Origin of the sequence: Kibdelosporangium persicum (assembly GCF_013280595.1) — a bacterium.
Taxonomy (GTDB): Bacteria; Actinomycetota; Actinomycetes; order Mycobacteriales; family Pseudonocardiaceae; genus Kibdelosporangium; species Kibdelosporangium persicum.
Window position 1 is genome coordinate 1 of sequence record NZ_JAAATY010000041.1, and the last position, 57,671, is coordinate 57,671.

The following is a 57,671-nucleotide window of genomic DNA, read 5'->3' on the forward strand; positions in this document are numbered from 1 at the left end:
CTCAAAGCGACCAGAAGGACCAAGAGCCACAACCCAAGGCAACCTGAAGGACCAAGAGCCACAACCCAAGGCGACCAGAAGGGGCAAGAGCCACAACCCAAGGCAACCTGAAGAACCAGGAACCACAACCAACCCACGGCGTTTCGCACCGGATTGGACCACCGGAAACGTTAAGCCTCATCCAATAACGACTGCATCTGCCGGGCACGCTGCTCAGTCAAACGCTGCCCACGTTCCTGCGCGAGCCGGACAGCGTGCGTGATGTAAACCCGTGCCTCATAACGGTGTCCCAGCGCGAGCTGCACGTACGCCAACTCGGTCAACGCTCGTGCTTCAAGCAAGAGTTGCCCACCGGTACGCAGCTTGATCAGTGCCTGCTCGCTGTACGTCAAGGCCAGCTCCGCGTCACCTGCTTCGCGGTGGGCGCCCGCCAGCCCGATCAGGATGGACGTTTCGCCGTACCGGAAGCCGATTCGCCGGGCCAGGCGCAGCGCCTCGGTGTAACCGGTGATCGCGCGCAGGAAGTGGCCTCGTCTGCTGTGGACGGTCGCGATGATCTCCAGCGCGCCGGTTTCGCTGCGCCGGTCGCCGATCTGGGTGCTCAGGCGCATCGCTTCGTCGGCGTGGGCGAGTGCCGTGTCGTAGTTCTCCCGGTCGCAGTGGATTTCGGCGAGGCAGACCAGCGTGATGAGTTCGCCGAAGCGTTCGCCGATCTCCCGGCAGTAGTCGAGCACCTGGTGTTGCAGCCGGACCGCCTTGTCGAGTTCGCCGAGGTTCCAGTAGGCGATGCCGAGTCCGTTCAGAGCACGGAAAGCCGCCGCCTGGTTTCCGGTTTCCCGGCTCAGCGCAAGCGATTGCTCGTGCCATTCCAAGGCGGTCGCCGGACGTCCTGACGACGTGTGCGCGACGCCGATGTAGTTCAGCGCGAGGATTTCCGCCAGCTGGTTGCCGGTCCTGCGGCTGGCGTCCAGTGCCTTACGGTGGCAGTCCTCGGCGAACTGGGGCCGGCCTTGCTGGATGTGGATCCGGCCGAGGTTGTGCAACGCCTGCGCGGCGGCGTCCAGGTCCGCGATCTGTTCGGCGACCGCCAGCGCCTGCTTGTGGTAGTCGATCGCCCGCTCGTAGTCGCTCAGGTTGTACGCCATCAGGCCGAGTACGTCCAACATCGAGATCTGCGCGGACGGTTCCCCGGCTTCTTGTGCCGCGCGGAATGCGGCTTCGAACGCGGTGAGTGCTTCCCGGGCGTAGCCACGAGCCTGCAGATATCCGCGCAGCACGTCGACAAGCCGCCATGCGTACGGGCGAAGCACGGGATGGGACGCGGCCCAGGTCACGACGGCGACGAGGTTGTAGCGCTCCTCGTCCAGCCACCGCAACGCGGTCGTCTCGGTCAACGGCGCGGGGTGGACGGTGGGATCGGGCAACGGCAATCGCGGTGTCGTCGGGTACAACAGGCGTGCCGCGGCATTCGCCGTGTGCAGGTAGAAGTCCGCCAGCCGGGTCAGTGCTTCGGTGGAGTCCGGTACGCGCTGCTGCGAGAGCGCGTACTCACGGATCAGGTCGTGGAACTGGTACCGCTCACCGGATTCCCGGTGCAGCAACGCGGCCGCCGTCAACCGGTCGAGCGCACGGCTGGTCTCCGGCACCGGTTCGCCGAAGAGGGCGGCGGCCGCGCCTACTCCGATGTCCGGGCCTGGGGCGAGGCCCAGCAAGCGGAACAGCACCTGGTCGGATTCCCTGAGCCGCAAATAGGAGTGGTCGAACGCGACGCGCACCGCGGACGCCTCGTCGCCGTCGATCGCGAGTTCCGGGAGCCGCCCGGACTGCTTCATCTCCTCGACGTACTCGGCGATTCGCCGATGCGGGTTGGCGGCCAGGTTGGCTCCGGCGATCCGCAGGGCGAGCGGCAGGTTCGCGCACGCCGTCACCAGGTCCAGCAGCGCGTCCGGTTCGGCCTCGGCTCGCTGGGTCCCGACCAGTTCGGTGAGCACCGCGGCCGATTCCCAGTCCGTCAGGACATCCAGCGGCAGATGGTCCGCTCCCGGGTTGACGACCAGGCCACGCAGGTCGCTGCGACTGGTGATCAGCACGTGGCAGCCGGGGTCGGCGGGCAGCAACGGCCGCACCTGCTCGGCGTCGACGGCGTTGTCAAGCACCACCAACATCCGCTTGTCGGTGAGCAGGCTGCGGTACAGCGCCGCCTGGTCCTGTAGGTCGGCCGGGATCTCGTCGCGGCCGACGCCCAGTGCGCGCAGGAAACGGCTCAGCACGGTGGCGGGAGCCAACGGCGGGTCTGCCGCGTAGCCCTGCAGGTTCACGTACAGCTGGCCGTCGGGGAAACGGTCTCGCACGATATGCGCGAAGTGCAGGATGAGCGCGGTCTTGCCGATTCCGGGCGGCCCGGACACGACCGTGATCGGGCCGCGCGTCTCCATCAGCCGGTCGATCGTGTCCTGCCTGCCGACGAAGTCGCGCAGGGCCGCCGGGAGCTGGTTGATCGGCGCGGTCGTGGCGGGCTGTCCGTCGCGGTCGATCACCGGCTGGTCGGCCAGGATCGTGCGCTGGATCTGCTGGAGCCGTGGCCCCGGGTCGATGCCCAGCTCGTCGCGGAACTTCCGGTGCACCGTGCGGTACGTGTCCAGCGCGTCGGCCAGCCGGTCGGAGCGGTGCAGCGCCTGGATCAGCTGCACCCAGAACTGTTCCTGCCAGGGGTGTTCCTTGGTCAGCTGGACCAGTTCGCCGATCACTTCGCGGTGCCTGCCCAAGTCCAGGTGCACCTGGATACGCCGCTCCACGGTGCGCAGCCGGTCCTCCGCGAGTTCGGCGACGGCCTCCCGCTGCAACGACTCGGAGGGCACGTCGATGAGTGCCGGGCCACGCCAGCACGCCAGCGCGTCGTCCAGGTTGGTCAGCTCTTCGAGCAGGTCGCCGGACCGGGCTGCCTGCCGGGCCGCCATCGTCAGGTCCCGGAACCGCAACAGGTCGAGCTGGCCGGGCCGGACGTTGATCAGGTATCCGTCCGGGCGGGTCTCGATCAGTGAGTCGTCACCGAGGATCCGCCGCAGCCGCATCACGTACAGCTGGACGCTCTTGCGCGCGGTGGCGGGCGGACGCTCGCCCCACAGCCGCTCGCCGAGCTGGTCCATCGACACCGTGGCGTTGGCCTGCAGCAGCAAGGTCGCCAGCAGAACACGCAGCTTGGGCCCGTTGACCGCGACACGTTCGCCGTCGCGGACGACCTCGAGCGGGCCCAGTACCCCGTAACGAAGTTCGGTCATCATCCCCAGCATCGCTCTTGACCCGGAAAAACGTTCACCACGCTGCGTGTTCTCGCTAGGCGGAGGGTAACGGCCGAATGGCGGAGCAGGGCGGAGATCAACGCAACAGCCGTGCAGTCGTGCTGTTGCCCGCTGGAAACCGGCGCGTTGACGGTGGCACTACGCGCGCACTGTGGCCAGCCACTGTCCGGGCGTCGTCGTCGCCAGCTCGGCCGATTCGCGGGCTTCGGTGCCGTCGATCAGCTGCCGGGCTTCGGCCCAGTGCGCCTCGGCCGTGGCCGGGTCGTCGGTGACGGTCGCGGCGGCGAGGTCACGCAACGTCCGGGCCTGCCACAACGGCAGGTCCAAGGCCGCCCACAGGTCCAGCGCCGAGCTCAGGGTCTGCCGCGCCGCGGCCGGATCGCCGGACGCCAGGTGCAGTTCGCCGAGGGTGCGGGTGATCAGTGCGACGCCGAACCGGTCCTGCCTGCGGGTGCACGTTTCCAGGGCTTCGGCCAGCGTCTTGGCCGCCTCGGCGTGCTTGCCGATCCGCAGGGCGGCCTTGGCCCACGACTGACGCGCGTACGCGGCTCCCAGGTCGTCGCCGAGCTCGTCAAGGATGGTCACGGCCTGGGCGGCGAGATCCGCCGCGGCGGCGTACTCGCCGACAGCACGGTGGCAGAGGCTGAGGCCACGCAACGACAACGCGGCACCGCGTTGGTCACCGGCCTTCTGGTACACCTCGATGCAACGCTGGAACTGGGCTGTCGCCGCGGCGATGTCGCCCTTGTCGCGGCTGATCGCGCCGAGACCGTAGTTCGCGACCGCCACGACGCCGAGGTGGTCGATCTCCTCGCCCAACACGGCCGCCGCACCCAGGTCGATGACGGCGGCGTCCGTCACCGCGAGTTCACGGTTGACGGTGCCCATGCCCACGAGGGCGGCGGCCAGCGTGGTGTCGTCGCCGATGACCGCGGCGAGTTTCGCGGCCCGCCGGAAATGGGTGAGCGCCGCGGGGAAGTCGTCCTTTTCCGCGTGCAGCTGGCCAAGCCCGGCGAGCGCGGCCGCTTCGGCCTGCTGGTCGCCCACCGCGCTGGTCACCTCAAGAGCGACCTCCTGGGTGCGCTGCCATTCGTCGAACTCGTTGCGTGCGGAGAAGGGCGTGGCCAGCGACGAGACCAGCGAGACGATCGTGTTGTAGTTGATCCGCAGCTCGTAGGCGCGTTCCACCATGCGCACGACCGCGGCGGACTCCGACTTGAGCCACTCCGCCGGATCGGCCCGGACCTCCCGCACCAGCGCCGGGTCGACCGTGATGTCCGGCAACGTCACCGGGCGCAGGGACACCGTGATCCTGGGCAGGTCACGGCCGCACTCGTTGATCAACATCATCCAGGTGGCCATCGTGCGGGTCACCGCGGCGGCCATGCCGACACCGGACTCGTGCTGCTCGGCGCCGAACAGCTGGACCAGGTCGTGCAACCGGTAACGGACCCGGCCGATCGCGTCGACCCCGGCGACTTCCAGCAGCCGCAGGTCGACCAGGTGCTCGACGATGTCCTCGGCTTCCCGCGGGGACACGTCCAGCAACGGCGCCACCGGCCACCAGCCGAAGTCCGGCAGGTCGAGCACGGACAACAGGTGGAACGCCCGGCGTTGCCGCTCGTCGAGTTCGGCGTAGTTCAGCCCGAGGCTGGACCGGATCGCCAGGTCGCCGACGGTCAGCTCGTCCAGCCTGCGGTGCTCGTCGGACAGCCGGACGACCAGCGACTTCAGCGGCCAGTGCGGCCTGGCCAGCAGCTTCGCCCCGGCCGCGCGGACCGCGAGCGGCAGGCCGCCGCACAGTTCGACGATGCGCTCGGCCTCGGCGCGCTGGCTTTCCACCCGCTCGGCGCCGATGATCAGGCTGAGCAGCTCGATCGCCGAATCCATGGCGAGGAAGTCCAGTTCGAGGGACTCGGCGTTGTCCAGCCCGGTCAGCCGGGACCGGCTGGTGACGATGACGAGGCTGCTCCGGTCGCCCGGCAGCAACGGGCGCACCTGGTGCTCGCCGCGTGCGTTGTCCAGCACGATGATCAGCCGGCGGCCGGCGGCCCTGGCTCGGTACTGCTCGATGCGTTCGTCCGTGCTGACCGGGACGGCGGACGCGGGCACCCCCAGCGCCTGCAGGAAACGCCCGAGCACTTCGTGGGCGTCGACCTCACGGCCGGTGGCGCCACGCAAGTCGGCGAACAGTTGACCGTCCGGGAACTGGCCGGTCAGCTTGTGCGCGGCGTGCACGGCGAGCGCCGACTTCCCCACGCCGCCGAACCCGGAGACGACCACCGTGCGCTTGCCCTGCTGCGTGCCTATCCGCAGGATCGCGGCGACGTCCGCGTCGCGGCCGGTGAACTCGCCGACGTCGGGCGGGAGGTTGCGCGGCAGGAGGTTGTCGTCCGGCTGGACGCCAGTCGGGGTCTCCACTGGTTACCCGAGCCCATGCGGCCGGGTGGGACGCCGTTCCCCACTGCTCGAGCGTGTGGACACGGCCCTCACGATAGCCCTCCAGCGCTCGTGCCGACCGCGGTGGCTTCGTCGAAGTTGCACACGTCGTCATTCCCCCAAGCCGGAACCTGACGCGGAATTGTCCCACAACTGGCCGCCTCGGCAACCTCCCGGTCGCGGGCGTCCGTCCGTGTATATGTACCTGACGAAAGCGTCGTGCGCCGATCTGTCGCTGACAGTTCCGGATGACGGTGGCGTTGCGTGCGCGTAAACGTTGACACATCGGTCTTCGACCATGATCCTATGAGAGCGCTCTCACGTCACTGACGGGAAAAGCGCACGTCAGCGCCCTGGAAGTACCTGCCCGGTGCCCGGCACCGCCCCTGCAGAGGGCGCTGACGAGGCTCCGACCCTGAGGAGAACAGCAGGTGCTCAACAAACGGAAAGTCATGGCGATTCTCACCGCGGCGGCGTCCGTCGCCGCCGGAATGACAGCCTTGGTCACCAGCGCGCAGGCCGTGCCGGAGACCATCCCGCTTGTCATCCAGAACAGTTCCGGGCGCAGCGATCCGGTGTACATCTACAACCTCGGAACGCAACTGTCGTCCGGGAGGCAAGGCTGGGCCGACGCGAACGGCACGTTCCACGCGTGGCCGGCGGGCGCGAATCCGCCGGCGCCCGCACCGGACGCGGCCATCCCCGGGCCGGCCAACGGCCAGACGAAGACCATCCAGATCCCGAAGTTCTCCGGCCGGATCTACTTCTCCTACGGCCAGAAGCTGGTCTTCAAGCTCGCCACCGGCGGCCTGGTGCAGCCCGCCGTGCAGAACCCCGGTGATCCCAACGTGAACATCCTGTTCAACTGGTCCGAGTACACGCTCAACGACTCCGGCCTGTGGATCAACAGCACTCAGGTGGACATGTTCTCGGCGCCGTACGCGGTCGGCGTGAAAGGCGGCGACGGTCAGGTCCGCACCACCGGCCACCTGAAACCAGGCGGGTACGCGGCCGTGTTCAACGGCCTGCGCTCGCAGGGATGGGGCAGCCTGATCCGCGACAACGGCTTGCGTGCGTTGTCTCCCGGCCATGGTGTCGGCGTCGGTGCGTTGCCCGCCAACGTGATGAGCGACTACATCGATCGCGTCTGGTCGCACTACACGACCAACACGCTGACGGTCACGCCCTTCTCGAACCAGCCGAACGTCAAGTACTACGGCCGGGTCTCCGGCAACACCATGACGTTCACCAACTCGTCCGGCGGGGTCGCGACCTCGTTCCAGAAACCGGACTCGGACAGCGTCTTCGGCTGTTACAAGCTGCTGGACGCACCGAACGACCAGGTTCGCGGGCCGATCTCGCGCACGCTGTGCGCCGGGTTCAACCGCTCCACCCTGATCGTCAACCCGAACCAGCCGGACCCGAACAACGCGAACTTCTACCGGGACTCGGTGACCAACCACTACTCCCGGCTGATCCATTCGCAGATGGTCGACGGCAAGGCGTACGGCTTCGCCTTCGACGACGTCGGCGCGCACGAATCCCTTGTGCACGACGGCAACCCGCAGCAGGCCTCCATGACGCTGGACCCGCTGAGCTAGCCGGAACCGGCGGCGGCCTGGCCGCCGCCGGTCCGTGTCGACCTCACTGGATGTCCGCCGTCAGCCTGGTTGAGATCGCCTTCACCGCGGCATGCGGATCGTCGGCCCGGAAGCGGATCGTGGTCACGCCGTCGACCGGCTCGCGGAGCACGAGCGTCACGTCGGTCTGGTTGCCGATCACGATGTTCAGCGTGTCGTCCGTGCGGTCGATCGTCGGTCCATTGTGGTCTTTTCGATGCACGCGCGCGGACCCGATCGACGACAGTGGCACGCGCAGCTCGAACATCGAACCCTCCCGCAGCACAAGGGTGTCGCCGGTCAGGTAGTGCGGCCAGGTGACCATGACCGCGCCGATACCCACGACCTGCAACAGCGTGAGCACGTCGATGACGTGGATCCACCACCATGGCACCAGCAAGCCGACCACGGCCGTTTCCAGAGTCAGCGCGCCTGTCAGCACGACGATCATCGGTATCTGCTCGCGGGCGTATCCGATCTCGACGTCCGACGGGCCCAATCCCTTCCTGCGCCGCCTGATCCACCACCACAGGCTCGCCAGGCCGTGCCACTGGGCCAGCAGAAGCCTTCTCATGACCGCATCGCCTGCCGGAGCACCTCGGCCTGCGCGGGCTTCAACGCCTCCAGCACGGCGACGCTGAACGGATGGTCCAGGTCCACCTCGGCGGGCATCAGCCCGGCCGGGATGGCACGGGCCAGGTCGGCCGCCAGCGGGGCGACGCGGGGATCGTCGGCCGGGGCGTCCGCCAGTTCCTCCAGCCGCCGGGCCAGTTCGGCGCCGAGCCGGGCGTCCGGGGCGTGGTCCCGCAACGCGGAGACGACTTCCGCCCGTTCGGGTGCCATGTCCAGCAGCGCGAGCAGTTCGCGCTCGAGTGCGGCGATCTCGCCGGGCGGTGCGGGCATCCCGGCCAGCAACGCGGTCACCTCGGGGGAGACGGTCGAGGACTGGTCGATCAGGACAGCGAGCCGGGCCCGGCGCTCGCGGATCGCCGCCTCCTGGCGAGCCAGGTCCGCGTCCAGCGCGACGAGGAGTTCGTGCAGGTCACGGCCCTGCTCGTCGGCCAGGGCATCGCGTACCTCGTCCAGGCTCAGGCCGAGTTCGGTGAGCCGGCGGATGCGTGCCAGCACGATCACGTCACGCAGGCCGTAGTCGCGATAGCCGTTCGCGCGCCGCGCGGGTTCCGGCAGCAGGCCGCGGTGGTGGTAGTGCCTGATCGCCCGCGTGGAGAGCTGGACCAGGTCAGCGAGTTCCCCGATGCGCATGCGGCCAGTAAAGACCTTGACGCTACGACAAGGTCAAACCGCCCGTCAGGCATTACCGTGGAGGAATCCATGCACCAGCGTCGGTGGTGGAGGTGCCGATGGGACTGTGGCGACTGGGACCGCGGCGAAAGGCCAGGGCGGCCGAGCCGGCAGGCGACCTGGCCGGTCGCTTGGCGGCCTTGATCGATCTGGTCGACCAGGGCATCAGGGCCCAGCCCAACGCCGAGGAGACGATTGCCGAGTGCTGCCGCCCTGGCACGCCACCGGCTGACGTCGCCCGTCGCGGCGGCCGGATCGTCAGCGAGTACGCCCGGCTGCACCGCGACGCCACGGACCTCGGCTGCGCTCCCGGCTCCTTGCAGGAGCGTGTCGCCGAGCTGTTGCTCTACCACGCCACGACTGTCGAGGACTGCATCAGGCTGGCGTTCTCCAAGTTCTGGAGCCCACATGCCCCGCGCCACGGCCACTCGCACAGCGGCCTCGGCGAGCCTGCTCGCACGCTGCGTGAATCCCGTGTCGCGCTTCAGATGTGGCTCGACGAGGTGCGAGCCGGTTGACGGGCAGCCGGTCAGGATCGCGGGCGTGCACCGAGGAAGTCGGCGGTCCGCCCGGTCCACGTCTGGATCTCCGGCACCGAGGTCGCGATGTGCAGCCGCGAGCCGGGGATCAGCTCGTGCAGCCGCCGTGCGGTCCCCACCGGGTGCAGCGGATCGGTCTCCCAGGTCGTGATCAGCGTCGGGATGCGCAGCCGCGCGACGAGCTCCTGCGGTGGCAGGTCGGACTGGCCGATGCCGCGCAGCACCGACGGCAGCAGCTCGTCCGGGATCTGCGGGGTGAGGTCGAACTTGGGGTAGTCGGCGAAGATCGGCAGCGGATCGGCCTCGGCCCACGCCGTGCGCCAGGCAGGCCCGCCCAGCCGCTCGATCTCGTCCGCGGTGTCGGAGTACCACTGCCGCGCGAGGACCGGGCCGTCCTCCCAGGCCACCGGCGGGATGATCAGCACGAGGCTGCGGAACCGTTCCGGAGCGATCACGGCCGCGTGTAAGGCCATCGCCGCGCCCCAGGAGGACCCGGCGAAGTCGATCGGCTCGTCGATGCCCGTTTCGTCCAGCAGCCCCAGCAGATCCAGGGCGACGTTGGCGAACGTGTAGTCGGCGGCGACCGGGCGGCCGGTGGATTCGCCGTGGCCGCGCTGGTCGAACGTGAGCAGGCTCCGACCGGCTGACAGGGTGTCGAAGTCGAACAAGTGCATGCGCCGCACGGCATCCCGGCTGAGGAACACGCCGTGCGCGTAGCCGAGCGGCGTGCCCTCGCCGGTGTGCTCGTAGGCGATTGTGGCGCCGTCGCGGGTGAAGTAGCGGTCCATCGGTTCCTCCCTGTTTGTTGTCATCCCATCGTCCCCAGAAAGTGGCGGGAAATCAGTGGGCGATCGGGACCATCGACGGTCAGCGGGCAGGAATTGAGACGTCCATCCTGTTGCACGATGCGGCGTTTCATGGCCTGTGCGGGTGGAGTTGGCCCACTGCCGGCGCTGTGACCTGCGGTGGGTCACCTTCGGTGGTGGACCGAGTGCGCGACTTCGTCGGTACAAGTGGCCCGTTCGGTCTCCCTGTTGTGCGAACCGGAATTTCGTGTCCTCTGTGGCAGGTCGATAGCTTCGGATTCATGGAGTGGAGCTTTCAGACGGCCGAAGAACTCGTTGCCGCGTTGCGCGCCGGTGCGGTGACATCGGTGGAACTGACCGACGAGGCGATTGCCCGTATCGAGCGCGACGACAAGGTGATCAACGCGATCTGCGTGCCGGACTTCGACCGTGCGCGGGCCGCCGCACACCATGCCGACCAGGCCCGCGCGCGTGGTGAGGACCGGCCGCTGCTCGGCATTCCGGTGACGGTCAAGGAGTCGTACAACATCGCCGGGCTGCCCACGAACTGGGGCATGCCGCCGCACCGGAACTACATGCCGGCCGAGGACGCGGTACAGGTGTCGCGGCTCAAGGCCGCGGGCGCGGTGGTGCTCGGCAAGACCAACGTGCCGTTGGGGCTACAGGACATCCAGAGCTTCAACGAGATCTACGGCACCACCGTCAACCCGTGGGATCACGGTCGCACGCCGGGCGGATCCTCCGGCGGGTCGGCGGCGGCCCTGGCGTGCGGGTTCGGCGCATTGTCCATCGGCTCCGACATCGCCGGCTCGCTGCGCACCCCGGCGCATTTCTGCGGCGTCTACGCGCACAAGCCGACGGTCGGGCTGGCGGCGAACCGCGGTATGGTCGCGCCGTCCGAACCGGCATTGCCGGTCGACCTGGACCTCGCCGTGGTCGGTCCGATGGCGCGCACCGCCCGCGACCTCATGCTCCTGCTCGACGTGATGGCCGGGCCGGACCCGCTGACGCTCGGCGTGGCGCACCGTTTGGCACTGCCGCCCGCCCGCCACGAGCGGCTCTCCGATTTCCGGGTCCTGGTCCTCGACGAGCATCCGCTCATTCCGACCGGGGCCGCCGTGCGGGCGGGCGTGAACCGGGTGGCCGACGCGCTCGTCGACGGCGGCGCCCGCGTCGAACGGCACAGTCCGCTGCTGCCCGATCTGACCGAAGCCGCGACGCTCTACATGCAGCTGCTGATTTCGGGCTCTGTCGCGCGTTTTCCCACCGAATCGCACGAGCAGTTGCGGACCCGCGTCGCCGGGCTGAGTGCGGACGACCAGAGTCTCAGCACGACGCGACTGCGCGCCATGGTGTTCAGCCACCGCGACTGGATGGACGCCAACAACCGCCGCGAGCTCCACCGCCACGCCTGGCGGCAGCTGTTCACCGAGTTCGACGCCGTGGTGTGCCCGATCACGCCGACGCCCGCGTTCCCGCACGACCACACCCCCAATCCGTTGGACCGGCGCATCGACATCGACGGCGTCGAGTACCCGTACTTCGACCAGCTCGTCTGGGCGGGCCTGGCCACCATGCCCGGCCTGCCCGCCACCGCCGTACCCGCGGGCCGGTCCCCCGAGGGCCTGCCGGTCGGCGTGCAGCTCATCGGCCCGGCGTTCGAGGACCGCACCCCGCTGCGGCTGGCCGAACTGCTCGAGCAGAAGGTCGGCGGCTTCCAGACACCGAAGTAGGGCGTACTTCGACACCTGGTCCAAGATCGGAGCGGTTCGAGGTTGCCGGTGTGGCGATTCGTGATCTGCCGGTCTTGACTTCGGGCGCGGGGCAGCCCGGGCATTGCGGAGTCCTCGCGCCGAGGGGGCGGTGGTGGTGCCGAGCGTGGTGGGGGGCGGTGCGGGAGACGTACGGGCTCCTGACGGCCGCCCTGCGCGAGCCGGTCTCGTGACCGGTTCACGATACGGGTAGTAGAACGCAGAATGATCGGATGATCAGCCGGGTTTCTTCACGGGTTTCAGCCAGACGTGAACGCCGATGCGGTGGTCACGTGATCATGGGACAATTGCGGCGGTAGCTGACGCGCCGATGTCCGCGGAACGACAGCAACTTGTCGCCCAGCGGATATCCGCCGCCGGATCATGGCGATTATCGTTCTGCCTGCCGGCACGGGGGGTGTCGGCGCACTACTCGTGTGCAGGGGGACAAGTGCTGCGCATCCATTTCACCGCGGACGATCTGGCCAGGATCAGGGTTCGCGCCGAACCGCATCCACTGTGGGAAGTCCTGCTCAGCATGCATGTGCTGCAGGCCGGTCACGGCGCGCTCGTGTTCGAGCCGTGGCGCAGGCAGGCACGGTCGTCGATGCGCCCGTCGGCGGCCGTTCTGGCCACGCTGGCGCGGCCGAAGGGCTATTCACCGGACTTCCTCACGCCTACTGTGGACAGTCCCGATCTGGAGGCCGCGCTGGACATCCTGCTCGGCACCGGCAAAGCGGCGCTGCGCATGGACATCCAGCGGCTGGCGAGCGAGACCACGCTGCCGACGTGGGCGGCCGGTATCGCCGACGGCGACGTGTCCGCCATGCGCCAACTGGCGAACAGCATCCGCCGTTACCACCAGGACGTCCTGCGGCCGCACTGGCAGACGATCCGCGCGCACATCCGGGCGGACCGCGACAAACGCGCCGAACTCACCACGGACTGCGGAATCGAGAGCATGCTGACCATGCTGCACCCGTCGATGAAGTGGCGTGCGCCGGTCCTGGAAGTGGAGTATCCGGTCGACCAGGAGATCCATCTCGACGGCCGCGGCCTGACCTTGCTGCCGTCGTTCTTCTGCTGGCAGAAGCCGATCACCCTGGCCGACCCGGACCGGACGCCGATCCTGGTCTACCCGGTCGAGCGGGAACTGGGCTGGTCCGGGCCGGTCGCCGGGCAGCGGTCCGCGCCCCGGCCGGAATCGCTGGTCGCGTTGCTGGGCCGGACCAGGGCGACCGTGCTGCGCACGATCGCCGAAGCGCCGCGCGTCAACACGTCCGAGCTGGCCAAGGCGATCGGCATCTCCGTCGCGGGCGCGTCCCAGCACACCACTGTGCTGCGCGACGCCGGGCTCGTGATCACCCACCGCTCCAACGGATCCGCCGTGCACAAGCTGTCCTCGCGGGGCGCGAGCCTGCTCGCGGTCGGTTGACGTCACTCGGGAAAAACCCGCGTTCGAGTCCGGTGTCACCCACAGGGCTCCCTTGTACCCGTTGGGGTGTCATGCGTATGCCCGGACAAAACGCGGATAAACCACACATCCTGACGGTCTTGTGCTCGCCGTCTGTGGCGGTTGCGTGGGTTGCCGACAGGTGCCGGTCCCGGCCCGGTTGCGAGCCGGCGGTGCACGGTGGACTGTGGACTTCCGAACGTTGTCCTTTATAGACACGGAAGGTGAAGCCATGGGACCGCAGGAACTCGTCGGCAGCGAGGTGTACGACACCCGCGGGGAACGCGTGGGCCGGGTCGCGACGGTGTACCTGAACGAGGAGTCGGAGCAGCCGGAGTGGGTGACCGTCCATACCGGCCTGTTCGGGCACAAGGAGAGCTTCGTGCCGCTGGCCGGCGCGCAGACGGCGACCGACGGGCTGCACGTGAACTGGGGCAAGGAGAAGATCAAGGACGCCCCCCGGATCGACGCGGAGGGACGGCTGTCCGCCCAGGAGAGCATGCACCTGTACGACTACTACGGGATTCCCATGCAGCGCGCCGGTGGGCGCGGTCAGCAGCGTCAACAGGGGCAGCAGGGTCAGCAGGCGCAGCAGCGCGGCCGTCAGGGTGACCAGACGATGACCCGGTCCGAGGAACAGCTGAAGGTCGGCAAGGAACGCGTCGAGTCCGGCCGTGTTCGCCTCCGCAAGCACGTGGTGACCGAGGAGCAGCAGGTCACGGTCCCGGTGTCGCACGAGGAGGTCCGGATCGAACGCGAACCGGCCGACCCCCGCCGGGCAGGCCAGACCGACATCGCCGAGGACGAGCAGGAAGTGGTCCTGCACGCCGAGCGGCCAGTGATGGGCAAGGAGTCCGTCCCGGTCGAACAGGTCCGCATGCACACCGAGGAAGTGACCGAACAGCAGCAAGTCAAGGGCAAGGTCCGCAAGGAACGCATCGACGTGGACCCCGCGACCGACACGCGCGGGAGGGACACCAAGCGGTGACCCCCCAATCCCGTGTCCACCATTCCGGCACCATGAAATCGCACTGAGCGAAGTCGCACCGGGACGAAGCGCACTGGGACCGGCAGCCAGGAGCGGCGAGAGAGTCCCGGGTGCCGGAATGGTGGACACGCGCGGGCGTGAGATGCGACTTATTGCCAAATAGTGGCTACTAGGTTGAGATGGCCGTATGCGTACGGTCGTCGGTCTTGTCCTGCTCGCCGCACTGGCGGTGGCGGGGTGTTCGGTTCCGCAGCAGGGGCCCGCCGGGCCGCCTTCCATCGTGATCGGCGCCGGTCAGGAGCCGGACAACCTCAACCCCATCCTCGGCTACGCGCCCGACGGCGCCGCGAAGGTCTTCGACGGCCTGGTCGACCGGGACGCCGGGCTCAGGCTGACACCCCGGCTGGCCGAGCGGCTGCCGGAGGCCACGGCCGACGGGCTGACGTGGACGGCGAAGCTCCGCCAAGGGGTCAAGTTCTCCGACGGCACGCCGTTGTCCGCGCAGGACGTGGTGTTCACGTACAAGTCGGTGCTGGACCCGAAGGTCAACTCGACGATCGCCTCCCGGTACGACGCACTCGCCGAGGTCAGCGCGCCCGACGACAGCACGGTCGTCTTCCGGCTGAAGTACCCGTACGCGCCGTTCGGCCAGTTCCTCACGCTGGGCATCGTGCCGCGCAAGGCATTCGACGGCCAGGACATCAACTCCGCACCGTTCAACACCGCGCCGATCGGCACCGGGCCGTACACGGTGGACCAGTGGCGCAAGGGCGACCGGATGGTGCTCAAGGCCAACGAGGGCCACTGGGACAAGGCCCCGGCCATCAAGACCGTCACGTTCGTCTACGTCACCGACGACAACGCCAGGGCCACCAGGATGGCGTCCGGCGAGTTCGACGCCACCGTCCTGCCGCCGAGGCTGGCCGGGACGTACACCGGCAAGGCCGGGTACAAGCTCGTGCGCAACCCGTCCGCCGACTACCGCGGCCTGGGCATCCCGTCGGCGCTGCCGTTCACTTCGGACCCCAGGGTCCGGGTCGCGATCAACACCGGGATCAACCGGCAGGCGATGATCGACACCGTGCTGGCCGGGGCGGGCAAGCCCGCCGCGACCCCGATCTCGCCCTATCTCACCGAGTGGTACGACCCGGCGGCCAAGTTCGACTTCGACGCCGGGAAAGCGGGGGCGTTGCTGGACGAGGCCGGATGGCGGCTCGGTTCGGACGGCAAGCGCGCCAAGGACGGCCGGCCCGCGCGGCTGCCGATCCTGTATCCGGCCGAGGATTCGCTGCGCAAGGACCTGGCGCTGGCGGTCGGCAGTGACCTCGCCAAGCTGGGCATCGACGCGCCGGTCGAGGCGACCACGTTCGAGCTGATGTTGCAGCGCCAGAAGGAGACCGCTGCGGTGTGGGGCGGCGGCGACCCGTACGACCCGGACAGCGCCGCCTACACCCTGCTGCATTCCCGCTACAGTGGACAACCGGGTTACGTCAACATGACTCTGTACAACAACTCCCAGGTCGATGCGGCGCTCGACACCGCACGCAGGAACCTGGACCCCGGGGTCCGCAAGCAGGCGTACCGGGACTTCCAGCAGGCGTACATGGCCGACCCGGCGTGGGCGTTCCTGGTCTTCCTCGACCACACGTACGTCATGCGCGACAAGTGGAACGGCATCGAGGAACAGGTCGAGCCGCACGACCACGGCACGGTGCACGCCGTGTGGTGGAACATCGAGCACTGGTCGCCGAAGTGAGCGGCACCGGAGTGACAAGCGGCATCGGCAAGCTGGTCCTGCGGCGGCTGCTGTTCGCCGTCCCGGTCCTGCTGGTCGTCAGCTTCGGCCTGTTCGTGCTGGCCAAAGCGTCCCCTTTCAACCCGGTCGAGCGGTACTTCGGGGTGCGGATCATCGGCGCCGATCCCGAGCGGGTCGCGCAGATCCGGGAGAACTGGGGCGTGGACAAGCCCGTGGTGGAGCAGTACACCGCCTGGCTCGGGCACGCGGTCACGGGCGACTTCGGCGATTCGCTGTCCCTGCAGCAGCCCGTCGCCCAGGTGATCGGTGATCGCCTGGGCTGGTCGATGTTGTTGCTGGCGGTCAGTTTCGGGCTGGCCCTGCTGCTCGGGCTGGCGCTGGGCACGCTGGCCGCGTGGCGGCAGGGCGGCTGGCTGGACCGGGCGATCACGTCCGGCTCGTACGTCCTCGAAGCCGCGCCGGTGTTCTGGCTCGGCCTCGGCGCGCTGTTCATCTTCGCGCAGCAGTTGCAGTGGTTACCGGGCGGCGGGCTCACCGACGCCGACCAAGCGCTTGATCTGGGGCAGTTGGTCCGGCACCTGGTCCTGCCCGCGGCCGTGCTGGCGATCTCGCAGGCGCCGTGGTTCGCGTTGTTCGTCCGGCAGAACCTCCTGGAGTCACTCACCCAGGACTACGTGACCGGCGCGCGGGCACGTGGTCTGCCCGACCGGACCGTGGTGCTGCGGCACGCGCTGCGGACGTCCCTGTTGCCGTTCATCACGTTGCTCGGTGCCCGGCTGCCCGAGTTGATCAGTGGCGCGCTGCTGGTCGAGACGGTGTTCTCGTGGCCGGGGATCGCGAAGGCCACTGTGGACGCCGCGCTGAACGTGGACTTCGCCCTGCTGGGCGGCCTGACCTTGCTGGCCACCGCGGCGGTTCTGCTGGGCAACCTGATCGCCGACGTGCTCTACGCGCTGGCCGACCCGAGGGTGGGATTCGATGGTTGACACGACTTGGCGGCGGGTCGCGCGATCGAGGATCGCGGTCGCCGCGGCGCCCGGATCGCCACGGGTACGCCTGCTTTCCTCGGCCGTCATCCTGGGCGTCATCGTGCTGGCCGTGATCGTGGTTCCGGCGGTGGTCAACCTCAATCAGCAGTTCGTGGATCTCGCGGCGGCGAACCGCCCGCCGAGCCTGGCGCATCCGTTCGGCACCGACGAACTGGGCCGGGATGTGTTGCTGCGCTGTATCTACGGGCTGCGCGTCTCGCTGATGGTCGGCATCGTGGCCGCGGTCGTGTCGACGGTCCTGGGCACGCTGGTCGGCGTGCTCGCCGGTGCCGCGGGCGGCTGGGTGGACCGGTTGCTGATGCGCGCGGTCGACACGGTCGCGTCCGTGCCGCACCTGCTGCTCGGCGTGGTGATCGTCGCGGTGCTGGGCCCGAGCCTGACCTCGGTGGTCATCTCCATTTCGCTGACGCACTGGCTGTCGTCCGCGCGGATCGTCCGGTCGGAGATCCTTTCGTTGCGCGGCAGGCCGTTCGTCGACGCCGCGATCGCCGGCGGTTCGTCCCGGCTGCGCGTGATGGGCAGGCACCTGCTGCCCAACGTGGCCCCGCAGGTGCTGCTGGCCACGACGTTGATGATCCCGCACGCGGTGTGGCACGAGACCGCGTTGTCGTTCCTCGGACTGGGGATGCCGCCGCACATGGCCAGCATCGGCAACATGATCAACGACGCTCAGCGTTCGCTGCTGACCGGAGGCTGGTGGATGTCCCTGGCGCCCGGGCTGATGCTGGTGGTCGCCACGCTGGCGATCTCCGGGCTCAGCGGGGTCTGGCGGGACCGGCTCAACCCACGACGTCGTTCGGAGTTGTCATGGTAGGTCTGACCGTCGACTCGTTGTCCGTCCGGTTCACGCTGCCCGACGCCCGGGTCGCCGCGGTGAGCGACGTGTCGTTCTCGCTCGCCCCAGGCGAATGCCTCGCTCTGGTGGGCGAAAGCGGTTGCGGCAAGTCCGTTCTGGCGAGCGCGTTGCTCGGGTTCCTGCCGGGCAACGCGGAGGTCGCGGGCAGCGCGATGCTCGGGCCGCTGGACCTGCTGGCCGCGTCCGACCAGGTGCTCAGCCAGCAGGTCCGTGGCAGGCAGATCGGGCTCGTCCCGCAAAGCCCGGCCGCACACCTCACGCCCGTGCGCACGGCCCGCGCCCAGCTCGACGAAGCTCTGCGCCACCTGCACCCCGCGGAAACCCGGCCGTCCGCGGACGAGGTCGCGAAACGGGCCGGGCTCCAGCCCGCGGACCTGGACCTGTACCCGCACCAGCTGTCCGGGGGAATGGCACAACGAGTGGCCACGGCGCTGGCACTGGCCGGCGACCCGTGGATGATCATCGCCGACGAACCGACCACCGGCCTCGACCGCGCGTTGGTGGACGCCTTGGTGGCCGAACTGCGGCTGCTGGTCGCCGACGGCCGGGCAGTCCTGCTCATCACGCACGACCTCGCGGCGGCCCGGCGCGTGGCCGACCGGATCGCGGTGATGTACGCCGGCCGTCTCGTGGAAGTCGGTCCGGCGCACGAGGTTCTCGACTCACCGCGGCACCCCTACGCCCGTGGCCTGGTCGATTCGTTGCCCGACCGGGCCTTCACCCCGATCCGAGGACTGCCTCCCGTGCTCACCGACCTGCCGCCAGGCTGCGCCTTCGGTCCGCGCTGCGACCGTGTCACCGCCGAATGCTCCGACAGTCCACAGTTGACCGTGCTGAACGGTCACGCCGTCGCCTGCCACAACCCATGCTGACCGCTTCCGGGATCACGGCGGGATACCATCCGCGCCGGCCAGTGATCACCGACGTCGACCTGACCGTCGAGTCCGGCGCGACCGTGGGCCTGGCGGGCCCGAGCGGCAGCGGGAAGTCCACTCTGGCCAGAGTGCTGTCGTTGCTGCACAAGCCTTTCGCCGGATCGGTCAGCATCGACGGGACCGTCGTCGGCGGGTTCCGGTACCGCGCGCCCCGGCAGTACCGCACGAAGATCGGCGTGCTGTTCCAGCAGCCCCGGCTGTCGGTCGACCCCCGGATGACCTTGCGCCAGGTCATCGCCGAACCGAGTCGTGCCAACGGCAAACCCGACCGTGTCGACGAGCTGTCCGGCCTGGTCGCCCTGACACCGGATCTGCTCGCCCGGCGAGCACACGAGGTCAGCGACGGCCAGCTGCAACGGGCATGCCTGGCCCGCGCGTTGGCGCTACGCCCGGCCTATCTCGTGTGCGACGAGATGACCACCATGCTGGACGCGTCCACGACAGCTGCTCTGGTGGCGGTGATCCGGGACTACCAAAGCGAGACAGGCGCGGGCGTGCTGGCCATTTCCCACGACACGGTGCTGCTGGAGCGCTGGGCCGACCGTGTCGAACAGATGCGGACCGAACGGATGCCTACCGGCTGATCGCGTCCCTGACCAGGTCGCGGACCCGGTCCATGATCGCGGTCGGCGGGCCGAGCAGCAGGTTCTGTGTGGCGCTCTCCACCCCGGGGTGCGGCCTGGTCGGCGCGACCTTCTCGGCCAGCTGCGCGGCGGTGCCCATGGTGTTGAGCCGCTCCTGGCTGAGTTCCTTGCGCAGCAGCGGGAACTCTTCCCGTTCCTCGTGTTCGGCGTGCGCCAGCACGTCCTCGCGCAGCTGCACGAGCAGGGTGTCGAAGCCTTCCCTCTCCGGGCCGACCTTGTCGAGCGTGGACAGCAGCTCCTTGGCCCGGTGCTCCTCCGCGATCCGTGCCTCCGCCACCGCCTGCCCACCCTGGAGCCGCCGGACCTCGGGGTGCACGACGACCTCCTCGGCCGCCTCGTGCACCGCGAGCAGCCGGATCAGGTCATGGAACAGCTCCTTGCGCCGCTTGTCGTCCGTTGCCGACTCGATCTCTCCGAACAGCGTGCGGATCTCGGCGTGCTGCCGCTGAAGGAATTCGATGACGTCCATATGGCCCGAGTACCCAGCGGAAACGGGCTCGAACGTGGGTGTGAGTCTTCCTATGCTGTGCGGCCATGCGCTTGCTGTTCGTCACGCTGACCGGACAAGGCCACATCACTCCCACCCTTGCGCTGGTCGCGGAGCTCGTCCGGCGAGGTCACCAGGTCGACTACGCCACCGAACACCCCGTCGGCACCGGGACGGCCTGGGTCGAGCTACCGCCGCTCCAGCCGCACGTCCCCCTGACCGCCAACCCGCTGGCCGGGTGGTTGCGGCACTACTTCCACGCGTTGCGCGCGACCTATCCGGTGCTGCTTGAGCACTGCACGCGTGAACGGCCGGACGGCATCGTCTACGACTCGACGAACTGGCCCGCTCGCCTGGTCGCCGAGAAGCTGGGCATTCCGGCCGTACGGACCATCCCGAACTTCGCGTCCAGCGCGGCCTTCCCGCTGTACGACCAAATGACCGCCGGGGTGGACACCACGGAACTGGAAACCGAGTGCGCCCGGTTCGCCGCGCGGCACGGCGTCCAGTTGGACTTCCAGGGCACGCTGGACGTCCCCGAGCCGCTGAACCTGGTGTTCCTGCCGCGTGATTTCCAGCCGGCGGCCGACAGCTTCGACGACCGCTTCCGATTCATCGGACCCCTGCTCGGCGACCGCGAGCACCGGGAGGAGTGGACACCGCGCGGCAAACCCGTGCTGTTCATCTCACTGGGCACGATCTTCACCGACGTCGCCTTCTACCGGCGCTGCATCGAGGCGTTCGAGGACACCGAGTGGCACGTCGCCATGACGATCGGCGGGACACGGCTCAGTCACGTGCCGGCGAACTTCGACGTCCGGCCTAGGTTTCCCCAGGTCGCGGTGTTGAAACAGGCGAGCGCGTTCATCACCCACGCGGGAATGAACTCGACGATGGAGGCCTTGACGTACGGCGTCCCACTCGTCGCGTCGCCGATGACGCCGGAGCAGAAGGCCAACGCGGACCGCGTGGTGGAGCTTGGGCTGGGGGAGCGCGTGAACCCCGGCGACGACTTGCGTGCCGCTGTCGAGCGGGCCCGCACCAAGGACCTTTCATGGATGCGCGCGGTCATCCGGGACAGTGGTGGCGCGGCGAAGGGCGCCGACGAGATCGAGAACTACCTCGGCGGCGCCCCGGGCGTTCAGCGTGCGTTGTAGTTGGGCGCCTCGACGGTCATCGTGACGTCGTGCGGGTGGCTCTCCTTCAGGCCCGCGGCCGTGATCCGGATCAGCTGTGCGTCCTGCAGCTGCGCGATCGTGTGCGAGCCGGTGTAGCCCATGGCCGCCCGCAGACCGCCGACGAGCTGGTGCACGACGTTCTTCAACGGGCCCCGGTACGGCGTGCGGCCCTCGATGCCCTCGGGCACCAGCTTGTCCTCGGCCAGCACGTCGTCCTGGGAGTACCGGTCCTTGGAGTACGACTTCGCCTCCCCGCGCGACTGCATGGCGCCCAGCGAGCCCATGCCGCGGTAGGTCTTGTACTGCTGGCCGTTGACCAGGATCAGCTCACCGGGTGACTCGGCGGTGCCCGCGAGCAGGCTGCCGATCATCACCGAGCTCGCGCCCGCGGCGATGGCCTTGGCGATGTCGCCGGAATACTGGATCCCGCCGTCGCCGATCACCGGCACCCCGGCCGGGCGGCACGCCAGCGAGGCCTCGTAGATGGCCGTGATCTGCGGGACGCCGACGCCCGCGACCACCCGGGTGGTGCAGATCGAGCCGGGGCCCACGCCGACCTTCACGCCGTCCGCACCCGCGTCGACCAGGGCCTGGGCGCCCGCGCGGGTGGCGACGTTGCCGCCGACGATGTCGACCGTGTCGCCCAGTTCCTTCTTCAGCCGGGCGACCGTCTCGGTCACGTTGCGCTGATGCCCGTGCGCGGTGTCGACCATGATCACGTCGACGCCCGCGTCCGCGAGCGCCATCGCGCGCTTGACGCCGTCCTCGCCGACCCCGACCGCCGCGCCGCACAGCAGCCGGCCGTCCGGGTCCTTGGTGGCCAGCGGGTACTGCTCGGTCTTGACGAAGTCCTTCACCGTGATCAGGCCGCGCAGCTTGCCGTCCGCGTCGATGATCGGCAGCTTCTCCACCTTGTGGCGGCGCAGCAGGCCCAGCGCGGCCTCGGCGGAGACGCCGACCTGGGCGGTGACCAAGGGACCCTGCGTCATCACCTCGCGCACCGGGCGGGTGTGGTCCACCTCGAAGCGCATGTCACGGTTGGTGATGATGCCGACCAGCTTGCCGTTCTCGTCGGTGACCGGCAGCCCGGAGATGCGGTAGCGGGCGCACATCGCGTCCACCTCGGCCAGGGTGGCGTCCGGTGAGCACGTCACCGGGTCCGTGACCATGCCCGCTTCCGAGCGTTTCACCGTTTCGGCCTGCCTGGCCTGGTCTTCGATGGACAGGTTGCGCTGGAGGATGCCGATGCCGCCCTGGCGGGCCATGGCGATCGCCATCCGTGCCTCGGTCACCGTGTCCATCGCCGCGGACAGCAGCGGGACACGCAGTCGGATGTTGCGCGAGACCAGGGTGCTGGTGTCCACCCCGCTCGGCACGACGTCGGATTCGGCGGGCAGTAGCAGAACGTCGTCGAAGGTGAGCCCAAGCGTGGTGAACTTGGCCGGCGCAGCGTCGAAATCGCTGGTCATGGAGCTATGACGCCTTTCTCAGGACGGTGACTCCCATCTTATCCGCCACACAGAGCGACTTCGGGGGGTGTCAGGGCGGCCAGTGGGCCGCGCCACGCCGCAAACCGATCATTCCGGACACCAGCCGCATCCCCTCGATGTCCCGGATGTCCGCCTGCACCAGCTTGGGTGAGCAAATCAGCACCGCCAGGGCCTGCGCACGGGACAAAGCGACGTTCAGCCGGTTGCGGGAGAGCAGAAAGTCCAGGCCTCTCGGCACGTCGACCGCGGCGGACGAGGTCATTGTGACAAGCACCACCGGCGCCTCCTGGCCCTGGAACCTGTCCACGGTCCCGGCCCGGGTCTCGGTGAACCCGGCGTCGTCCAACGCCCGGCGGACCACCCTGACCTGGAGGTTGTACGGCGCCACCACGAGGATGTCCGCGTCGGTCAGCGGCCGGCTGTGCGCACCGTCGACCCACGTCCGGCCGACGAGCGTCCGGACCGCCTCGACCACGGCCTCGGCTTCCTCGGGCGAGCTGGTGATGTTGTGGCTGTGGTCGACGTAGTGCGCGTACAGGCCGGGTTCGATGCCCTCGACGCGCCTGCCTTCGGCGGTCGGGTGCGCGTGCAGCAGTCCCGCGTACGACAGCCGCGACACCGGCTCGCACACGCCAGGGTGCATGCGCCGGGTCTGGTCCATGAAGTAGCCGAGGTGCGGCGGGATCACGTCGGCCTCGCCGAGAAGGTGCCCCAACGCGGACGCGTCCGCGCCCGCCGGGTGCGTGCCCTGCACGACCTGCGGCAACTGTTGCGGGTCGCCGAGCAGCACGAGGTTACGGGTGCACGTCGACACGGCGAGCGCGTCGGCCAACGCGAACTGGCCGGCCTCGTCGATGATCAACACGTCGAACCGGTTCTCCCGCATGGCCGCGTTCGAGAACGTCCACGCGGTGCCGCCGACCAGGTACCCGCCGCCCTGGTCGGCACGCCAGCGCACGAGCGACGGGTTGTCCTTCGGCTGATCCCACTCGCAGTCCTTGGCGGGCACGCCTTTCGCGCGTTTCGCGCACGGGATGGGCACACCGAGATCACGTCCCGCCGCCAGGGCGGAGCTGAGCACGTTCTCCACGGCCTTGTGGCTGTTGGACGTGACCGCGACGGACTTGCCCTTGCCGATCAGGTGCGCGATCAACCGGCCCGCGAGGTACGTCTTGCCGGCTCCGGGCGGGCCCTGTACGGCCAGCGTCGAGCCGTCCAGCGCGTCCACGGCGGAGATGACCGTGGCGACAAGGTCTTCGCCTTGCGGCAGGTCACCGCGGATGGTCTGCGGCGGCAGCCTGCGCAGCAGGTCGATTCCGGGATGCGCGGGCAGCATCGGCAGGATCTCGACCACGCCTTCGGCGAGCGCGTACACCGCCTCGTCCTTCGGCGTCGGTTTCACCGGATCGCCTGGCAGCACCGCGATCGGCACGTCGCCCGAGGTCTCGTCCGGTTTGGCGCTCTCCTCCAAGATGATCGACTCGGCGGTCTCCTCGAGGACCTCGGCATTGCGGGTCCAGTTGACCGGCGTCCCGGCGTACAGCACACGGACCTGCTCACCTGGGGCGAACGGGTGCGGCCGGTCGGGATCGCACTGGGCGTGCAGGAGGCGTTTCGCGTTGCGTACCCGGCCTTTGGGCTCCGTCCACTCTTCGGCGCGCACGGAGACCGGGACCGTACAGGCGGTGTCGGACTCCAGGTCGGACAGTGGCGCGCCGACCTGACGGAAGAAGTCCCACCACGCCGGGTTGGTCTCGCGCCGGTGATACCCGACCGCGGCCGCGAGCAAGGCGCGTGCCTGCTCGTCTTCCGTTGCCTGCGCCGGATCCTCGGGCAGGCCGGCCAGCAACGGATCGACCACGGCGGCGATCCTGGCCGCGCGTTCGGCCCGGCGTTCGGCGGCCTCGGCCTCCGCGGTCTCGTTGATCAGGACGTCCAGTTCGGACTCCTGCGGCTGGTGCGGCTCGATCCCGGCCTCGGCGCGCACCTGCAACAGGAAGCGGTACAACCGGTGCGTGGACACGCAGTCGTACTCGTTGTAGTCCTTGATGCCGTCCAGCACGGCTTCCGCTTCGGCGAGGTCGTCAGCGGCGAGCAGTGTGAGGTACTCCTCGTACGCCTCGATGCTGGACACGGCGTTGACCACGTCACCGTCCCGCTTGTCCGGCATGTACAGCGGTTCGAGGTACTTGATCGAGTACGACCGCTGCGAGACGCGAAGTCCTTTGCGTACAACGGCATACAGGTCGACCAGCGCGCCCGTCCGCAGCAAGGTGTCCACTGCTTCCTCGCGGGTGCCGTGCAGGGCTGCCAAGCGCTTGAGCGCGTTCACTTCGTAAGGCGCGTAGTGGTAGATGTGCGAGCCCGGATACTTCGTCGTGCGGTCGAGTGCGAAGTCGACGAAGTCCTCGAACGCACGCTTCTCCTGGGCCCGGCTGTGCGCCCAGAACGGCCGGAACTCCTCTCGGCCGTCGGTGACGGTGACCGCGCCGAACAGGTACTCCAGCCCTTGGCCCGCCAGGGCGAACGGGTCGCCCTCCATGTCGAAGAACACGTCACCGGGACCCGGCTCCGGCAACGTGGCCAGCACTTCGGCGGACAGCACCTCGAAGGCCACCTTGCCGACCGGGTCGTCCGGGGTGCGGGACGCGTCCTGGATGACCTGGATGGCGGCCTGCGAGCGCAGCCCGGTGAACGTGGCCGCCGACATGGTCGACGGCCGGTCCATCGCGGTCGCGTTGGCCAGGTCGTCGATCGTCGTCATGCCCGCGGCGACGAGCTTGCGCCGCTGGTCGGCACGGATGTTGGCGACCAACGACAGGTCACGGTCGTTCTCCCGGCCGCTCGCGCAGTGCTTGCCGAACTTGCAGGTGGCGCACGCCGCACGTTCGTCCGCCCACAACCGCACGGGCAACGCGGCCGGTTTGGCCAGCCGTTCCGCCAGCCGTGTCCGTAGGTCTTCCACCAACGGCAGGAAGTCGTGGACACGGTAGGTGTGGGTGGTGCCGTCGCCCAGGATCAGGTGCATGTCCGGACCCGCGGGATATCCGGCGTCCCGCAGGGCCGCTGCGTACGTGGTGAGCTGCAGGACAGCCGACGGCTTGGGATGCCGGGTGAGTTTCGTGTCGTGCGGCTCGTAACCGCCGTTGGAGTCCCTGATCAGGAAGTCCGCGCGGCCGTAGAACCGGCCGTCGTAGAACACGGCCTGGTAGATCACGGGCGCGCCGGACTCGACCGCGCGCCGCGTCTGCTCGGCGGCCTGCGTCAGCGCCTCGGGCTGCGGCGCGGGCAAATTGATCCTGACGACCTCGTGGCGCGCCGCCAGCCGTTCGAGAACCGCCTGCTCGTGCGCGATGCCGTGCTTGGCGACCAGCAGGTTCTGCGGTTCCTCCAAGTGCGGGGCGCCGTCGAGCCGCATCGCCAACGCGTGGTCGAGAACGCTGCGGTGCTCACATTCCAGCAGGTCGACAAGATCACCAGGGGAGATCACCAGACCGGCCGGAGTGACAAGCACCGACGCAGTATTACGCCATCAGTGGCCGAAACCCGGGACCGTCAACGGGCGTGTCCACCACTCCCGGCGCTGGCCCCCTCGTGAGCGTTTATCCGTGTTCTAACCCTGATAAACACTCACGAGGACGCCCAGACCTGCGGCGGGATCCGGTCGAGGATGTCGCAGCGCAGGTCGAGCGCGGCCAGCAGCGGCCCGGGGTCGCGGTGATCGTTGACCACGTCCCGGACCACCTCCAGTTGCCCGCCGCGCATCCAGAAGCCGTCGAACGGACGCGGGTCGGTCAGCAGGAAGTCGACCAGCTGCGGGCTGAGCACGGCACGGGCGAAGTCCGCGTTCTCCGCGGTGACCTGGTAGCGGGCGTCGAACTCCCGGTGCCCGATCTTCAGGTCACCGGTGCCGGTCGCCGACCCCACGGCGCTCTGCAGCTTCGGCACGGCCCGGACGTCCAGCGTGGGCCTCGGTGCCGGCGTACGCACCCAGATCGCGTACTCGGGACGTGGCCCGCCCGGCCCACGGGTGTCCATCGGCTTGTCCACCCAGAACCGGGCGGCGAGGAACGGCCTGCCACGGTGCTCGCCCGTGACCACGTCGTGCGCCTCCAAAGCCTTGGGGGACGCGGCGAAGCCGACGATCGGCTCGGACAGCTTGGGGTACCGCTCGACGTCGTCGTAGACCTGCGTGTACTGGTCCGCGCGTTCCTCGTACCGCCAGCCCAGCCGGGGCGCTTCCGCCCGCAGCCTGCCGAGGACGTCCTGCTCGGCCTCGGCGTTGGACCTGTTCAGCCAGATGATCATCCATGTGAGCCCGCCACCGACCACGATCAGGCCACCGACCACGATCGCGATGATCGCCACCGGGCTCAACGGCGCATTCCCTGGTAGATGTCGAAACCGTCCTCGTAGTCGTCGTACGTCGTGGCAGGCTGCCCCGGGACCGGAACGGGTGCCGCGCGCCGCAGCGAATGGGCGCCGGGGTCAGGCGTCGGGGCGTCGCCGAACACCTTCTCCTCCTCCGCCAGCACCCGGTCGAGCAGCTCGGTGCTGCCCAGCCCGCGCCGCACCACCTCGGCCTGCGCCCGGGCGGCCTCCGCCTGGGCCCTGGCGATGGTGTGCATCACCGTCTTGGACAGCAGTGCCGGATCGGTCGTGCGGGTCGCGTCGCTGAACGTGATCGACTTGACCGAACCGCCCGCCCCGGCCACGACGGTCACCATACCGTCGGGGGACGTCGCGGTGCCGTCGACCGCCTTGAGCTCCTCGGTCATCTGCCGGTACGACTCGGCGCGCAGCCGGTTGTCCGCCGCGGCCTGGTCGATCGCCTCGATCCGGCTGGCCAGCCGCTGCGACCACTCGGTCATCACAAGCCCCCGTTGGTGTTCAGAGCCGCTTGATCCGGCTTCACGGTGGTGAGGAACTGCTGGAAGTCGGTGATCACGCGCTCGAACTCGTCGGCCTCCGCCGACAGCACGATGTGCAGCACGGCCTGCCGCCGCGGATCCCGCACGTCCTCCATGCCGATGTAGACCTGCAGCTGCGCCACGTCGACGGGGCGGCCCCGGACGTTGATCAGCATCCGCACGGCCTGGGTCAGCCCGGGGTTCTGCTCGGTGCCGTACTCGCCGCGGTTGCCGATCTTGATCTGGCCGACCTCGTTGCGCAGCCGGGCGATCGCCTCGTCGGCGATCTGGCCGAGCGGCACGTCCGGCCGGATCTCCCCGGAGATGGTGATGTTCGAGACGAACCCGTTGACCGCGGGCGGTTTCAACGCGACGAACGCGACGTGCGGCGAACCGACCTCGTCCGGCGGGGCCGCCCGCCAGCCCTCCGGCAGCGAGAACTCGATCGGCACCGGAATAGTCGTTGCCATCCTTCAGATCTCCATCCGCTTCACAGCCCGAAGAAGTCCTTGACGCCCTTCGCGGCGTCACTGACCGTGTTGTCGATGGCCTTGCCCGCGCTGCTGATGCCGTCGCCGACCGCACCGGCCACATCGGACACCGTGTCGACGACCTTGCCCGGGTCGACGGAGAAGTCGAAGCCGACCTTGCCGCCGTAGCCCAGACCGATGCCGAACGAGCCACCGACGTGGAACTTACCGTCGTCGCCCATGCCCAGCTGCGCGTCGGCCTCGATACCGGCACCGGCCCACGCCTCACCGCGGACACCGGCGCCGATCCCGCCGACCTCGGCGCCGACCTCGCCTTCGGCCCGGGCACCGGCGAAGGCGCCGACGCTGGCCTCCGCGCCGCCCCAGCCGATGTTGGCCTCGGCCTCGGCCCGGGCGCCGACGAAGACCTCACCCTTGCCGGAGACGCTGGCGTGCTCGCCGAAGTCCAGCTTGCCCTCCGCGCCTGCCTTGGCCAGGTACGCCTCGGCGTGCGCGCCCGCGGTCAGGCCGTCGGGGCCCCATCCCGCCTTGGCCTGCGCCTCGGCGCCGAGCACGTCGAGGCTGGCCTTGCCCTCGCCCTTGACCCAGCCGGAGTCGAACTTGCCCTTGCCCTCCCAGCCCCAGACCTTGGCCTCGGCCTTGCCGGAGTCCCACTTGCCCTTGGGGATCTCGATGCCGAGCGCCTTGAGCGCGCCCTGCATGATGCCGCCGAACATGTCGCCGAGGTTGCCCTGCGGCTGGCTGCCGAACTCCCGGCCGCGGAAGCGCCCGCCCGGCACCCGCTGCCAGCCGCCGCGGTTGTTGGGGTTGGCGTTCTCCAGGCCGAAGCCGACCTCGCGGCCCTGGTGGGTGTACTTGCCCTCGCCGTCCGGCTGCATGCCGAACATCTGCGCGATCGTGCCGCCCGCGGACGCGAGCTGGTCACGGGCGTTCTGCAGGACGGTCTGTGCGTTGTGGAACGCGTCGGCGGCCGGGTCGAAGAACGGCCCGACGACACCGTTCTGGGCCTGTTCCAGGGCGCTCGCGGCCGCCGCGCGGGACGCCGCCATCGCCTCGGTGTACATCTCGATGGCCTTCTGGGCCTCGCCCTGGGCCCAGGTCAGCATGTCGCCGAAGTCGGCGAGCGCGTCGCCGGCGATGCCCATGTCCTCGACCGCCTGCATCCACTTCGGCGGTTCCTGGCCGAACATCTCCAGGAACGAGGACGCGGCCTGGCCGGTCCACTCGACGACGTCGACCGAGCCGAGGCCCTGGCCGACCGTGGCGACCTGCTTGACGTTCTCCACCAGGGCACGCAGGTCGGTGGAGATCGCCTCGGGCAACCCGGGGATCAGCTCCCGGGGGTCCATGGTCTGTCCGAGTTCGGCGGCCATCAGAACACCATCCGTCCGGGGCCGCCCGCCTCACCGGCGGAGCCGGGGTCGAGGCGTGAGGAGATCGACGGCGCGATGCCGATCGCGCCACCGGTGAGCCCGGTGCCGGAGTCCTCGAACAACTGGCCCACCTTGCCCAGCAGGTCGCCGACCCCGGTCTCGCGCTCCAGATAGGACGTGGCGGCGGTGATCAGGCCCTCGCCGTGACCGTCCGCCTTGGACCGCAGATCGTCGATCTGCTTCTTCATGTCCTCGATGAAGACCGACCAGCCCTGCTGGACGCCGGGGTGGCCGTAATCACCACTCGGCGGCTGCCAGACGGCGCTCGCGACCTTGCCGACAACGTCCCCGATCTTGCTCGCGGCATTCCGCAGTTCGTCGGGAACGGTTCCAAACCCGTTGGGCATGACGCCCCTCACCCCAGTCGTGTCCAGTGCCCGTGCGTTGGCTCCGACGCAGACCGCCTGCCCGCGGTTCCATCGAAGTTTCCGCCCGTAACGGGTGCTGTTCTACCAGACTGCGCTGCGTGGTGAAGGGCCCACCAGCGGGCCCACAACCGCCAAATGGCGGCTGACCTGCTGGTTTCATTGGAGGATGAAGCAACTGTGTCGGTGTTGTCGGACCTTTCCGGTTGACGGGAGATCAGGGGCTGCCTGCCGGCGGGGTTTTGTCGTCCGGGTCAGCCGCTGAGCTCGTCCTCGTCGCGTTCGAACGGCTCGACGTCGCGTGCCTCGTCCGCCCTGGTCGGACGGTTGGCGCGGAGCGCGCCCTCGATCTCTTCCTTCATCTCGTCGTCGACGAGTGGACTGTGCTTGTCGCTCTCCCTGTTCATGGCAGTGGCGTACCCACCGAATCCGGGCCGAATCAGCGTGATCCCCCGGGCTTGGTGGCCTGATCGCGGACCTGCGACGGCAGAGCTGGTCAAAACGTGAGCTGTCACGGCCTGGGCCTGTACAGTCCGCATAGGTCGCTCCAGGTCGAGCAGTACCTCGCGCCTGGGCCTCAGTCGGTGGTCCTGATGTCGATTTCGGAGTGCAGCGTGCGGTGCACCGGGCACTTGTCGGCGATCTCCAGCAGGCGTTGCCGTTGCCGGCCGGTCAGATCGCCCACGAGGTGGATCGTGCGGTCGATCCGGTCGAGCATGCCGGTCCTGGTCTCGCAGCCGGCACAGTCCTCGGCGTGAATCCGTGAGTGGTGCAAGTGGACCGAAACGTGCTTGAGCGGTAACTGCTTGCGTTCAGCGTACATCCGTATCGTCATCGAGGTGCACGCGCCGAGCGCGGCCAGGAGCAAGTCGTACGGCGTCGGCCCGCTGTCGTTGCCGACCGGCACAGGCTCGTCGGCGACGAAGACGTGTTCACCCACAGTGACACGCTGCTCGAGCGGACCGTCGCCGTTCTCCGACACCACCACCGTGCCCTCGGTCGGCTCGTCGGTCTTCACAGCGTAGCGGGTCACCCACGCCCCGAGCATGTGCGCGACGTAGTCGGCGTCCTCGCGTCTGGTGAGCAGGTGATTGGCACCGTCCAGGGCGACGAACGATTTCGGGTGCCGCGCCGCCTCGAAGATCCGCCTCGCGTTGGTGATATCGACGTATTCGTCCGTCGGCGAATGCATGACGAGCAGCGCGGCGTCGAGCTCGCTGATCCGCTCGGCCTGCGGCTGCTCGGCGATGTCGTCGAGGAACTGCTTGCGGATGCAGAAGGTCCGCCCCGCCAGCACCACGTCGGCCTGGCCCGTCCGCTCGATCTCGGCCGGGCTCTCGCCGAGCAGATGCCGGACGTGCGCCGGGTCGGCGGGCGCGCCGATGGTCGCCACCGCCCGCACCTCCGGCACCAGACGCGCGGCGGCGAGCACCGCGGCGCCGCCCAAGGAATGTCCGATCAGGACAGTGGGAGCGCCGGAGCCGGTCCGCAGATGGTCCGCGGCGAGCACCAGATCCTGGACGTTGGACGTGAAGGTGGTGTTGCCGAAGTCCCCGCCGGACCCGCCAAGCCCGGTGAAGTCGAAGCGCAGAACGGCAATCCCGTACTCGGTGAGCGCCCGCGAGATCCGCGTCGCCGCCACCACGTCCTTGCCGCACGTGAAGCAGTGCGCGAACAAGGCGTACGTCCGGATATCGCCTTCCGGCAGTTCCAGCCGCGCCGCCAGCGTCTCCCCGTGCGACCCGGTGAACTCGACCTTCTTGCTCCGCATCCCCCAGCCCTTCGCCAATGGTCACCCAGTATGCCTGACCTGTCCACAGATCTTCGCCACCGCGGCGCTGGCGCTGGCGGCGACCGTCGGCACGCTCGGGACGACAAAAGTCGTGTCGGCCGGATCACTGCCGAGCACGTGCACTGGTCCAGTCGCCCCGGAGTCCGGGTTCACGGCGTTCAGCACGACGTCCGCGGTCAACTCGCCGGACCCGCTGATGTGGAATCCCCTGCTGGTGGCCTCGATCCCGGGAATCCCGGCGAGCAGCCGCAGCTGCCCGGAGTCGAGCAGCCGCAGGACGATCTCGGCGTTGACGGGGACCATGGGGGAGGCCAGGCTGGTGATGGCCCGGAAGTGGCCGGTGCGCAGCATGTCGCGGTCGGCGTCGGGAAGCCGTCGCCAGGCCGCCGGTCCGAGGGTATGGATACCGACCGCCAGCATCCGGCGGCCGAGGTAGTCGGAGTCCACCTCGGACAGTTGCCGCCGAAGCCGCTCGACAGGATCTTCGGTCCGGGTGATCTCGCCGGCCAGCGGTGCGAGGTCCTGTCCATGCGTCGCCAGTTCAGCCCGCAGCAACGAGGCCAGGCCGTCGAACGTTCCCGGCAAGTTCTCCGCGATGAGGTGCTGGAATTCGAGTTTGACCGGCGTCTGTTGCACGGAAGGCAGCACGCCGTTGCGGGACAACAACGTGATCGGTCCACTGTGCCCTGTGGCCGCCAGTGCGACCGCGATGTCGACCGCGGTCAACCCACTACCGATCACGACGACATGACTGTCGGTGGGAACACCGTCCAAGGTCCGCGCGAGCGGATACGGCTCGAGCACGAAACCTTCGCGCCCGGAAAGCCCATAGTGGTCGGAAGGCGTTCCGCCGCCCACGCACACCAGAACGTGGTCCATCGTGGTCTGTAGTGCCGAGTAGTCAGTCACCCGGTCGTTGACGACCTTGACCTCAGTACCTCGTTCCCGCAGCCGCCTGATCGCAGTCAGGGCCGTAGCTTCCAGATACTCGCCATACACGGCACGCGGCACAATCGGCACTCCCAAGGATGTGTCGAGATACCCTTCGCGGTCTGCCAACCACCGCCAGTAATGCTCCCGATCACCGTGGCGGATCGACATGAGGGCTGGCGGCGCGTTCACGCGCACCGCCTCCAGGTCCGGCTGGTATGCACGCCCACGCCACATCCACGGCGAGCTCTCGAACACGGTGATGCCACTTGGTGTTGGCTCGGCCAGGGACAAGGCGTCGAGCACACTCACGCCTGCCGCCCCGGCTCCGATGATCCCGATCCGCATGCCGGAAAGGTTCACCCGCGCCGGCGGCCGGTTCCATCCCCCGTTCTCGGGGTTGTCGACCGTGGTGTCGAAGACGAAGATCGAGGTCATGAGGGCACCGGACGCGCTTACACTGTTCGCCCAAGCATCCGCGGGATTACGCCGTCAGGTGCCGTTCGACGCAGCGATCTGGCAGGCCACCGACCCGGCCACCGGACTGGTCACCGCGCCGATGCGCGCCGAGAACCTCGGTGAGGACGGCTGTGCGACCTACTGGGACTGCGAGTTGCTGACGGAGAAGGTGAACCTGTTCCGTGACCTCGCCCGTGCTGAGGTCCCAGTCGCCGCACTCCGTGAAAGCACAGCTGACGCACCGGAACACAGCACCACATACCGCCAGTTCCTCCGGCCACGCGGCTTGGACGATGAACTACGAGCCGTGTTGCGTGTCGACGGCCAGTGGTGGGGCCAGGTCAGCCTTTTCCGTGCCCGAGGACGGAAACGCTTCAGCCGTAAGGAGATCACCACCGTCGCGGACCTCACGTCGCCCCTCGCCGAGAGTCTCCGGTCGTTCGCCTTGCCTGCACCGGGACCGGCCTGCCCCGCTCGCGGTCCCGGCCTGCTCCTCTTCGACGCCACCGGCACGTTGCTGTCGATCAACGACGAGGCCCGCGAGTTCCTGGAAGCCATGCCGCCAGGTCCGTCATCCCCGGCCCAGCTGGGCATCCATGTCCCAGCATGGATCCACAGCACCGCAGCCAACGCCCTGATTGAAGACGGCACACGCATCCGTGCCCGCGACCGCGCAGGCCGTTGGCTGGTGTTCCACGCTTCCTGCCTGCGGGACGCGAACGGAACGCCCGCCCAGACAGTGGTCGTGATCGAACCCGCGAAGGCCACCGAGGTTGCCTCACTGCTGACGGCGGCGTACGGCCTGACAGACCGCGAGGTGGAGATCACGCAGCTCATCGCCCGCGGCCTGTCCACCGCCCAACTCGCCAGCAGCTTGCACCTCTCGCAGCACACCGTCCGTGACCACGTGAAGGCGATCTTCGCCAAGACGAGCGTCAGCAGCCGTGGCGAACTCGTCGCCAAGCTCTACACCGAGCACTACAGGACACTGAACCCGGACGCCCGTCTGCGAGTCTGGCACGAATAGTCAGGTGTTGATCCAGTCCAGGACGATCCTGGCGACCTCGGCCGGCTGGTCCAGCTGCATGAAGTGCCCCGCTCCGGGAATGATCCGCACGGACGAGCCAGGCGCAAGCCCGGCCTCGGCATCAGCGAAGTACTCCGGCGGAATGCACCCGTCGTCCTCACCGGCAAGGACAAGCAGCGGAATGTCCGCGGGCACCTCACTGCGCGCGGCCAGTGGCCCCAACTCCGGATCGTGCAGCGCCCGGTCGAAGTTCCCCCGGTAGATCCGCAACGCGTTGCGAAGCAGCCGAGGATCGCCGTACACGGCGTGCACCCGCTCCCGGTGCTCGCCGGGGTCAAGCCCAGGCGACCACGTCGACCACAGATAGTCGACCAGGCGCCGATCAGTCTCCAGGACGGCCTCGGCGATGTCCGGCAACTGGAAGAGCCACATGTAGAACAACCTTTGCTGCTGGGCGGGATCGCTCAGCATCGCAGGCAACGTCCTCGGCGGCGGAACCGCCATGGTCACCCCACGCCGCAGCCGCTCGGGCCAGACAGCCGCCAGCCGCCCGACAATCCCGGCACCGATGTCGTGCCCGATCATGTCGACAGGAGCATCCGGCGACAACGCCTCGGCGACCGCGGCGCCGTCCGCCGCGAGCGTGAGCCCGTCCCCATAGGGCATCTGCTCCGCTGTCGCCGGATGATGCCCACGCAGGAACGGCGCCACCACTCGCCGCCCCGCGGCGACCAGATGCTCCGCGAGCGGCCCAAACGTGGCAGGGTGGTCGGGAAAACCATGCCAGCAGACGACAACAGGCCCGTCTCCGGCGACAAGGGCGGGAAAGTCGAGCCGGTCCGTCCGGATCACGATCTCTTCGAAGTCCACGATCGAAATCTAGCGACATTCGGCTGTGGCCGTCGCGGTTCCCGCCGACTCGGCGGCCACCGGTCCCCGGGCCGATGGCCGCCGCCGAGGTCGGCCACCGCGTCCTGAGTGGTCAATTGATGGTCAACCCGGTCATTTTCGTGACTCTGCGAAGTTCTTGGCAGACAGGGCATGGACGATCATGCCAGGTTCTGCGCGGCGGTCACGACAAGACCGCTGTGCCGCGCTGACGGCATGTCGCCATCACGAAGGACAAGAGAGCCACGATGAGTGGACCCCACCACACCCAGTACAACAGCAGTAACGGCGGACCGGTATACGCCAGCCAGGGTATTCAGAACATCTACCTCAGCGAGGTGATCGATCACTTCGAAAAGGGCAGCCGTGCGTTGAAGGGCAAGCTGTACCCGAACGCGGTCGCGGAGTTCGAGGAGGCCGTCACCACGGCCGCGCGGGCCGGGCTCGAGAACGATCCAGCCGCTCAGGCCAAGATCGCGCAGGCGCACTTCTTCGCCGCCTTGGCCCTGCTGGGCGGACGCAACCCCGGTGACCGGGGGCCGGAGGAGATCCAGCGCATCGAACGGCACCTGGAGCAGGTCATGAACTACGCCGATGAGTCGTCGGTGTGTCAGGCCAAGGTGCTGTGGGCGATCGTCAACGAGGACTACTACGCCGCCTACGGCATGCATCCGGTCAAGGAGGAGGCCGCGGACTTCGGGCAGAGCCTCGAGAACCTTTCACCCGGCGACCTCGAACCGTTCGTCACCCACCTCACGCGGGTCACCGGGGCGACGTGGAACTCATTGTGTGACAGGGCAGTCGCCTACGGCATGATGCCGCCGCCCGTGGTGCAGACGGAAGTGCGGCGCGTTGTCGATCCGCATCGGCCCGTGGCTGTGAAGAAGTACTTCACCCACACTCCCCGCCACCGGAGTAGTGCCGGGTACATCGCCGCGTTCGCCGGTGCCGGGGTGCTGATCGTCGCCGGCCTGGCGATGCAGAACTTCGGGACGTTGTTGTTCGTCGTCGGTGGTGGCTGGCTGGCGAAGTGGGGATTCGAGGAACTCGGGCGGTACCGCGAGTACCTGCGCAGGTTCCGTGAGGCTGAGCCGAAACCGAGCGACCGGCAGCTCGACGAGTGGCTGCGGGAGGACATCGCGGTCATATCCCGGCGTGCCGGGGAGCGTGTCCGGCTCAACGCCGAACTGACCGCGCAGGGTGGTGACCTCGTCTACCCGATCCAGGTCGTGGTGGGAATCCCGTCCGGCAACCAGGCGGTCAGTCACCGCCTCCGAGTCCGGCCGGGCGCGGACGGAATGGTCCGTGCGAACACCTACGACGTTCTGATCATGTTCCTGACGAACAACCTGATCAGCATCTACCGCTGCATTCTCGACAACCACACGGGCGAGGCGGTGTACGAGGAGAACACCGAGTATCACTACCGGGACATCGTCGGCGTCTCGTCCCAGTCCATCCCGATCCCCGAGGTGCTGGCGGATCTGCTCGCGGAGATCGACGAGAACTACAAGAACGTGCCGCTGGCCCAGACGTTCCGGCTGTCGATCACCAGCGGTGAGTCGCTGTCGGTGGCGACCGGCTTCCGCCGTCCGGAAGACGGCCTGACCGGCGACATCGCCTGGGGCAACAACGCCAGGTCGCTGGACGTCATCAAGAAGATGATCAGAGCGAGGCACACGGCATGACGAACCCGATGCGTGCGGCCGCGCAAGCTATCGCCGGTGAACTCGAATCCGGCGCGTGGCACGCGATTCAAGCGGATGTCGTCCGGTTGTTCCCGGACGTCCCGGCCTTCGGCAGCCAGCTACGGGCCGACGCGGACGTCCTGGCATCCACGGCCGGTGGTGAGCGGCAGCGCCTGATACGCGACGTCGCGGCGGCATGGGAACACAGGCTCGCAATGGTGGTGAGCCGGAATCCCGCGCTGGAGGCCTCGGTCATGAAGCTCGCCGAGCGCGCGGCGCCCCGGACGGCCTTCACCCAGAACAACACCCCGGCGAACGGCGGCATTGTCTTCGCCAACCAGGGCGGACCGCAGAACGTCTACCGAACACCGTGACAGCACTGGTGGCCTTTGTGCCTGACCACAAAGGCCACCAGTGGGTTGACGCGCCACGCCCCGGAACGCCGGCCTTGCCCCACTGTGCCAACGGGACCGTCGCGGACGTTCGATTCCGCTGTCCGACAGGGCCTTCTGTGACTTCAGAGGCAGGAGGGATCCGGATCGTCCGGCCGGTCCGGCCGGACTTCCGGCCGGCGCGAGAAGTGCAGGTCACCAGCCTGCACAGCGAAGACAGTCCCGCCCGCGGAAGCGTTGTTGACCTGTGTGGCTCCGTGGGGCCGTGACGTGGTTGGCGGACGCTCCGGACCGGAGGCGGAACCGGTCGCGGCCGTGACGGGTTGCTGGGTCAGTACTCTGATCAACGAGGCCGCGCCGGCGGTCGTGATGTCCTTGATCTCGTAGTGGTCCGCTGTGCGTGGCTGGAGGAAGAAGGGGATTTCGTCGGCTGTGTGTCCCGGCAGCAGCACCGGGAGGACCCGACGTGTCCAGTGTGGACGGTCCTGTTGGAACATCTCCCGCAGCGCGGTGACTTCCGCCTGGGCTCCACGGTTCTCATCGGCCGCGACGTCGCCGTCGCCCACCTTCTTGTACCGTGCCGAAGCGACTACGACTACGTAGTCCGCCAACGTGATCTGGCGCTGGCCCCAGACGTACCAGTCCTTGCGTTCGTGGGTGTCCCACGCGTCGAGCCGCACGTCGAGTCCGTGCGCCCGCAGGAGGTTGGCCAGGGCGAGCACTTGGTTCTTGTGCTCTTCCGAGTCGTGGGTGTACGTCACGAACACCCGGGTAGGTCGAGCCATGCACAGTCCTCGTTCAGCAGGAATGGTGGTTCGCTGGTTGGGCGATCGAGCGGAGGCGGTCCGGGTCGATCACCCGGCACACCGCCCGGTGGATGTCGATGATCTTCTTGTCCCGGAACTCGTGCAACGCTTTCGCGACCGACACGCGGGAGGCTCCGACGGCTTCGGCGATGTCTGTCTGGGTCAGGTGCACAGCATATCCTGGTCCGGTGCCGGATCGTTCGCCGTATGTGGCGGCGTCGAGCAACCAGCAGGCGGTGCGGGTTCTGACGTCGTATACGCCGGATTCCAGGCGTCGCTGGTCGGATTCGCGCAACCGGCTGATCAGGATGTGGATCAGGTCGGCCGCCACTTCCGGCGTCCGGCCCACCAGTCGCGCGAATTCGGCGCGGCTGACCGAGACCGCCTCACCGTCCGACAGCGCCGTCACCGTAGCGGACCTGCCGTGACCGTCGATCGCGGCGGACTCGCCGAGCAGGTCGCCGGGGCCTCGGATGGCCAGGATGACGCTTTTGCCGCACGGCGCCGTCACGGTGACCTTCACGTGTCCTCTCGTGATCAGCAGGACCGTCGCGGCGGCTTCCGCCTCGCGGAACAGCTTCTCGCCGCTTGACCACGTAAGACGTGTCCCGGCGGCACGTAGCCTCGCCTGCACGTTCGGGATGTCGGGATTTCCGGCCAAGGACGGTGACTCCTCTTCACGACCCGGTGTACTCACCTGAACGGGTGAACAGCGGTGGAGTGTGTGACATGCAAACGATGTGTGGGAATTCGTCCTCACGATTCGTGCGCCGCATGGTCGCTTTTGGCCGGTGAACGGTAGATCGAGTTCATCCGGAACGATTGTCGGACGGCGTTCGTGTGACGAATCCGTGCCGCACGGCAGTGTGTCGTGTATCTGTCAGCTTTCCGGCAGTTGCCTTCCCGGTGTGCCTGGGGGAATCGTGGCAGACGTCTGGCACGCGGGCAGGAGGGTGATGAACGACCCGGCGGTTTTCCTGAGTTACACCTGGACCGACGAGGCGGCAGCCGACCTCGTCGAGCAGGCTCTGCGCGCCAGAGGACTGACTGTGTTGCGCGCGAAGGACATCCGCCTGTTCGACGGGATCACCGAGAAGCTCCGGCGCGAGCTCGGCTCGGCCGCCGTGCTGCTCGCCTTCTACTCCCGGCGGTATTCGATCCGGTACGCCTGCCAGTGGGAGCTCACGAAGGCTTTGCTGGCCGCGCGGCGGATCGGTGACCCGGACGATCGTGTCCTGGTGATCAATCCGGAGCCGGACGATCTGCACATCGCACCGGTCGAACTCGCCGAGGCCGGCTGCCTGCCTTGGCGCGGCGAACCCGACATCGATCGGATGGCCGATGCGGTGGCGGACAGGGTGAGGCGAGCGGACACTCCGTTCGGCGAGGTGACCGGCGACGAGCCACATCGTGGCGTGCCACGGAGGTTCGTGGGGCGGTACCCGGAGATGTGGGCGATCCACAGCAGACTGCTCGGTGGCCGGCCACCGCGGTCCCACTCGGTGGTGGTGATCGAGGCTCCGGCCGGAATGGGCAAGACGACGCTCGCGGAACAGTACGCGTCCGTCTTCCGGGACGCCTACCCTGGCGGTGTGGTGTGGACGAGCCTCGCCGAAGCGGATGGAGTGCCGGCACGATTCGCCGCCGCGGTCAACGAGCTGGCCCGTGAGCGTTTCGGTGTGGACCTGTCGGATATGAACGCACGGCAGGCCAAGGCGACAGTCGCGGGCAGGATCGTCGACGACACGTTGTGGGTCGTCGATGACGTCCCGGACGGACTCGACCGGGACACGCTCGAACAGCTCGTCATTCCGTCGCCAAAGGTGCATACCTTGATGGCTATGCGGACCGTGCCGTCGCAGTGGCCGTGCTCGCAGGTACGGATAACCGGGTTTTCCGTGCGGGAGGCCGAGGAACTGTTCCGGGCGAACTGGACCGTGCTCAGCCGTGACGAACGCCGGGCGATCGGCCGCCTTGTCACCCGCAGCCAGGGGCATCCGCTCACGATCTTGCCGATCGTGGACCGGCTTCGTGACGCTCAAGGCACGGGCGCCGTGGAGCGGATGGCCGACGAGCCGGTGCTGAAGCTGGAAGACGGGCTGACCGGCCTCGTGCGTGCCCGCAGCGCGCACGCCCGTGTGGTGCTGGGTTTCCTGGCCGTGCTGGGCCGGGCGCCGATCAGCGGTGACCTGGTGGCCAGGGGGATTTCGGAAGTACTGGGCGGGCGAACCCCGATTCTGGTCGCCGAGGCGCTGGACGAACTCGACCGGCACCGCCTCATCCAGCGGGCGGCCGGAAACCGGCGACAGGCGTGGCGGCTACACGCACTCGTGGCCGACGCCGTGACCGACGATCTGGATCCCACACTCCTGAGCTCGCTGGCGAGGCACGCGGCGGGAACTCTGCTCGGAAGCCTCGCGAACGCCTCGATGGATCTCTGCGCGCACGCGTTGCGGGTGGCGAAGAACGCGGCGGTTCCGTCGGCCGACAGGCTGGCGCTGATTCGCGGGGTAGTGATGGCGCACGAGGCACGCGGTGACATCGCCGCCGCCCGGGACGCCGGGCATCTCGTGATCAGAGTGGCGGCGGGGGACTGGCAGATCAGTGACGTCGCGACCGCGGCACGGCTGGCGGTCGTCGTCGGCGATGCGCTTGACGCCCTGGGGCATACGGACAAGCTGATCGACCGGGCTCAATGTCGGCGAGACGTCCGGACCGAGTTCAAAGCACGCCAGACCGCGGCCACCGCGTATGACATGCTGGGTGACTACGTCCATGCCGACGCACTGTTCCATCAGCACGACCTCCTCCGCGAGCACGGGGCCGTTCCGGTCTGGCTGTCCGAAGTGGAGCGTCAACAGGCCGAACTGGCCCGGCTGAAGGCGCTGATCCTGCGGGGCGACTACGAGGCCGCGAGGAGAATCGCCGACGGCGTCCTTCCCGCGCTCCGGCTCGCGCACCCGCATGGCGCACACAAGGGACCGTGGCCGTTCGCGACCGTGGAGCTGGCCCGGCTCCAGCTGTTGTCCGGCGAGCTCGCGCACGCCTGCGGCACGGCGAGGAAAGTGCTCGATGTGTTCGGCGCAGCCGGTCTGGTTCGGCATCGGCTGGCCCGTGAGGCCGTCGTGATCCTCACGGAGGCTGAGCTGACCATGGCGTTGACCGAGATGCGCGTCAGGCCGGAGCAGTGGTCGCACGCGACGAAACGACTCCAGGAGGCACTCGACGAATCGACGGAGTGGTACGGCCCGGATGACCCGCTCACGCTGGAGTTGATGGTCTTGCGTGGCCGGACGTTGAGCAGGGACGAAGAGCATCGGAAAGCGGTCGCGGTTCTGGCGGACGCGCACCGGCGGGCGTCCGCGGCGCTGGGCGAGGATCACCCGCTTTCCCTGCGGGCCCGGCAATGGACCGGCCTGGTGACGATGGGCAGTCAGCGGTGGGAGGCGGCCGCGGACCTCTTCGAACGCCTGTTGCCACGCCAGGACGCCGTTCTGGGACGGTGTCACCCCGAGAGCCAGTTCACCCGGTTTCACCTGGGGGCCTGCCTGCTCAGGCGGAACGACCTGAAAAAGGCGAGGCTCCTGCTCGACGAAGCGGTGCCGGTCCTGCACGCCCACCAGGGCCCGCTGCGGCAGTGGACGGTGATCGTGACGGGCGGCGACGCCTGCACCCGTGTGCCGAATCCGTTGCGGAGATTTGTCAACTTCCTGGACAAGAGCGTGGGCTGACGTGGTCCGGGGCGTCGCAACGAGGCCGCCAGCCGATCCCGTACGAGGTCGAGGGAACCAGGTCGCGGAACGTCGCCTGCACCTCACCGGCGCTGTCGGCGTGCAGCGTCTTCCGGTGTGGCACCGGGTCACTCGCTTCGAGGGGCAGCTCGCCGTCGATCAGCCAGACCCGCTCGGGAACCCGGTCGCGGCCGAACCTGATCCGCAGGCGGAACTCGTCGCAGGCGAACCGGGGAGTGCACGCGTAGAACGGCAGCAGCGACGGGACACGGACGCGGAAGAAGAACTCGTGATGATCTCCGATGGCCAGTGGCTTCGGTGGTTTCAGGACGATCTCGACCCGGTTGGAGGACAGCAACCGCGGCGGCGTGGCCATGTCGCCACCGCCCAGCACCGCGATGCCGAGGTCGGAAAGGTCGAGCGGGACCGGCGGGTTCTCGACCGGCGCGATGGTGAGCCAGTGCCGGATCTCGGTCAGGCCGTCGGCGTGGCTGACGATCCTCCGCGTTTCGAACACCTCGATCTCCGGTTGGTCGAGGATGAGGTCCACGCGCAACAGTTCGGTGTGCCACGGGTTGCCGTCCACGGGCTCCACGGCCTTGCCGGCAGGCGGCGACTGGGTCAGGGTCATCTCGGCGATCCGGTAGATGACCCGGTCGGCCCGGCGCTGCATCGTGCGGACCTCGCGGTCGACGACCTTTCCGAGATGTTCGAGCCGGGCCAGGTAGGGCAGATCGCCGGAGCCGCCGAAGCCGAACGCCGTCCGGGCGATCGTGGCGATGGCCTCGGGCAACCGTGAGATCGTGGCCGCCAGCCAGTCCGTGATCTTCTGGCGCACGATTCCGGGTGAATCGCCGTCGGTCACACCGCTCACCTGCCTGACGGCCGGGCCCGCGCGCGCGACAAGATTCGGATCCTCGACTCCCAAACCGGTGCGCAGCACTTTCAAGTCGCCGATGAGATCGTCGATCTTGGCCGGCATGGCGCCACCTTCGTGTCCCGTCATCGATCAGCGAGTCTACCCATCAACTCGGTGCTCCCGGCAGGACCGGCCGGGGGTTTCCGCTGGTTTCCACCCAGGAGGAAACCCCGCAGGATATCCGGGTCCGACCTGTTTCCGCGGAGCGTGAAACAGGCAACCACTGTCCACTCCAGGAATGCGGATCGACGATGAGTTCGCCGAAATCATTCGGCAGGGCACATCAGCCGATAACGAGGCCGGATCGGGTTTCGTGAACGATTCGCGAGAGGGGTGGAGTTTCATGCACACGCACATCATCGTGGTACTGGGCCAGCTGGTCGCGCTGTTCGGCTAACCGGTTCATGGTCCGGCCGGTCGCCGAGGGGGCGGCCGGCCGGGCCTTTCCTCGGCACGGTCAGGAAGGGAAGATCACCTCATGTCGGAGTTCGGGTCGGAGCTGAAACGCCTTCGCGAGGCCGCGGGACTGTCACTGGCGGCGCTGGCGTCGGCCATCCCGACGTCCAAGGGTTATCTCAGCAAGATCGAGAACGGCAAGGCCAACGTCAGCCGTGTCATCGCCGATGCGTGCGACAAGGCGTTGCAGGCGAAAGGCCAGTTGGCCGCTCTCGCGGCCAAACCGGCTGTTCCCGACGGCGGGTCAAGCCGTGGCTCGATCGGGCTCCCGGTCGGTACGCGGCATTTTGTCGGCCGGGTGGCCGAATTGGACAGATTGTCGTTCATGCTGTCACGTCAGGACGCCGTCGGGGTATGTGTCGTGCACGGAATGGCTGGTGTCGGCAAGACGACTGTCGCTATCGCCGCCGCCCGAGCCGCGGCGGCGGATTTCCCTGACGGCTGCCTGTTCTTCGATTTCCGCGGCCACACGCCGGGCGCGCCGCTGCTGACGCCCGCGGACAGCCTGCGCTGGGTACTCGGCTTGCTGGAGGTGCCGGGCGAAAAGATTCCGACGGACGTCAACGGCATGGCCAACCTTTATCAGTCGCTGCTGCACGGACGGCGGATCCTGCTGGTCTTCGACAACGTCCGCACCGCCCAGCAGGTCAGGCAGCTGCTCCCGGCCGAGCCGGGCTGTCGCGTGATCATCACCAGCCGCGGGCGGCTTCCCGCGCTGGACGACGCGGCGCGCATCCCGCTCGACGTGCTGTCCACTGAGGACTCAGTTGATCTTTTCCGCTCTGTGGCAGGGCACTCGGTGCCCATCGACGACGACCAGGTGCCCGTCATCGTCAAGCACTGCGGGATGCTGCCGTTGGCGATCCGGATCATAGCCGCGAGATTCGTCGCGGGCGGGTGGACCACAACGGGGCTCGCCGGCCGGCTCGCCGACGAGAACACCAGGCTGGGTTCTCTTGACGACGGTGAACGCAGCGTGGCGAGCGCGTTCTGGGTGTCCTATGACATGTTGCCGCTTGATCAGCGCTGGTTCTTCGGTTTGCTGGCACTGCTTCCGACCGCGTCGGCCGAGACGTCCGCCGTGCACGCGATGGCCGGCCTGCCGCCGGAGCAGGCGGACCTGCTGCTGGATCGGTTGCACGACGCCAATCTGCTCACGCGGGATGAGCGCGGGTTCGTCGAACTGCACGACCTGATGCGCACGTTCGCGGCCAGGTACGCCCTGCCTGAGATCAGCGCGGAGGAGCAAGCCGCGGCAGCGGGGCGGCTGGTGGACCACGCTCTGGCCAAGGTGTACGCGGCGGACGAGCTCCTTGAACCGTACCGTTTCCGGCCCGGTGTGGACCTCCCAGCGGCACGTGAGATGCCTTTCGGGTCCGTCGGCGCGGCCCTGAGCTGGCTGCGCCGGCAGTGGCCCGCGCTCGCCCAGCTGACCGAGCTGGCGTCGAAGTACGGCTGGCATCGCCGATGCTGGCAGCTGGCCTACATCCTGCGCTCGTTCTTCTTCCGTGAACGGCTCCTGGAGCCGTGGATCAGCACACACAAGCGCGCCCTCGCGTCGGCCGAGCGGAACGGCGACACCGATGGCGTCGGAATGATCTTGAACAACCTGGGCATGGTCTACCTTGAACTGGGTGACGTCAGCGGGGCGGTCGAGTGCCATGACCGTGCGGAGCTGTGCTGCAGGCAAGCTGGTGACTCGCGAGGCGCCACTGACGCGGTGTCCAGCCGCGCATGGGTGTCCCTGTCCGTGGGGGACTATGCCGCGGCGGAGCGTGACCTGACCAGCACACTGGCGACGTACCGAGAGGCGGGGCGGACCCGCAACGTCGTGATAGCACTACGTGGTCTCGCTTTTGTGCTCACCGCTACGGGCCGGTTCGACGAGGCGCTCGGCCATGCGCATGAGGCGCGTGCGCTGGCGCAACTGCCGCGCGAGGTGCTGGTGACGATCAACTGCATCGCGTGGATCCACTACCGGGCCGGCCGGCTGGACCAAGCGGAACGCCAGTACCAGGCGGCACTGAATCTCGCCGAACTCGTCGACAGTGACTACGAACTGGCGCGCGCCTTCCTCGGAATGGGAAACGTCGCCGCCCGCCGGGGCGAAGACGACACCGCCAAGACCCTGTGGGCCCACGCCGACGATCTCGGAGTGATGGTCAATCCGATCGTGCTGGGAGAGGCTCAAGCTCGTCTCGAACTCACGTGACACGACGCGAGCTGGTGGCGCACCTGACCACCATCAGTACAGACTTGGATCTCCCCACGCGAGTTCGGGTAACGCCACCGCGCCCTTCGAATCTGCCAGCAGAGGAGAAGCCGCGGCACCCGGACGGGACATTTCCAACCGCAGCCGTTGTGCGCCAGTGACGTCCACTTTGATCGTGGCGGACTTGCCCAGCGCCACCTTGCCTTCGTGCCGCGGGTCGCCGTCGACACAGACCCGGAAATGCCCCACCTGGAAGGTCTCGGCCGCGTCGTCGGGTACTCCGACCACCGAGGTCATCAAGCAGTAGGCGCCGCCGAGATCGATCTCCACAAAAGCGTGCGAGTCCGAGGTGGCCGGCGACGGCCGCAGAACGATGCTGTTCTCGTACCGCACACCGTCGATCTGCGCGCTGTCCGCTCGGATGTGCGGACTGGCAACGGTCCATCGCATTCCGTTGACGAACAACGTGCGCCGGTTGTTCTGGCCGCCCAACCACTCTCCACGCCGAGGCATGGGATGGCGGCCCACTCCCGTGATCGCGGCCACGAGGTCCTGTACTCCCTCGTCCGAGATCTCGTGGATCTTGAACCGCGTCGTGGAGTAGCCGGCGAGGAACACCGGCAGGTCTTCGACCGTCCTTCCGGGCAGCAGGACCGGCAGGATTCGTTCGGTCTCCCTGCGGATGTCCTTGGTGATGTTGTTGCGCATGATCATCGCCTCGAACTGCGCGCCGCGGCCCTCGTCCGGTGGCGCGGTCCCCTCCGCCCTCCGCCGGAACTCCGGTGAGCCGACGACCACGATGTAGTCCGCTTCGGTCAGCAGGTTCATCGCCCAGATCGACCAGTCGATGCGCTTGTTGTCGGCCCATTGGTCGAACTGCACGTCCAGTCCGATCCGGGCGCGCAGAAACGTGGCGAGACGGCGTACCTGGGCTTCGTGGTCAGGTGACTCGTGAGCGTAGCTGACGAACACCAGTGGCGCGGTCCGGTCGGGCATCAATCCCCCTGATACGTAAGGAAAGCCGGTGTGTCGCGGTGCGTAGTATTGTCGGTGATCACGCGATGGGCGTAACGGTTGTCGTCCGGATGTCATGTTTTTGACGTGTGTCCGCCACGGGCGGGAAGTGTCCACCTTTTGACATGTCCCATGTCTATTTCGGAGCCGCCTTCCCGACTTAGGATCTCCCGGCCGGGGAGACATGGTTCGAAGGAGCGATGGCACGCGTGTACGAGTACGACGTGTTCATCAGCTACCAACGGGCTGGCAACACAGTTCCTCCCTGGGTGCGTAACCACTTCTACCCGCGCCTGACCGAGCTGCTGGACGACCAGCTCGACCATGACGTGCGAATCTTCTTCGACGAGAACGTCACAGGCGGTGCGAAGTGGCCGGTCGAGCTGCAGAACGCGTTGCGGCGGACGCGCGTCCTCGTTCCGGTCTGTTCGCCGAAGTACTTCCTCAGCGAGTGGTGCATGGCGGAGTGGCACTCCATGGCCCGGCGCGAGGAACTGGTCAGCCGGACGGCGGCCACGCGCAGACACAGCCTGATCTACCCGGTGATCTTCTGCGACTCCAGGAACTTCCCCGACTACGCCCACGAGCGCCAGATGCGTGACTTCAGGAGCTGGGCCTTCCCCTACGCCCACTTCCAGGAAAGCCAGGCCTATCTGGACTTCCACAGGGAGATGATGCAGTTCGCCGAGGAACTGACCGAGCTCATCGAAGCGGCGCCGCAGTGGCGGCCGGACTGGCCGGTCACCACGCCGGGTGCCGAGCGCCCCAGGCCATCCCACCTGCCGAGGTTCTAGCGCCATGCCGGGAACAGTGGTCACTTTCTACTCCTACAAGGGTGGTGTCGGCCGCAGTTTCACCCTGGCCAACATCGCCGTCCTGCTCGCCCGCTGGGGCCGCCGGGTGCTGTGCCTGGACTGGGACCTGGAGGCACCGGGGCTGCACGACTACTTCCAGCCGATGATCAGTACTCCACCCGCCGGCGGGGTGATCGATCTGATCAGTGACTTCCTCGAAGGCCGGAGTCCGCCGCTGGATCACACCGTCCGGCTGTCCGGTGCGGGCGTTCTCGACTTCCTCGCCGCGGGCCGGCAGGACGCGGACTACGTCGGCCGGGTCCAGGGCATCGACTGGGATCACCTGTACGAACTGGGATTCGGCGACTACCTGGAGAGCTGCCGCGAGCAGTGGACTGCCGACTACGACTTCGTGCTGCTCGACAGCCGCACCGGGGTGTCGGACGTGGGCAGCATCTGCACCGCCCACCTGCCTGACCGCCTTGTCGTGTTGTTCACCGCCAACATGCAGAGCCTGCGCGGCGCTGTCGAAATCGCTGAACGCGCCGGAGTGGCCAGGGATCCGATGCCGTACGACCGGGCGAAGCTCACCATCATGCCGCTGCTGTCGAGGTTCGACACCCGTGAGGAGTACGACCGCTCGGAGAAGTGGCGGCAGACCGCTCTCAGCGAGACCCGAGGGCTGTTCGACAACTGGCTCAACCAGAGGATTCCACCCGAGCTGATCGCGCGGCACCTGACGTTGCCTTACGTGTCGTACTGGAGCTTCGGCGAGCAGCTCCCCGTTCTTTTCGAGTCCAATCCGAGCGCGGACCAGATCGGTTTCGCCCTGGAGACGGTGGCCGCACTCATCGCGCACGACTTCGACCGGACGGATCTGCTTGCGGAGAACCGAGACGCCTACGTCGCGGCGGCCCGTGCAACCAAACGGCAGTTCGTCCACGACCTCAGGGTGAGTACGCCGAGGTCCACGTTGAAGCTCGCGAACGAGCTCATCGCCGAACTGGGTGCGCTGGGTGTCCGGGCCGAGCGGTCGCTGTCGGGTGACCGTTCGCTGCTCACGAAGCTGGAGGACGACGCCCGGCACTTGTGCCTCGTCATCGACGGCAAGGTGAGCCGGTGGCAGACCGCGGAGGTCGATCTGTTCCTGCACCGGACTCTTGGCCAGGAACGGCGGATCATCCCGGTGCTGACGGCCGACGCGGATCCCAACGCGCTGCCGGGCCACGTGGGCAACCTGCGGTACGTGAAGTTCAGTCGTTCGGACGGTCCCGCCGAAGTGGCCCGTGGCCTGGCCAAACAGATCAACGGTTCGGCTCCGCGCGGCGGAGACCTCCTGGACACCCTGCGGCGGGTCGCGGGCGCCTCGTTGCCGCCGCCGTTGTGGGAGATCGTCGACGAGATCGTGCGTGCCTTGCTCGACGCGATCACAGCGCACGACGACGCGAAAGTGAGCGAGCTGGGCGACGAACTGGCCTTGGAGATCAGGCCTCGCGTCGCACGCCGGCAGGACATGAAGGCCCCGCCGGAGACCCGGGAGGTGATCGAGTGGGTCGTCCGGCGGCTTGAATCGGTGGCATGAGTTCCACGGTGGGAGGGATTTCGGATGTCCGTTGAACTGGGGCACAAGCAGATCGCGGCGATGTTCACGTTGATGAAGCTCGCGCGTGAGGTGTCCAACCCGGAGCTCGAGGAGGTGGTGGGTTTCCGGCTCACCGGCGAGGACCGCCGGAAGCTCAACAAACAAGGGCTGGTGAGCAGCCGTGAGGAACGAAGGACGCTGTATCACGAGCTGACCGATGACGGCTGGGCGTGGTGCGCCAAGGAGTTCAGCGCCAAAGAACCGCCGGGCCCAAGGCCGCGCAGTGTCCTCGGTGTCGCGTTGTACGTTGTCCTCAACGGACTGAACGACTACATGCTGCGCGAGAACCTGCGTCCGGCTGACGTTTTCGCGTCCACAGGCGAGCACGGGGAAGAGGACCTTGAGCAGAAGATCCGGCTCGCTTACCGAAAGCTGGCCGCCTCTCCGCAGGCCTGGGTCGGTCTGGCCGACCTGCGTCCGCTGCTCGGCGATGTGCCGACGGACGAAGTCGACGCCGCGCTGAAGGAGATGAGCCGTAGTGGCCAGGCGCACCTCGTGCCGGAGCCCAACAGGAAGACCCTTGACGCGGCCGATCACGCGGCCGCGGTTCGGATCGGCGGCGAGGACAACCACCTGATCTCCATCGAGGCGTCATGATCGACCAGCTCGCCGCGCTGGCGACTGTGCGTTTCGACTGGGCGGACACACCGGATCACGTGTGGCGTGACTCTCCGTACCATGTGGACGGTATGCACGCCGACGTGACCGTGGCGGTCGACGTGGGCATCCGTGATGCCATGGAGAGTGACGGGCCGAGTCCGATCGGGCTTGTGCTGCAGGGCCAGAAAGGCGTCGGCAAGACACACTTGCTCGGTCTTGTCCGGCGGCACGTGCACCTCGCCGGGGGATACTTCTTCCTCGACGACCTCACCGCGGGCGACGCGTTCTGGGAGAACACCGCGGAGGCGCTCCGTCGTGGCCTGTCCAGAGTAGACGCTTCGGGCGAGTCCCAGCTGACGAGTTTCCTGCGTCGTGTGTGTGAACGTGGTGCGGTCGACCCCAAGGCGGCCGAGGCGGTCCTGAGCGGATACAACCTGACGAAGTCCGATGTGGACGCCTTTGTCAACGGCGTGCGGCTGCTCGATCTCCAGCTGGCGAGGGAATGTGGCGACACAGCACGAGCCCTGGTGCTCTATGCGAGCGAGGACACGACGGCGAACTACATCGGGGAGGCTTACCTCGGTGGGCTGGACGAGTCGAGGGCCGGTGAACGGGTCAAGTGGGGCATCCGGCCGCGGCCGACAACCGCGCTCGCCCAGGTCCGCGACATCACCCGGTTACTGGCGTTGACCGGTCCCATCGTCATCGCTGTCGACCAGCTCGACACGCTGATAGCGCGTTCTGCCAGGAAGACGAAGGACATCGGGGACAGCGCGGACGAGGACATGCTCGTCGCGCAGATCGCCGACGGGTTGATGGGTTTGCGTGAGGTGACGCGGAGGACCGTGACCATGCTCGCCTGTCTGCCCGGCACATGGGAGCGCATCAAAGCCACGGCGACCGATTCCGTCCCGGACCGGTTCCGTGAGTCGCTGACGCTGGGCCGGGTCACCGACGCGGCCCTCGGCCGCGCCCTGATCGAGAAGCGGCTTGGCACTGTCTACGAGGCCATGGGGTTCGTACCCCCGTATCCGACCTGGCCGGTCGCCCCCTCGGCTTTCGAAGGAGAGTGGGAGGAGTTCACACCCCGCGAGCTGTTGAAGCGCATCAGCGCGCACATCGACAACTGCCTGCGCACCGGGCAGGCTCACGAGCTGACGAGCTTCGGTGACCGTGCGCCACAACCGGCGGCCGCCCCGCCGCGTCCGGCCACCACACCGGATCGGTTCGCCGAGCTGGACAGGTGGTTCGAGGAGCTGCGCGCGACCGCAGACGTCTCATCCGCCCTTGACCAGGGAGCCGAGGACAAGGTGATGCCGGAGCTGTTGTCCGCGGCTCTGCGTGCGTGGATCACCGAGGTCGGCGACGACAACATGGAATGGATGTGCGGGGCCCACGAGGAGAGCAACAACGACCTGCACGCCTGGCTCACCCACACCATCGACGAGGCAGCCGATCTCGAGGAGCACTGGGCCTTCCGTGCGATCGCCGCTCCCGATCCCCGGGCGGCGCTGAGTCGGCTCCGGAAGGCGTTGTCCGCGGCTGGGACTCGCAAAGGTGCTGACAACCGGCATCTCATCCTCATCCGTCAGCCGAGATGGTCGCCGGGTGTCAAGACCCAGGAGGCGCTGAGGAATTTCACAGCCGCGGGCGGGAAGTCGCTGAAGGTGTCGGATCCCGACCTGCGAACGTTCTGGGCACTGGACAAGATGTTCGGCCGGGGTGGTACCGAGTTGCACGAGTGGCTAGTGGACCGCAGGCCCGCCAGCAAGTCGGCGCTGTTGTCGGCCGTGTTGCCCACACCTTCGACCGGGCACCGTGAGAACGGGACACACCCGCCGCCGGTGGCCGACGCTCCGGCCGCGGGCACCGTTGCCGGTGCGATCACACTCGGTCGCACGGCCGGTAGCGGACAGCACGTTCGCATTGACCTGGCGGCACTTCGGCAGCACACCGCCGTGTTCGCCGGATCAGGTTCGGGCAAGACGGTTCTGCTTCGGCGGATCGTCGAGGAGTGTGCGCTTCAGGGCGTCTCGTCGATCGTGCTGGACCCGAACAACGACCTGGCGAGACTGGGAGATCCGTGGCCTCAGCCGCCGGACGCGTGGGGACCGGGTGACGCCGAGCTCGCGCGGCGCTATCTGGACGGGACGGACGTCGTGGTGTGGACACCGGGCCGGTCGACCGGCAGGCCGTTGACTTTCCAGCCGTTGCCCGACTTCGCCAGCGTCGTCGACGATGACGACGAGTTCAACGCGGCCGTGGAGGTGGCCATCGCGACCCTCGCACCGCAACTGCGGCTCACCGGGAGCACGGTCAAGACGAAGATCGGGATGGCGGTGCTGCGGCAGGCCGTCGTGCACCATGCCCGGACTGGTTCACGCAGTCTGCCCGGGCTGATCGACGTCCTGGCCGATCTGCCCGGGGGAGTCAGCACGCTCAACGACGCCAGGCGGATCGCCGCGGATCTGGCGGAAGCCCTCAAGGCGGCGATGGTCAACGATCCACTGTTCGCCGGGGAAGGCGAACCTGTGGATCCCGGCATCCTGCTCACGCCACGACCGGGCCGCGACGCCAGGGTGTCGGTGATCAGCTTTGTGGGCCTGCCGTCGGAAGAGCAGCGGCAGAACTTCGTGAACCAGTTGCAGATGGAACTTTTCGCCTGGATCAAACGCAATCCGGCGGGGGACCGCCCGTTGGGCGGGCTGTTCGTGATGGACGAGGCCCAGACCCTGGCCGCGTCCGGCACGATGACAGCAAGCACGCGCAGCACCATCGTGCTCGCCTCGCAGGCACGCAAGTACGGTCTCGGCCTGCTGTTCGCCACGCAGGCCCCGAAAGGCCTGCACAACCAGGTCGCCGGCAACGCGATGACCCAGTTCTTCGGCCGTCTCAACAGTCCGGCGCAGATCGCCGCGGCGAACGAGATGGCCCGCGCCAAGGGCAGTCCGGTTGCCGACATCTCCCGCCTGGAACGCGCGCAGTTCTACGTCTCCAGCGAGTCTTTCGGCTTCCGGCAAGTCACGACACCGCTCTGCCTTACCCACCACCCCGCTTCGCCACTGCGCGTCGAGGAGGTGATCGAGCGCGCCCGGAAAACCTGACGTTCCGGTACGCCTTGGCGTCGTCATCGGAGCGACGGCGCCACCACCGAGGGCAGACCGTACGAACTCATCGACCGCTATCTGGAACGAGCGATCGCTGAGGCACAGGTGCGCACTGTGCCGGAACTGAGCCGCTTCCTTTCGTTGGACCAGCCGCTGGTGGACCGGGCGGTCCGAGTACTGGCCACGATCGGGCACGTCACGTTCCCCGGAGGCGCCATCGAGCTGACTGAACTCGGCTGGCGGTCCGTTCGGGACGGTGTCTGTTATCTCACCACCGTGCAGGACCGTCGCAAGATGTACTTCGACGCCTACCGTTCCCGCCCGTTGAGCCGCAGGTACTACGACCCAGGCGTGGTCACGTTGTTGCCACTGGAGGACGTGAACGCGGCGGCTGGAGATCGCGGGGCCTCGTTCCGGATGCTGCACAGCACGTACGGTTTTCGGAAGGAGGCCTTGGCGGAGCTCGCCGGGAACCCGGATCGGGTTCACTACAACCTCCCGGCTCGCATCGAGTATCCGGAGTCGCTCGGTGAGGAACTCGTGTACCTGCCGATGTACGTGGTGCGCGCGATGGACGCCGGCGGCCGCCTGACTTACCTGGCATACACCCAAGCCGCTGACAGCGTTGATCCGGACCTCACCGAGTTGCTGCGCGACACACCGGAAATCGTGGCGCCGCTGGATGCCGAGTTCCGCGCGACGGACCCCGATCGCCAGGCGAACCGGATCGAACGATGGCTCGACAGGCACAACATGACACACTGCCGGGCCGTCCGGACCGCACACGGAACGTGGCGAGTTGTTCTTCCCGAAGCCGCGTTCGTGCCGGCTGGCACAGTCGGGCTGAACAAGGTGGGTTCCTACGTTGTGCTGGATCAGGATCTTCTGTACGTGTCGTGCGATGTGCGCAGCGTCCGGGAGCGAGCGCTGCTGGAGCGAGTTGACGCCTATGTAGCGGCTCGCAAGACCACCGCGGCGCTGGACGTCCGTGCGCACATAGCGCGGGTAGCCGCCCAGCTCGGCCTCAGTTCGGTTGGCCCGCGACAGCTCCAGCGAATGGCGGCCGCGGCCGGCATGCCGGGCCTGGCCGGTGAACTCGCGACGATCGCCGATGAGGAGAACCCATGATCTCCGACCCGAATCCGCCCGCGCGTCCGGCGCCGCACGTCTCGCCGACGGTCAGTGCTGGGGCGGGCCGAATCCTGCCATGTCGCCCGGTGACGTGGCGTTCGAGCAGGCCCGCGGCTCCGTGTTCGAGGAGCCGGGCGGTGTCGGTCGACCGGGGCAGCATCGTGTTCTCGTAGGTACGGACGGCTTCGTCGATCGTGGGCGAACCGGCCAGGGCGAGAGCGAGTTCGTAGGCGTCGAGCATGGCCAGGTTGGCGCCGACACCAAGTGGGGGCATGAGATGGGCGGCGTCGCCGAGCAGGGTGACGGTCGGTGAGTGCTGCCAGATGTGCGGGACCGGCAGGGCGAACAACGGGCGATCGACGTACGGCCCGTCGTTGTCGGTGATCATCTGGAGCATGGACGGCGACCAGTCGGCGAAGGCGTCGAGCAGCCGGGCGCGGATTCCGGCGGTGTCGTCGTTCCGCAGACCTAGCAGGTCGCGCAACTGGCCCCGGTCGATCTCCGGTCTCGACAGGGATCTCCGTGTACACCCGCACGGGTATGGAGGTCACGACTCCCAGCGGGACCGGGTCATCGAGATGGCACTGGACGGCATCAGGACTCGGAGCTGACCAGCGAGGTCAGGAGGGCAGCCGCAGGGTGAACGTCGTGCCTTCGCCCAGTGTGCTGGCCACGTCGACCGACCCGCCCTGCGCTTCGGCGAGCTTGCGCACGATCGCGAGCCCCAGCCCACTGCCTCCGGTGCTTCTGGTGCGTGACTTGTCTGCCCGCCAGAACCGGTCGAACACGTATGGCAGGTCCTCGGCCGCGATGCCCATACCTGTGTCCGCGACCGTGATGGCCACCTCGTGCCCCTGCCGCGACGCGCTGATCGCGACCGACCCGCCGGGTGAGTAGCGCACGGCGTTGGCAACGAGGTTGTCGAGAATCTGCCGCAACCGCAACGGATCGGCCATGACGACGAGGTCCTGCGGAGCTTCGGTCGTAAGCGCGACACCGGCTTCGGCGGCCCGAGCTTCGTGCGCCGCGCGGACCTGTGCCAGCACCGCGCCCGCCGCCAGTGGTTCGACGGCCAGCCGCAGCGCGCCCGCGTCCGCGATCGCCAGGTCCTGCAGGTCGTCCACGACGTGTTGCAGGACCAGGGCTTCCTTGTGCAGCAACGCGATCAGCGCCGGATCGCGATCGCTGATCCCGTCCTGGGCGGCCTCCAGCCAGCCGCGGATGTTGCTCAGCGGGGTGCGCAGCTCGTGGGCGATGTCGTTCACCATCGCCTTGCGCGCCTGTTCCAGCTGGGCACGTTTGGCGGCCATCGTGTTGAACGCCTTGGCCAGTCCGGCGATCTCGTCCTGGCCGGACACCCGGACCGGCGGGGCCTCGCCGCCGTCGGACATGTGTTGCGCCGCGGCGGTCAGCGCCCGTAGCGGCCGGGTGATGCGGGCACCGGCGAACGCCGTCACTCCCACTGCGACGACGAGCACCGCCGCCGCGGCGCCGACGACCTGCCAGCCGTTGCCTGTCACGTCGAACGCCGTGGTGGGGGTACCGGACGGGCTCATGAGATAGAGCAGAGCCGGCGGGGCCACGTAGGGCGTGAGCTGCTCCTTGCGTGAGGCCGTGACGCATGCCGCGACGGCGGGTTTGTCGGGGCCCGGGACGCCCGTGGCCGGGGTGAAATCGAGGTTGAGCTCCACCGAGGGAAGCTGCTTGCGGGTCAGGCAGGCGTCGGCGAGATCCTCCAGGGCGAGCAGCGCGGAGAAGTCGGCCGCGGTGTCCGGCGGCAGCAGGTTCTCCTGGCAGTCCTTCGTCGGCAGGCCTTTTTTCCTGGCCCGCAGGCAGGACAGCGTTTTGCCGTGATCCTCGCGGCCGCGGAAGCCCATCGGTGTCCGGAACGGTCCGAGGACACGTTCGTCGATGCGGTCCGCGGGCGCGTCCGGCACCAGCACCGGGTCGACGGCCAGCGGGTCCACCACCGCGGACGGGGTGGCGGGCAGCGGGCCGCGGTCACCTCCCACGTCCGCGAGGACGTTGCCGTCCTTGGCCACCAGCACGATCCGGCGGTTGCCGTGCCATTCGGCGATCGTCCGCACCACCTGGCCTGCTTCGCCCCAGTCGCGGTTCTGGGTGGCGTGGGTGAGCAGCGAGGCGTAGATCTGGTTGTCCGTGGCCAGTTTCTGCCCCTGGTCACGCTCGATCGACGTGCGGGTCAGCTGAGCGGCCAGCCACGCGGTCGTCGCGATCGAGCAAAGCGCGACGAGCGCCGCGACGGCGAGCAGGCGGACGAAGACACTACGGCGCATCGGAATTCCCCGCGGTGAGCTTGTACCCGATGCCGTAGACGGTGACCAGGTGGGCGGGCCGGCGGGTGTCTCGCTCGATCTTGCGGCGCAGGTTCTTCACGTGCGTGTCGATCGTGCGGTCGGTGATGTAGCGGTCGAACCCGTGCAGCCGCTCCAGCAGCTGCTCACGGGTGAACACCCGGTCCACTTCGGACGCGAGGATCGCCAGCAGGCGGAACTCGCCCGGGGTGCAGTCCACCGGTTCGCCCCGCATCGTCACCTCGTGCCGGATCGGGTCCACCACGATGGGGCCTGCCCGCAGCGACGCTCTGGGCGGCTCGATCCTGGTGCGGCGCAGCAGGGTACGCACGCGGGCGACCAGTTCGCGCGGGCTGAACGGCTTGGTCATGTAGTCGTCCGCGCCCAGCCCGAGGCCCAGCAGCAGATCGTCCTCTGTGGACCGGGCGGTGAGCATCAGCACGAGCACGTCCGACTCGGCGCGTAGCGTCCGGCAGACGTCCAGGCCGTTGATGCCCGGAAGCATCAGGTCGAGCACCACCAGCGCCGGTTGGCGCGCGCGTGCCACGTCCAGCGCCTGTCGGCCGTCATGCGCGACCACCACGCGGTGATGGTCCTGCTCCAGGTAGCGGCGCACGAGCTCGGCCTGGTTCTCGTCATCCTCCGCGACCAGGATCAAAGTGCTCATCACGTCGATGATAGGCACGCCCTCAGGCCGCACACCTGATCCACACAAGTTCCTCACAAGTCTGCTCGATGATTGCCGCGTGCAACGCAACCGCCGCCGGAAACACGGTCATCGCAGCCGGGGTGCTCGTCGTGCTCGTCGCGACAGGCGCCACGGTGGTGCTGGTCCAAGGCCGGCCATCCGACCAAGCTCCGGTGACCCAGCCCGCGGTCCGCACCGTGACCGTGCAGCGTGCCGATCTGGCCAACACCGCGTCGTTGCCCGCGAACGTCGGCTTCGGCCCGCCCCGGCCGGTGAAGGGGACCGGGACCGGGACGGTCACCAAACTGCCCGCGGTGGGCCAGGTCGCCGAGCGCGGCAAGGAACTGTTCCGTGTGGACGATCAGCCGGTGGTCGTGTTCTTCGGCGCCACCCCGTTGTTCCGCAGGCTCGAGGCACCGGGCACCACGGGCTCCGACGTCGCGGTGGTGATCGACAACCTCGCCGCGCTCGGCCATCGGGCGGGTTCCCGGCCGAAGGACGCGACCAAGGCCGAGTACACGCCCAGCGTGATCGAGGCGGTGAAGAGGTGGCAGCGCTCGCTCGGGCTTGAGCCGACCGGCGTGATCGACCCCGGCCGGGTGTTCGTGGCAGGCGGGCCGGTCCGCGTCTCCGCGGTGAAGGCGCAGCTGGGTGTTCCGGTCACGGAGGAGCTGTTCGAGGTGACGTCCACGGCTCGGCTGGTCACCGCTCAGGTGCTGAGCACGGACGCGGGACCGGCCAGGGCACAGATGCCCGTGGTGATCGTACGGCCGGACGCCAGGGAAGTCCCCGGCAAGATCACGTCGGTGACCCATCTGCCGCCGGCACAGGACGGTGCGGGCGCACCGAAGGTCGAGATCATAGCCGTTCCGGACCAGCCGGATGACGTCTCCGACCTGGACATAGCGCCGGCACAGATCAGGATCACCACGGAAAGCCGTGCGGGCGTGCTGACCGTGCCGCTCGAAGCGCTGGTCGCGCTCCAGGAAGGCGGATACGCCGTGCAACTGCCGAACGGCGAGCTCAAGGCTGTCCAAACAGGACTGTACTCGCAGAACAAGGTGGAGATCTCGGGCGCGGACATCGTCGACGGCATGCAGGTGGTGGCCGCGCAATGACGGCCGTACTCGCGTTGCGCTCGGCCAGCAAGCACTATCCCGGTGGCGTCACGGCGCTCGACTCGGTGTCCCTGCGGATATCCGCGGGTGAACTGCTCGCGATCGTCGGTCCTTCCGGCTCGGGCAAGTCGACGCTGCTGCACCTGATCGGCACACTGGACCTGCCGTCGTC

Annotated in this window: 48 protein-coding genes (1 of these 48 running past the window's edge); 24 read left to right on the plus strand and 24 right to left on the minus strand. The window is 68.2% G+C overall.

Going from position 1 to position 57,671, the window contains the following annotated elements; genetic code table 11:
- Positions 1–170: 170 nt before the first annotated feature.
- A complete protein-coding gene (locus GC106_RS41560; RefSeq protein WP_173141694.1) occupies positions 171–3,278 on the minus strand; it encodes an AfsR/SARP family transcriptional regulator in 3,108 nt (1,035 codons plus the stop codon).
- A gap of 159 nt (positions 3,279–3,437) precedes the next feature.
- A complete protein-coding gene (locus tag GC106_RS41565) occupies positions 3,438–5,720 on the minus strand; it encodes a tetratricopeptide repeat protein (RefSeq protein ID WP_173141695.1) in 2,283 nt (760 codons plus the stop codon).
- Between the two features lie 449 nt (positions 5,721–6,169).
- On the opposite strand from GC106_RS41565, the gene GC106_RS41570 reads away from it, so the two are divergent.
- Positions 6,170–7,339, plus strand: a complete 1,170-nt coding sequence (locus GC106_RS41570; RefSeq protein ID WP_312873302.1) for a beta-1,3-glucanase family protein — start codon at positions 6,170–6,172, stop codon at positions 7,337–7,339.
- A 43-nt stretch (positions 7,340–7,382) separates the two neighbouring features.
- Here the strand turns inward: GC106_RS41570 and GC106_RS41575 are convergent, their stop codons facing one another.
- Together GC106_RS41575 and GC106_RS41580 are read right to left on the minus strand one after the other, a co-directional pair.
- The gene (locus GC106_RS41575; RefSeq protein ID WP_173141696.1) at positions 7,383–7,931 is read right to left on the minus strand and encodes a hypothetical protein; all 549 of its coding nucleotides are present in this window, start codon (positions 7,929–7,931) and stop codon (positions 7,383–7,385) included.
- Positions 7,928–8,620 carry a MerR family transcriptional regulator gene (locus GC106_RS41580; protein ID WP_173141697.1) on the minus strand — a complete coding sequence of 231 codons (693 nt, stop codon included), beginning with the start codon at positions 8,618–8,620 and terminating at the stop codon, positions 7,928–7,930. The genes GC106_RS41575 and GC106_RS41580 overlap by 4 nt, the downstream gene beginning before the upstream one ends.
- Before the next feature lie 98 nt (positions 8,621–8,718).
- On the opposite strand from GC106_RS41580, the gene GC106_RS41585 reads away from it, so the two are divergent.
- Positions 8,719–9,177, plus strand: coding sequence for a hypothetical protein (locus GC106_RS41585; RefSeq protein ID WP_173141698.1), 459 nt, complete (start codon positions 8,719–8,721; stop codon positions 9,175–9,177).
- An 11-nt stretch (positions 9,178–9,188) separates the two neighbouring features.
- Here the strand turns inward: GC106_RS41585 and GC106_RS41590 are convergent, their stop codons facing one another.
- Positions 9,189–9,986: an alpha/beta fold hydrolase gene (locus GC106_RS41590; protein WP_173141699.1), complete on the minus strand. Its 798-nt coding sequence runs from the start codon at positions 9,984–9,986 to the stop codon at positions 9,189–9,191.
- A gap of 299 nt (positions 9,987–10,285) precedes the next feature.
- Here GC106_RS41590 and GC106_RS41595 point away from each other — a divergent pair, with 299 nt between their 5' ends.
- The 8 genes from GC106_RS41595 to GC106_RS41630 all read left to right on the plus strand — a co-directional run bounded on the left by GC106_RS41595 (position 10,286) and on the right by GC106_RS41630 (position 19,376).
- A complete protein-coding gene (locus GC106_RS41595) occupies positions 10,286–11,737 on the plus strand; it encodes an amidase (RefSeq protein WP_173141700.1) in 1,452 nt (483 codons plus the stop codon).
- 469 nt (positions 11,738–12,206) lie between these two features.
- Positions 12,207–13,190 carry an ArsR/SmtB family transcription factor gene (locus GC106_RS41600; protein WP_173141701.1) on the plus strand — a complete coding sequence of 328 codons (984 nt, stop codon included), beginning with the start codon at positions 12,207–12,209 and terminating at the stop codon, positions 13,188–13,190.
- Positions 13,191–13,440: 250 nt separating this feature from the next.
- Positions 13,441–14,196: a DUF2382 domain-containing protein gene (locus GC106_RS41605; RefSeq protein WP_173141702.1), complete on the plus strand. Its 756-nt coding sequence runs from the start codon at positions 13,441–13,443 to the stop codon at positions 14,194–14,196.
- Between the two features lie 187 nt (positions 14,197–14,383).
- Positions 14,384–15,952 carry an ABC transporter substrate-binding protein gene (locus tag GC106_RS41610; RefSeq protein WP_173141703.1) on the plus strand — a complete coding sequence of 523 codons (1,569 nt, stop codon included), beginning with the start codon at positions 14,384–14,386 and terminating at the stop codon, positions 15,950–15,952.
- Positions 15,919–16,938, plus strand: coding sequence for an ABC transporter permease (locus GC106_RS41615; RefSeq protein WP_312873303.1), 1,020 nt, complete (start codon positions 15,919–15,921; stop codon positions 16,936–16,938). Before GC106_RS41610 ends, GC106_RS41615 begins: the two co-directional genes overlap by 34 nt.
- Entirely contained in the window at positions 16,931–17,815 is an 885-nt protein-coding gene (locus tag GC106_RS41620; RefSeq protein WP_173141704.1) for an ABC transporter permease, read from the plus strand. Before GC106_RS41615 ends, GC106_RS41620 begins: the two co-directional genes overlap by 8 nt.
- Positions 17,809–18,729, plus strand: a complete 921-nt coding sequence (locus tag GC106_RS41625; protein ID WP_173141705.1) for an ABC transporter ATP-binding protein — start codon at positions 17,809–17,811, stop codon at positions 18,727–18,729. Before GC106_RS41620 ends, GC106_RS41625 begins: the two co-directional genes overlap by 7 nt.
- Positions 18,730–18,770: 41 nt before the next feature.
- The gene (locus GC106_RS41630; RefSeq protein ID WP_312873304.1) at positions 18,771–19,376 is read left to right on the plus strand and encodes an ABC transporter ATP-binding protein; all 606 of its coding nucleotides are present in this window, start codon (positions 18,771–18,773) and stop codon (positions 19,374–19,376) included.
- Here the strand turns inward: GC106_RS41630 and GC106_RS41635 are convergent.
- Complete coding sequence (locus GC106_RS41635; RefSeq protein WP_173141707.1) at positions 19,366–19,905, minus strand: hemerythrin domain-containing protein; 540 nt, start codon at positions 19,903–19,905, stop codon at positions 19,366–19,368. The two genes, GC106_RS41630 and GC106_RS41635, sit on opposite strands and share 11 nt — an antisense overlap.
- 65 nt (positions 19,906–19,970) lie before the next feature.
- On the opposite strand from GC106_RS41635, the gene GC106_RS41640 reads away from it, so the two are divergent.
- Positions 19,971–21,080, plus strand: a complete 1,110-nt coding sequence (locus GC106_RS41640; protein WP_173141708.1) for a macrolide family glycosyltransferase — start codon at positions 19,971–19,973, stop codon at positions 21,078–21,080.
- Here the strand turns inward: GC106_RS41640 and guaB are convergent.
- The 10 genes from guaB to GC106_RS41690 form a co-directional block, all read right to left on the minus strand.
- Positions 21,065–22,570 (minus strand): IMP dehydrogenase, encoded by a 1,506-nt coding sequence (guaB, locus tag GC106_RS41645; RefSeq protein WP_173141709.1) that lies wholly within the window; start codon positions 22,568–22,570, stop codon positions 21,065–21,067. The two genes, GC106_RS41640 and guaB, sit on opposite strands and share 16 nt — an antisense overlap.
- A gap of 70 nt (positions 22,571–22,640) precedes the next feature.
- A complete protein-coding gene (locus GC106_RS41650) occupies positions 22,641–26,081 on the minus strand; it encodes a TM0106 family RecB-like putative nuclease (protein WP_173141748.1) in 3,441 nt (1,146 codons plus the stop codon).
- 140 nt (positions 26,082–26,221) lie between these two features.
- Entirely contained in the window at positions 26,222–26,968 is a 747-nt protein-coding gene (locus GC106_RS41655; protein WP_173141710.1) for a hypothetical protein, read from the minus strand.
- Positions 26,965–27,462, minus strand: a complete 498-nt coding sequence (locus GC106_RS41660; protein WP_173141711.1) for a YbaB/EbfC family nucleoid-associated protein — start codon at positions 27,460–27,462, stop codon at positions 26,965–26,967. The genes GC106_RS41655 and GC106_RS41660 overlap by 4 nt, the downstream gene beginning before the upstream one ends.
- Positions 27,462–27,971: a hypothetical protein gene (locus tag GC106_RS41665; RefSeq protein ID WP_173141712.1), complete on the minus strand. Its 510-nt coding sequence runs from the start codon at positions 27,969–27,971 to the stop codon at positions 27,462–27,464. The genes GC106_RS41660 and GC106_RS41665 overlap by 1 nt, the downstream gene beginning before the upstream one ends.
- Before the next feature lie 20 nt (positions 27,972–27,991).
- On the minus strand, positions 27,992–29,365 hold the full coding sequence (locus GC106_RS41670; protein ID WP_173141713.1) for a putative T7SS-secreted protein: 1,374 nt from the start codon (positions 29,363–29,365) through the stop codon (positions 27,992–27,994).
- A complete protein-coding gene (locus GC106_RS41675) occupies positions 29,365–29,772 on the minus strand; it encodes a hypothetical protein (protein WP_173141714.1) in 408 nt (135 codons plus the stop codon). Before GC106_RS41675 ends, GC106_RS41670 begins: the two co-directional genes overlap by 1 nt.
- 272 nt (positions 29,773–30,044) lie before the next feature.
- Entirely contained in the window at positions 30,045–30,197 is a 153-nt protein-coding gene (locus GC106_RS41680; RefSeq protein WP_173141715.1) for a hypothetical protein, read from the minus strand.
- A 170-nt stretch (positions 30,198–30,367) separates the two neighbouring features.
- On the minus strand, positions 30,368–31,561 hold the full coding sequence (locus GC106_RS41685; RefSeq protein ID WP_173141716.1) for a bifunctional alpha/beta hydrolase/OsmC family protein: 1,194 nt from the start codon (positions 31,559–31,561) through the stop codon (positions 30,368–30,370).
- Between the two features lie 21 nt (positions 31,562–31,582).
- Entirely contained in the window at positions 31,583–32,950 is a 1,368-nt protein-coding gene (locus GC106_RS41690) for an FAD/NAD(P)-binding protein (protein WP_246368027.1), read from the minus strand.
- Between the two features lie 58 nt (positions 32,951–33,008).
- On the opposite strand from GC106_RS41690, the gene GC106_RS41695 reads away from it, so the two are divergent.
- Positions 33,009–33,998, plus strand: a complete 990-nt coding sequence (locus tag GC106_RS41695; protein ID WP_312873308.1) for a helix-turn-helix transcriptional regulator — start codon at positions 33,009–33,011, stop codon at positions 33,996–33,998.
- Here GC106_RS41695 and GC106_RS41700 read toward each other — a convergent pair whose 3' ends face one another.
- Positions 33,999–34,868, minus strand: coding sequence for an alpha/beta fold hydrolase (locus tag GC106_RS41700; protein ID WP_173141718.1), 870 nt, complete (start codon positions 34,866–34,868; stop codon positions 33,999–34,001). It abuts the gene before it with no gap.
- 266 nt (positions 34,869–35,134) lie between these two features.
- On the opposite strand from GC106_RS41700, the gene GC106_RS41705 reads away from it, so the two are divergent.
- Both GC106_RS41705 and GC106_RS41710 read left to right on the plus strand, forming a co-directional pair.
- Entirely contained in the window at positions 35,135–36,574 is a 1,440-nt protein-coding gene (locus GC106_RS41705) for a hypothetical protein (RefSeq protein ID WP_173141719.1), read from the plus strand.
- Positions 36,571–36,948, plus strand: coding sequence for a hypothetical protein (locus tag GC106_RS41710; RefSeq protein WP_173141720.1), 378 nt, complete (start codon positions 36,571–36,573; stop codon positions 36,946–36,948). The genes GC106_RS41705 and GC106_RS41710 overlap by 4 nt, the downstream gene beginning before the upstream one ends.
- A gap of 143 nt (positions 36,949–37,091) precedes the next feature.
- On the opposite strand, the gene GC106_RS41715 is transcribed toward GC106_RS41710, so the two are convergent.
- Positions 37,092–37,751 carry a toll/interleukin-1 receptor domain-containing protein gene (locus GC106_RS41715; RefSeq protein ID WP_173141721.1) on the minus strand — a complete coding sequence of 220 codons (660 nt, stop codon included), beginning with the start codon at positions 37,749–37,751 and terminating at the stop codon, positions 37,092–37,094.
- A 13-nt stretch (positions 37,752–37,764) separates the two neighbouring features.
- Complete coding sequence (locus tag GC106_RS41720; protein ID WP_173141722.1) at positions 37,765–38,433, minus strand: Crp/Fnr family transcriptional regulator; 669 nt, start codon at positions 38,431–38,433, stop codon at positions 37,765–37,767.
- A gap of 295 nt (positions 38,434–38,728) precedes the next feature.
- Here GC106_RS41720 and GC106_RS41725 point away from each other — a divergent pair, with 295 nt between their 5' ends.
- A complete protein-coding gene (locus GC106_RS41725; RefSeq protein ID WP_173141723.1) occupies positions 38,729–41,503 on the plus strand; it encodes a tetratricopeptide repeat protein in 2,775 nt (924 codons plus the stop codon).
- On the opposite strand, the gene GC106_RS41730 is transcribed toward GC106_RS41725, so the two are convergent.
- A complete protein-coding gene (locus GC106_RS41730) occupies positions 41,475–42,485 on the minus strand; it encodes a hypothetical protein (protein WP_173141724.1) in 1,011 nt (336 codons plus the stop codon). The two genes, GC106_RS41725 and GC106_RS41730, sit on opposite strands and share 29 nt — an antisense overlap.
- A gap of 175 nt (positions 42,486–42,660) precedes the next feature.
- Between GC106_RS41730 and GC106_RS41735 the strand changes: the two genes are divergently transcribed.
- A complete protein-coding gene (locus GC106_RS41735; protein ID WP_173141725.1) occupies positions 42,661–42,819 on the plus strand; it encodes a hypothetical protein in 159 nt (52 codons plus the stop codon).
- A gap of 81 nt (positions 42,820–42,900) precedes the next feature.
- Positions 42,901–45,090 (plus strand): ATP-binding protein, encoded by a 2,190-nt coding sequence (locus GC106_RS41740; RefSeq protein WP_173141726.1) that lies wholly within the window; start codon positions 42,901–42,903, stop codon positions 45,088–45,090.
- A 33-nt stretch (positions 45,091–45,123) separates the two neighbouring features.
- Here GC106_RS41740 and GC106_RS41745 read toward each other — a convergent pair whose 3' ends face one another.
- Entirely contained in the window at positions 45,124–46,086 is a 963-nt protein-coding gene (locus GC106_RS41745; RefSeq protein WP_173141727.1) for an SEFIR domain-containing protein, read from the minus strand.
- A 218-nt stretch (positions 46,087–46,304) separates the two neighbouring features.
- Between GC106_RS41745 and GC106_RS41750 the strand changes: the two genes are divergently transcribed.
- From GC106_RS41750 to GC106_RS41770, 5 genes are all read left to right on the plus strand, one after another.
- Entirely contained in the window at positions 46,305–46,898 is a 594-nt protein-coding gene (locus tag GC106_RS41750) for a toll/interleukin-1 receptor domain-containing protein (RefSeq protein WP_217281617.1), read from the plus strand.
- Between the two features lie 4 nt (positions 46,899–46,902).
- Positions 46,903–48,480: a CATRA system-associated protein gene (locus GC106_RS41755; RefSeq protein ID WP_173141728.1), complete on the plus strand. Its 1,578-nt coding sequence runs from the start codon at positions 46,903–46,905 to the stop codon at positions 48,478–48,480.
- Between the two features lie 24 nt (positions 48,481–48,504).
- Positions 48,505–49,137, plus strand: a complete 633-nt coding sequence (locus tag GC106_RS41760; protein ID WP_173141729.1) for a hypothetical protein — start codon at positions 48,505–48,507, stop codon at positions 49,135–49,137.
- Positions 49,134–52,244: an ATP-binding protein gene (locus tag GC106_RS41765; protein ID WP_173141730.1), complete on the plus strand. Its 3,111-nt coding sequence runs from the start codon at positions 49,134–49,136 to the stop codon at positions 52,242–52,244. Before GC106_RS41760 ends, GC106_RS41765 begins: the two co-directional genes overlap by 4 nt.
- A 117-nt stretch (positions 52,245–52,361) precedes the next feature.
- A complete protein-coding gene (locus GC106_RS41770; RefSeq protein ID WP_173141731.1) occupies positions 52,362–53,375 on the plus strand; it encodes a hypothetical protein in 1,014 nt (337 codons plus the stop codon).
- Here GC106_RS41770 and GC106_RS47220 read toward each other — a convergent pair.
- The 3 genes from GC106_RS47220 to GC106_RS41785 all read right to left on the minus strand — a co-directional run bounded on the left by GC106_RS47220 (position 53,272) and on the right by GC106_RS41785 (position 56,360).
- The gene (locus tag GC106_RS47220) at positions 53,272–53,862 is read right to left on the minus strand and encodes an FAD-dependent oxidoreductase (protein ID WP_246368029.1); all 591 of its coding nucleotides are present in this window, start codon (positions 53,860–53,862) and stop codon (positions 53,272–53,274) included. The two genes, GC106_RS41770 and GC106_RS47220, sit on opposite strands and share 104 nt — an antisense overlap.
- A gap of 136 nt (positions 53,863–53,998) precedes the next feature.
- Positions 53,999–55,675: a sensor histidine kinase gene (locus GC106_RS41780; RefSeq protein ID WP_173141732.1), complete on the minus strand. Its 1,677-nt coding sequence runs from the start codon at positions 55,673–55,675 to the stop codon at positions 53,999–54,001.
- The gene (locus tag GC106_RS41785; RefSeq protein WP_173141733.1) at positions 55,665–56,360 is read right to left on the minus strand and encodes a response regulator transcription factor; all 696 of its coding nucleotides are present in this window, start codon (positions 56,358–56,360) and stop codon (positions 55,665–55,667) included. Before GC106_RS41785 ends, GC106_RS41780 begins: the two co-directional genes overlap by 11 nt.
- 131 nt (positions 56,361–56,491) lie before the next feature.
- Between GC106_RS41785 and GC106_RS41790 the strand changes: the two genes are divergently transcribed.
- Both GC106_RS41790 and GC106_RS41795 read left to right on the plus strand, forming a co-directional pair.
- Positions 56,492–57,499, plus strand: a complete 1,008-nt coding sequence (locus GC106_RS41790; RefSeq protein WP_173141734.1) for a peptidoglycan-binding protein — start codon at positions 56,492–56,494, stop codon at positions 57,497–57,499.
- Positions 57,496–57,671 carry the start of an ABC transporter ATP-binding protein gene (locus GC106_RS41795; RefSeq protein WP_173141735.1) on the plus strand. The gene runs 505 nt beyond the window's last position, so only the first 176 of its 681 coding nucleotides appear in the window; it begins with the start codon at positions 57,496–57,498; the stop codon falls past the right edge of the window. The genes GC106_RS41790 and GC106_RS41795 overlap by 4 nt, the downstream gene beginning before the upstream one ends.

Excerpts from the sequence above, each read along its gene's own strand:
- GC106_RS41710 (WP_173141720.1), top strand. The coding sequence starts at position 36,571 with ATGACGAACCCGATGCGTGCGGCCGCGCAAGCTATCGCCGGTGAACTC.
- GC106_RS41685 (WP_173141716.1), bottom strand. The coding sequence starts at position 31,561 with ATGCGGAGCAAGAAGGTCGAGTTCACCGGGTCGCACGGGGAGACGCTG.
- GC106_RS41745 (WP_173141727.1), bottom strand. The coding sequence starts at position 46,086 with ATGCCCGACCGGACCGCGCCACTGGTGTTCGTCAGCTACGCTCACGAG.
- GC106_RS41610 (WP_173141703.1), top strand. The coding sequence starts at position 14,384 with ATGCGTACGGTCGTCGGTCTTGTCCTGCTCGCCGCACTGGCGGTGGCG.
- GC106_RS41750 (WP_217281617.1), top strand. The coding sequence starts at position 46,305 with ATGGCACGCGTGTACGAGTACGACGTGTTCATCAGCTACCAACGGGCT.
- GC106_RS41730 (WP_173141724.1), bottom strand. The coding sequence starts at position 42,485 with ATGCCGGCCAAGATCGACGATCTCATCGGCGACTTGAAAGTGCTGCGC.
- GC106_RS41640 (WP_173141708.1), top strand. The coding sequence starts at position 19,971 with ATGCGCTTGCTGTTCGTCACGCTGACCGGACAAGGCCACATCACTCCC.
- GC106_RS41635 (WP_173141707.1), bottom strand. The coding sequence starts at position 19,905 with ATGGACGTCATCGAATTCCTTCAGCGGCAGCACGCCGAGATCCGCACG.
- GC106_RS41595 (WP_173141700.1), top strand. The coding sequence starts at position 10,286 with ATGGAGTGGAGCTTTCAGACGGCCGAAGAACTCGTTGCCGCGTTGCGC.
- GC106_RS41580 (WP_173141697.1), bottom strand. The coding sequence starts at position 8,620 with ATGCGCATCGGGGAACTCGCTGACCTGGTCCAGCTCTCCACGCGGGCG.
- GC106_RS41575 (WP_173141696.1), bottom strand. The coding sequence starts at position 7,931 with ATGAGAAGGCTTCTGCTGGCCCAGTGGCACGGCCTGGCGAGCCTGTGG.
- GC106_RS41785 (WP_173141733.1), bottom strand. The coding sequence starts at position 56,360 with ATGAGCACTTTGATCCTGGTCGCGGAGGATGACGAGAACCAGGCCGAG.
- GC106_RS41765 (WP_173141730.1), top strand. The coding sequence starts at position 49,134 with ATGATCGACCAGCTCGCCGCGCTGGCGACTGTGCGTTTCGACTGGGCG.
- GC106_RS41705 (WP_173141719.1), top strand. The coding sequence starts at position 35,135 with ATGAGTGGACCCCACCACACCCAGTACAACAGCAGTAACGGCGGACCG.
- GC106_RS41760 (WP_173141729.1), top strand. The coding sequence starts at position 48,505 with ATGTCCGTTGAACTGGGGCACAAGCAGATCGCGGCGATGTTCACGTTG.
- GC106_RS41560 (WP_173141694.1), bottom strand. The coding sequence starts at position 3,278 with ATGACCGAACTTCGTTACGGGGTACTGGGCCCGCTCGAGGTCGTCCGC.
- GC106_RS41725 (WP_173141723.1), top strand. The coding sequence starts at position 38,729 with ATGAACGACCCGGCGGTTTTCCTGAGTTACACCTGGACCGACGAGGCG.
- GC106_RS41670 (WP_173141713.1), bottom strand. The coding sequence starts at position 29,365 with ATGGCCGCCGAACTCGGACAGACCATGGACCCCCGGGAGCTGATCCCC.
- GC106_RS41780 (WP_173141732.1), bottom strand. The coding sequence starts at position 55,675 with ATGCGCCGTAGTGTCTTCGTCCGCCTGCTCGCCGTCGCGGCGCTCGTC.
- GC106_RS41675 (WP_173141714.1), bottom strand. The coding sequence starts at position 29,772 with ATGCCCAACGGGTTTGGAACCGTTCCCGACGAACTGCGGAATGCCGCG.
- GC106_RS41740 (WP_173141726.1), top strand. The coding sequence starts at position 42,901 with ATGTCGGAGTTCGGGTCGGAGCTGAAACGCCTTCGCGAGGCCGCGGGA.
- GC106_RS41660 (WP_173141711.1), bottom strand. The coding sequence starts at position 27,462 with ATGACCGAGTGGTCGCAGCGGCTGGCCAGCCGGATCGAGGCGATCGAC.
- GC106_RS41585 (WP_173141698.1), top strand. The coding sequence starts at position 8,719 with ATGGGACTGTGGCGACTGGGACCGCGGCGAAAGGCCAGGGCGGCCGAG.
- GC106_RS41625 (WP_173141705.1), top strand. The coding sequence starts at position 17,809 with ATGGTAGGTCTGACCGTCGACTCGTTGTCCGTCCGGTTCACGCTGCCC.
- GC106_RS41665 (WP_173141712.1), bottom strand. The coding sequence starts at position 27,971 with ATGGCAACGACTATTCCGGTGCCGATCGAGTTCTCGCTGCCGGAGGGC.
- guaB (WP_173141709.1), bottom strand. The coding sequence starts at position 22,570 with ATGACCAGCGATTTCGACGCTGCGCCGGCCAAGTTCACCACGCTTGGG.
- GC106_RS41680 (WP_173141715.1), bottom strand. The coding sequence starts at position 30,197 with ATGAACAGGGAGAGCGACAAGCACAGTCCACTCGTCGACGACGAGATG.
- GC106_RS41690 (WP_246368027.1), bottom strand. The coding sequence starts at position 32,950 with ATGACCTCGATCTTCGTCTTCGACACCACGGTCGACAACCCCGAGAAC.
- GC106_RS41605 (WP_173141702.1), top strand. The coding sequence starts at position 13,441 with ATGGGACCGCAGGAACTCGTCGGCAGCGAGGTGTACGACACCCGCGGG.
- GC106_RS41755 (WP_173141728.1), top strand. The coding sequence starts at position 46,903 with ATGCCGGGAACAGTGGTCACTTTCTACTCCTACAAGGGTGGTGTCGGC.
- GC106_RS41620 (WP_173141704.1), top strand. The coding sequence starts at position 16,931 with ATGGTTGACACGACTTGGCGGCGGGTCGCGCGATCGAGGATCGCGGTC.
- GC106_RS41715 (WP_173141721.1), bottom strand. The coding sequence starts at position 37,751 with ATGGCTCGACCTACCCGGGTGTTCGTGACGTACACCCACGACTCGGAA.
- GC106_RS41735 (WP_173141725.1), top strand. The coding sequence starts at position 42,661 with ATGCGGATCGACGATGAGTTCGCCGAAATCATTCGGCAGGGCACATCA.
- GC106_RS41590 (WP_173141699.1), bottom strand. The coding sequence starts at position 9,986 with ATGGACCGCTACTTCACCCGCGACGGCGCCACAATCGCCTACGAGCAC.